Raw genomic sequence first — 52500 nt, 5'->3', positions numbered from 1 at the left:
CACCCCAACCCTCCCCCAGAGGGGGAGGGAGCAAGGCGGGAGCAACAGGGGATGTGCTCATGATTCACGCGCGATTTCCAGGCGCACCTGCGCCGCATGCAGCAGGTCCGCAAAAGGCGCAGGCGGCTCCGCATCCGTGAACAGCCGGTCGATCTGCGACAGCGTGCCCAGCTGGATCATCGCGGGCCGGTTGAACTTGCTCGCATCGGCCGCCAGCCACACCTCGCGTGCCTGGGCAATGATGGTCTGCGCGACCTTCACCTCGCGCAGGTCGAAGTCGCGCAGCGAGCCGTCCGCCTCGATGCTCGACACGCCGATCAGTGCGATGTCGACCTTGAACTGGCGGATGAAATCGATGGTGGCCTCGCCCACGATGGCGCGGTCGCGCGGGCGCACCGAGCCGCCCGCCACGATCACCTCGCACGATGTGTTGCCGCTCAGGATGGTGGCCACGTTCAGGTTGTTGGTGATCACGCGCAGGCCGGTGTGGCGCAGCAGCGCCTTGGCGATGGCCTCGGTGGTGGTACCAATGTTGAGGATCAGCGAGCAGTCATTGGGCACCAGCTCCGCCACGCGGCGGGCGATGCGCGCCTTGCCTTCGGCATGCAGCGTCTCGCGCTGCTGGTAGCCGATGTTTTCCGTGGTCGAGCTGGGCATGCGCACGCCGCCGTGAAAGCGCGTGAGCAACCCCTCGTCGGCCAGCCGCTGCACGTCGCGCCGCACGGTCTGCAGGGTGACGCCGAGCATGTCGGCCAGCTGTTCGACGGTGACGGAACCGCGCGTTCGCACGGTGTCCAGGAGGTTGATCTGGCGCGGGTTGGAATTCACAAGGGCGTCGTGGAAAGCGGGAAGAGTGGGGGCAAGGGTACAGCGCGTGCCACTTTAAAACGAACGAAAACGAAGATGCCTAAGGGAAAACTCGGGGGAAAATCGCGCTAAAAGGAATCCAAATGAAAAAATACGAAAATACAATGGCCGCCGTCAGTGACCAAAGTCACGCTTCAACGGACTCCTTTCTGTGAGCGATTTTTCTTCCAGTTCGCCCGCGCCAGCCACCGATTGCGACGTGCTGATCGTCGGCGGCGGCATCAACGGCTGTGGCATTGCGCGCGACCTCGCTGGCCGCGGCTGGCGCGTGGTGCTGTGCGAAAAGGACGATCTCGCCTCGCACACTTCTTCTTCCTCCACCAAGCTGATCCACGGCGGGCTGCGCTACCTCGAGTACTACGAGTTCTCGCTTGTGCGCAAGGCGCTGCAGGAGCGCGAGGTGCTGCTCAAGAGCGCGCCGCACATCATGTGGCCGCTGCGCTTCGTGATGCCGCATGACCCGTCGATGCGCCCGGCCTGGATGATCCGCATCGGCTTGTTCATGTACGACCATCTCGCCAGGCGCGAGGTGCTGCCGGGTTCGCGCAGCGTCGATCTGCGCAAGCACGCGGCCGGCAAGCCGCTGAAGGACCAGTACAAGCGCGGCTTCATCTACTCCGACGGCTGGGTCGACGACGCGCGCCTCGTGGTGCTCAACGCGCTCGACGCGCAGGCGCGCGGCGCCGAGGTGCTGACCCGCACGCGCTGCGTGAATGCGCAACGCGATGCCGACGGCTGGACCGCGACGCTGCTGGGCGCCGACGGCGGCAAGCGCACGCTGCGCGCCCGCGCGGTGGTCAATGCCGCGGGGCCGTGGGCCGAATCCTTTCTGCGCGGCGTCGCGCAGTCGGCCAGGGGCGAGGCGCTGGCCACCAAGAGCCTGCGGCTCGTGAAGGGCAGCCACATCGTCGTGCCGCGCCTGTTCGAGCACGACCACGCCTACATCTTCCAGAACCCCGACAAGCGGATCATCTTCGCCATTCCCTACCAGGACGAGTTCACGCTGATCGGCACCACCGACATCGAACTCACCGGCGACGACCCGGGCGCCGCACGCATCGCGCAGGAGGAAATCGACTACCTGTGCACCCAGGCCAGCCGCTACTTCGAGAAGCCCATCGTGCCGGCCGACGTGGTGTGGACCTACTCGGGCGTGCGCCCGCTGCTCGACGACGACTCGGGCGACCCTTCGGCCGTCACGCGCGACTACATGCTCGAATCGAACACCACGGCCGCGCCGCTGCTGTCGGTATGGGGCGGCAAGATCACCACCTTCCGCAAGCTGGCCGAAGACGCGGCCGACGAGGTCGGCAAGATGCTCGGGCAGTCGAGCGCGCAACGCCCGGCCTGGACCGACGGCGCCTTCCTCGCGGGCGGCGACCTGTCGGCCTGGATCGGCGCTGCCAGCCGGCCCGATGACGATTTCGAGCGCTTCGTATCGGCCGTGCAGGCCAGGTATCCGTGGCTCTACGGCCAACTGGCACGCCGCTTCGCGCGCGGCTACGGCGCCCGCATTGCGGACCTGCTCGGTGATGCGAAGTCCTTTGCCGACCTGGGCGCCGAAGTGGCGCCGGGCCTGTACGAGCGCGAACTGCGCTTCCTGCAGGACCACGAATGGGCCGTGAGCGCCGAAGACGTGCTCTGGCGGCGGTCCAAGCTGGGGCTGCACTACACGGCCGAAGAGCGCGAGCAGGTCGCGCTCTGGCTGCAGTCCCATCCCAAGAGCAACTAGATCCGTAAAAGAGAGCAGCGCCAATGCAATTGACACTGGAGCGCGTCACCAAGAAGGTGGGAGCGCAGACATGGCTCTACGAGCAGAGCATCGCGCCCCGAAGCGGCGCGGTCACCGTGCTGCTGGGCGCCACGCAGGCCGGCAAGACCAGCCTCATGCGGCTGATGGCCGGACTCGACACGCCGACCGAAGGCAAGGTGCTGGTCGACGGCAAGGACGTGACCGGCATGCCCGTGCGCGAACGCAATGTCGCGATGGTCTACCAGCAGTTCATCAACTATCCGTCGCTCAAGGTGTCGGACAACATCGCCTCGCCGCTGAAGCTGCGCGGCGAGACGAACATCGAGGCACGGGTGAAGGCGCTGGCCGAGAAGCTGCACATCGGCATGTTCCTCGACCGCCTGCCGGCCGAGCTCTCTGGCGGGCAGCAGCAGCGCGTGGCGCTGGCACGCGCGCTTGCCAAGAACGCACCGCTGATGCTGCTCGACGAGCCACTGGTCAACCTCGACTACAAACTGCGCGAAGGCCTGCGCGAAGAGCTCACGCAGCTCTTCGCCACCGGCGACTCGACCGTGATCTACGCCACCACCGAACCGGGCGAGGCCTTGCTGCTCGGCGGCTACACGGCGGTGATGGATGCCGGCGAACTGCTGCAGTACGGCCCGACCGCCGAGGTATTCCATGCGCCGCAATCGCTGCGCGTGGCGCGCGCCTTCAGCGATCCGCCGATGAACCTGCTGCAGGGCACGGCGGCCGCCGGTAAGGTGCAACTCGCGGGTGGCCCCGCACTGGCGCTGGCCTTGCCTGAAGGCGTATCGGGTGCTGTCACGGTCGGCTTGCGCGCGAGCGCATTGAACGTGGGCGCGAGTGAGGGCGACATCGCCTTGCCCGGCAAGGTGGAGCTGGCCGAGATCTCGGGCTCCGACACCTTCGTGCACGTCGAGACCGCGGTGGGCGAACTGGTGGCGCAGCTCACCGGCGTGCATCGTTTCGAGCTGGGCGCGCCGATCACGCTGTACTTCAGCGCGTCGCAGGCCTATGTGTTCGATGCCAGTGAAAAACTGGCGCTGGCGCCGAGGAAATAGGATGACCCCCAGTCTTCGCGCACTTCGTGTCGCTTCGCCAACCCCCTTCCAGGGGGCAACACCAGCGGCCCGGCAAAGCCGGTTCCGCGGTGTTCCGCGACAAGGTCTCGACTGTTTCATGCATTGCGTATCACGCGGAAGCGTGAAGGAGAGCTGACATGGCACGCATCGATCTCGACCTGGCCCACGCATACCGTGCGAACCCCACGCAGGACAGCGACTACGCGCTGCTCCCGCTGAAGATGAGCTTCCGCGACGGCGGCGCCTATGCCTTGCTCGGCCCCTCGGGCTGCGGCAAGACGACCATGCTGAACATCATCTCGGGCCTGCTCGTGCCTTCGCAGGGCACGGTGAGCTTCGACGGCCGCGACATGACGCGGGCCACGCCGCAGGAGCGCAACATCGCGCAGGTGTTCCAGTTCCCGGTGATCTACGACACCATGACCGTGGCCGAGAACCTGGCGTTCCCGCTGCGCAACCGCAAGGTGCCGGCCGACCAGATCAAGAAGCGCGTCGGCGAGATTGCCGAGATGCTCGACATGAGCGGGCAGCTCAACCAGCGCGCGGCCGGTCTGGCGGCTGACGCCAAGCAGAAGATCTCGCTGGGACGCGGGCTGGTGCGCAGCGACGTATCGGCGGTGCTGTTCGACGAGCCGCTCACCGTGATCGACCCGCACCTGAAGTGGCAGCTGCGCCGCAAGCTCAAGCAGATCCACCGCGAGTTGAAGCTCACGCTGATCTACGTGACGCACGACCAGGTCGAGGCGCTCACCTTCGCGGAAGAGGTGGTGGTCATGACGCGCGGCAAGGCCGTGCAGGTGGGCAGCGCCGACGCGCTGTTCGAGCGGCCGGCCCATACCTTCGTCGGGCATTTCATCGGTTCGCCGGGCATGAACTTCCTGTCCGCGCAGAGCGCGAACGGCACCATCGAAGTGGCAGGCACGCCGCTGGCGTCCACGCGGGAATTGCCGCAGGGGCCGCTGAAGATCGGCATCCGCCCCGAGTACCTGCGTCTGTCGAATGCAGGCGCGGCCGGTGCGGTGCCGGCCGTGGTGAAGCAGTTGCAGGACGTGGGCACGCACGTGATGCTGGGCGTGGAAGCCGGCGGTAGCCTGCTGAAGGTGCGGCTGCATTCGGACGACCGGCCGCCCGCAGTGGGAGACACGGTATGGGTGCGGGTGCTAGACACGCACACCTGCTATTACAAGGATGAGGAACTGGTCGCATGAACGCAACCACCAAGCCAATCAATCAGAAAGCCTGGTGGCTCGTGCTGCCAGTGCTGATCTGCGTGGCCTTCTCGGCCATCGTGCCGCTCATGACGGTGGTCAACTACTCGGTGCAGGACATCATCTCGCCCGAGCGCCGCGTGTTCGTGGGCACCGAATGGTTCGCCGCGGTGATGCGCGACGACGAGCTGCACCAGGCGCTGTGGCGCCAGCTGGGCTTCTCGCTGTCGGTGCTGCTGGTCGAGATTCCGCTGGGCATCGGCCTGGCGCTGTCGATGCCGGCCAAGGGCTGGAAGTCGTCGGCCGTGCTGGTGGTGGTGGCGCTGTCGCTGCTCATCCCATGGAACGTGGTCGGCACCATCTGGCAAATCTACGGGCGCGCCGACATCGGCCTGCTGGGCCACGCGCTGCAGACCCTGGGCATCGAATACAACTACACCGGCAGCGCTACCGATGCGTGGCTCACCGTGCTGGTGATGGACGTTTGGCACTGGACGCCGCTGGTGGCGCTGCTGTGCTATGCGGGCCTGCGCTCCATTCCCGACGCCTACTACCAGGCCGCGCGCATCGACGGCGCGAGCAAGTTCGCGGTGTTCCGTTTCATCCAGCTGCCCAAGATGCGCGGTGTGCTGATGATCGCCGTGCTGCTGCGCTTCATGGACAGCTTCATGATCTACACCGAGCCCTTCGTGCTGACGGGCGGCGGGCCGGGCAATGCGACCACCTTCCTGAGCCAGTACCTCACGCAGAAGGCCGTGGGGCAGTTCGACCTGGGGCCGGCGGCAGCGTTCTCGCTGATCTATTTCCTCATCATCCTGCTGTTCTGCTTCGTGCTCTACAACTGGATGCAGCGGGTCGGTACGCAGGAAGCGGAGGTGGAGAAATGAACGAGAAGAGATTTCACAAGCGCAGCATCTTCCTGGTGCTGTACATCCTGTTCGCGCTGTTGCCCATCTACTGGATGGTCAACATGAGCTTCAAGACGAACGAGGAGATTCTGTCGAGCTTCTCGTTCTTCCCGCAGCAGCTCACCTGGGCCAATTACGCGCGCATTTTCACCGACGAATCGTGGTACTCGGGCTACATCAACAGCCTGATCTACGTGGCGATCAACACGGTCATCTCGCTCACCGTGGCGCTGCCGGCGGCCTATGCGTTCTCGCGCTATTCGTTCCTGGGCGACAAGCACGTGTTCTTCTGGCTGCTGACCAACCGCATGACGCCGCCCGCGGTGTTCCTGCTGCCGTTCTTCCAGCTCTACAGCACGGTCGGCCTCATGGACACGCACCTGGGCGTGGCGCTCGCGCACCTGTTGTTCAACGTGCCGCTGGCGGTGTGGATCCTGGAGGGCTTCATGAGCGGCATCCCGCGCGAGATCGACGAGACGGCGTACATCGACGGCTATTCGTTCCCGCGCTTCTTCCTCACCATCTTCCTGCCGCTCATCAAGGCCGGCGTGGGCGTGGCGGCGTTCTTCTGCTTCATGTTCAGCTGGGTCGAGCTGTTGCTGGCGCGCACGCTCACGAGCGTGAACGCCAAGCCCATCGTCGCGACGATGACGCGCACGGTGAGCGCGTCGGGCATGGATTGGGCAACGCTGGCAGCGGCCGGCGTGCTGACCATCGTGCCGGGCGCGATCGTGATCTGGTTCGTGCGCCACTACATCGCGAAGGGTTTCGCGATGGGGCGCGTTTGAATGATGGTTTCTCTCCCTCGCCCGGAAGGGGAAGGAGCAAGAAAAGACAAGGAAATAGAGCATGTTCGACTGGATGGTATGGACCACCCCCGTGGCCGTTTTCTTCAGCTGCATCGCACTCATGCTGGTCGGCATGACGGTGTGGGAATTCAAGTCGCCCACCACGCTGCGGCGCGGCTGGCTGCCGATGGCCACCACGCGTGGCGACCGGCTGTTCATCGGGCTGCTGTCGGCGGCGTATGTGAACCTGGTCTTCATCGGCCTGGCGGGCAAGTTCCAGGAGTGGTTCAGCCTCGAGGCCGAGCCTTCGATCTGGATCAGCTTCGTGCTGTCGATGGGCCTGCTCGCGCTGGTGATGCGCAAGGGCTGAACATTTCCTTTCGTCTTCTCAGACGCGTTCCGGCTCTCCGCCTCCCCGGAGCCGTGATCGAACACAACACCGGGGAAGCAACAACCGAGGAGACAACTTCATGAAGATGCGCTACACGGCATTGGCACTGGCAGCGGCGATGTTCGCCGCGCATGGTGCGGCGACGGCTGGCGAGGCCGAAGCCAAGAAATGGATCGACAGCGAGTTCCAGCCATCGACCTTGTCCAAGGACAAGCAGATGGAGGAAATGAAATGGTTCATCGATGCGGCCAAGAAGCTGCAGGCCAAGGGCGTGAAGGAGGTGTCCGTCGTCTCCGAAACCCTGACCACCCACGAATACGAATCGAAGACACTGGCCAAGGCCTTCGAGGAAATCACCGGCATCAAGGTCAAGCACGACCTGATCCAGGAAGGCGACGTGGTCGAGAAGCTGCAGACCTCGATGCAGTCGGGCAAGTCGATCTATGACGGCTGGATTTCCGACTCCGACCTGATCGGCACGCACTATCGCTACGGCAAGATCATGTCGCTGACCGACTACATGAAGGGCGCCGGCAAGGAGTTCACCAACCCCGGCCTCGACCTGAAGGACTTCATCGGTACCAGCTTCACCACCGCACCCGACGGCCAGCTGTACCAGTTGCCCGACCAGCAGTTCGCCAACCTGTACTGGTTCCGCGCCGACCTGTTCGCGCGCAAGGACCTGCAGGACAAGTTCAAGGCCAAGTACGGCTACGACCTGGGCGTGCCGCTGAACTGGAGCGCCTATGAAGACATCGCCGAGTTCTTCAGCGTCGACGTGAAGACCATCGACGGCAAGCCAATCTACGGCCACATGGACTACGGCAAGAAAGACCCGTCGCTCGGCTGGCGCTTCACCGATGCGTGGCTGTCGATGGCCGGCTCCGCCGACAAGGGAATTCCCAACGGCATGCCGATCGACGAATGGGGCATCCGCGTGGCCGACGACAAGTGCACGCCTACCGGTGCCTCGGTGTCGCGCGGCGGTGCCACCAACTCGCCAGCCGCCGTGTACGCGCTCACCAAGTACATCGACTGGATGAAGAAGTACGCGCCCAAGGAGGCCATGGGCATGACCTTCGGCGAATCCGGTCCAGTGCCGGCCCAGGGCCAGATCGCGCAGCAGATCTTCTGGTACACGGCCTTCACCGCCGACATGACCAAGAAGGGCCTGCCGGTCGTGAACGACGACGGCTCCCCCAAGTGGCGCATGGCCCCCGGCCCGAACGGTCCGTACTGGAAGCAGGGCATGCAGAACGGCTACCAGGACGTGGGCTCGTGGACCTTCTTCAAGGGCCATGACGCCAACAAGACGGCGGCAGCATGGCTCTACGCGCAGTTCATCACCGCCAAGACCACCTCGCTGAAGAAGTCGATCACCGGGCTGACATTCATCCGCGACAGCGACATCCGTGCAGACTACTTCACGCAGAACGCCAACAAGTACGGCGGCCTGATCGAGTTCTACCGCAGCCCGGCACGCGTGGCATGGACGCCGACCGGCACCAACGTACCCGACTATCCGAAGCTCGCGCAGCTCTGGTGGAAGAACGTGGCGGAGGCCGTCACGGGCGAGAAGACCCCGCAGAAGGCAATGGACAACCTGGCCGACGAGATGGACAACGTGATGGCCCGCCTCGAGCGCGCCGGCATGGCCCATTGCGCACCCAAGCTGAACCCCAAGGGTGATCCGGCCAAGTACCTGAGCGACGACCACGCCCCGTGGAAGAAGCTGGCCAACGAAAAGCCGAAGGGCGAGACCATCGACTACAACAAGCTGCTGACCGCCTGGAAGGAAGGCAAGGTGCGCTGAGCCTTGCACACAGCGTCCGCGTTCTGAAAAGATCGCCGTGACAAGGGCCGTGCCGCGAGGTGCGGCCCTTTTTGTTCTTTTCCCGCATTGCGGCCATATGACCGATCCGGCCGTCTGATTGTCGCGACGCATGACCAATGGCAGATGCGTTCGGCACGGGCTTCGCGTACATTCGACGGCCCCCGAAACGCCACCGCCAGTGACCTCCAGCCTTTCCAGCCCCCCACGCACGGACCCAGCAGCCGCCCTTCGAAGCGTCAAGCGCGTCCTGGTCCTGCGCTATTCGCAGTCCGGCCAGCTCGACGAGGTCGCCGAGCAGATCGCCGCCCCGCTGCGCGCCGACCCGTCGATCCAGGTGCACGAAGAAACACTGCGGCCGCAGAAGCCGTATCCCTTTCCCTGGCCCTTCCTGACTTTCTTCGATGCCTTCCCCGAGTCGGCCCACATGAAGCCGCAGCCGCTCGCGCCACTGTCGCTCACGGGCGAGGAAGACTTCGACCTGATCGTGCTGCCCTACCAGGTGTGGTTCCTGGCACCTTCGCAGCCCGTTGCGGCTTTTCTGAAGCACCCGGTGGCGGCGCGGCTGCTCAAGGGCAAACCTGTGGTCACGGTCATCGCGTGCCGCAACATGTGGCTGCTGGCCCATGAGAAGCTCAAGGGCATGCTCGATGACGTGGGCGCGCGCCTGATCGACAACGTGGTGCTCACCGACCCCGGCCCCACGCTCGCCACCTTCTTCACCACGCCGGCCTGGCTGATCTGGGGCCGCAAGCGCGGCTTCTGGGGCATGCCCGATGCCGGGCTCAGCACCAGGCAGATCCGCGGCACCGCCCGCTTCGGGCGTGCCCTGCGCGATGCGTTGCACAGCGGCCAGGAGCGTGGGACGCAGCCTTTGCTGGCCGGCCTGGGCGCCGTGCGGGCCGACGCGAAATTGCTCATCAGCGAGAAGGCCGGCACCCGCAGCTTCTACCTGTGGGGCAAGCTGATCATGGCGGCCGGCAGTCCGGGTGCGTGGCAGCGCAAGCCGCTGCTGCTGTTGTACGTGCTGTTCCTGATCGCGCTGATCGTCACGGTGGTGCCGGTGAGCCTGACGCTGCAGGCGCTCCTGCGGCCCTTGTTCAGAGGGTGGCTGACTAAAATGACGGCTCAATTCGAGTGCCCGTCGGGCTCGGCCACGGATCGCACTGCTCTCTATGACAACTGATGTCTTCCTGACCCGCACCGCCGCCTTTCTGCCGTTTTCCCCCGTCAGCAATGAAGACATCGAAGACGTCCTCGGCCGCATCGGCGGCAAGGCTTCTCGCGCGCGGCGGCTGATTCTTCGCAGCAACGGCATCCAGTCGCGCCACTACGCCATCGACCGCGCCACCGGCGAGCTGGCCATGACCAACGCGCAGCTCACCGCCTCGGCCATCCGCGCGCTCGGCGATATCGGCCCGGTCGACTGCCTCGTCACCGGCACCTCGCTGCCCGACCAGCTCATGCCCAACCACGCGGTGATGGTGCATGGCGAACTCGGCTGGCCCCGGCTCGAAGTGGTGGCCTGCGCGGGCATCTGCCTGGCCGGCGCCACCGCGCTGAAGCATGCGTGGCTCTCGGTGCGCGCGGGCGATGCGCAGCGTGCGGTGGCCACGGGTTCGGAGCTGGCCTCGGCCGTCATGCGCGGCTCGCGCTTCGAGGCCGAGCTGGAGCACAAGCTCGAGGCGCTGGAGGCGCGGCCCGAACTGGCCTTCGAGAAGGACTTCCTGCGCTGGATGCTGTCCGACGGCGCCGGCGCGGTGCTGCTGGAGCGCGAGCCGCGCGGGCCGCTGTCGCTGCGTGTCGATTGGATCGACCTGTCGTCGGCTGCGCATGAGCTGCCGGTGTGCATGTACGCCGGCGCCGAGAAGAATGCCGAAGGCGGCCTCGACGGCTGGGGGCGCAAGACGCCCGCCGAATGGCAGAGCGAGTCGACCTTCGCCGTGAAGCAGGACGTGCGCCTGCTCAACGAGAACATCGTGCGCGCCACGCTGGGCGAGCCGCTGGCGGCCATCATCGAGCGGCGCGGGCTGAAGTCGGCGGACATCGACTGGTTTTTGCCGCACCTGTCGTCGCAGTACTTCGTCGAGCCGGTGAGCCAGTGCCTCGAATCGCTGGGCCTGCCGATTCCGCGCGAGCGCTGGTTCAGCAATCTTGCGAGCAAGGGCAACACGGGTTCGGCGTCGCCTTACATCATGCTCGACGAGCTGTTCCGCTCGGGCCGCATCCAGCGTGGCCAGAAGCTGCTGATGTTCGTGCCGGAGAGCGGCCGCTTCTCCAGCGGCTTCATCTACATGGAGGCTGTGTAGCCATGGATCTCGATGCAGTACCGCAGGAGGGCAATGCGACCCTCGACGGCCATTCCAAGCTGATGTACGCCCGCGACGCGCAGGGCCGCGTCGTCACCACCACTTCGCGCGGCTGGGAGGCGGAGGAGATCGTCACCAGCCATGCGGTCGACGTGCTCGTCGAACAGGCGCAGGCCGCGAAGGAGCGCGTGAAGGCGGGGCAGGCCTCGCCGCTCGAATACTGGATGTACGAGCGCCGCATGGACGTGGCGCTGCTCTCGCAGACCAGCGGCTTCTGGCAATGGCGCGTACGGCGCCACCTGCAGCCGCGCCATTTCGCGGCGCTGTCGCCGGCCCAGCTCGCGCGCTACGGCGAAGCGCTGGGGCTTTCCGTCTCCACCTTGCAGGGCCTGCCGTGAACTTCCAACACCAACAGGCGGCGCATTGCGAAAGCGGCGTCATCTCCAGCCTGATGCGCCACCACGGCGCACCGATGAGCGAGAGCATGGCGCTCGGCCTGTCGTCCGCGATCTCGTTCGCGTACCTGCCGTTCATCAAGCTGTCGGGCCTGCCGCTCATTTCGTACCGCATGCCGCCCAAGGCCATCATCAAGGGCCTGCTGGCGCCGATGGCCGCCCGCTTCCGCTTCGAGACCTTTCGCAGCGCCGAGGCCGGACAGCAGCGGCTCGATGCTTTGCTGGCCGATGGCCAGCTGGTGGGCCTGCAGACCTCGGTCTACTGGCTGCCGTACTTTCCGCCGAACATGCGCTTCCACTTCAATGCGCACAACCTGCTGGTGTACGGGAAGGACGGCGACGACTACCTGATCAGCGACCCGGTGTTCGAGGAGCCCGTGCGCTGCCCGAGCGGCGACCTGGCACGCGCTCGCTTCGCCAAGGGCGTGCTGGCGCCGAAGGGGCTCATGTATTACCCGCAGGCCATCGATCGCAAGACGGTCGATGCGGCCTCCGTGGTCAAGGCCATCCGCAAGACGGTGCGCAACATGCTGGCGCCCATTCCCATCGTCGGCGTGCGCGGCATGCGGACGCTGGCCAAGCGCATGCAGAAGCTGTCGCCGACCGATCCGCGCAGCGTCGACTTCATCGGCCACGTGGTGCGCATGCAGGAAGAAATCGGCACGGGCGGGGCGGGTTTCCGCTTCATCTATGCGGGTTTCCTGCAAGAGGCGGCACAGCTGCTCGACAAGCCGCAACTGCAGCAGATGTCCGAGCGGCTGATCGCCATCGGCGACGGCTGGCGTGCGTTCGCGCTCAAGGCGGCGCGCATGGTGAAGGGGCGAGAGGCGGTCGACCCCGCCGCGCTGGCTGCCAAGCTGCACGAGCAGGCGCTGCAGGAAGAAAACTTCTTTCGCGACCTGAAGGCTGCCGTGGCCTGAGATGGGGCGTTGTTCTTTTCTCCTTGTTGTTCGTTGTTCGGGGCGCGATCACGCCGACACGCCCCCGTCACCCGGCAACTCGAGGCCAGACCCATGCTCGAGTTGAAGACCCTCGGTCACCGGTATCCAAACGCCGACGCCCCCGCGCTGGTGGACGTGTCGCTCACCGTGCCACGGGGCTGCGTGCTGGGCCTGCTGGGCCCCAACGGCGCGGGCAAGACCACGCTGATCTCGCACTTGTCGGGCGCGTTGGCCGTGCAGTCGGGCGAGATCCTCATCGACGGCCAGCCGCTGCAGCAGGTGCGTGCGAAGGCCCCGACGCGCATCGCGGTGGCACCTCAGGAGCAGGCGTTCTATCCGATGCTCACCGTGGCCGAGAACCTGGCGGTGTTCGCCGCTGCGGGAAGGCTGTCGGGCCCGCGCAAGAAGGAGCGCATCGAGGCCTGTACGCAATTCGCGCAGCTGGAGCAGTTCGCGGGCGTGCGCGCCGAGCGGCTCTCGGGCGGCCTCAAGCGCCGGCTCAACCTTGCGATTGCCTTGCTGCCCGAGCCCGAGCTGATGCTGTTCGACGAGCCCACCGTGGGCGTCGATCCGCAATCGCGCGCGTTCATCCTCGACGCGATCCGGAGCCTCGCGCAGCAGGGCGCGGCGGTGATCTACGCCTCGCACTACATGGAGGAGATCGAGGCCATTGCAGATCGCGTCGCCATCCTCGACCGTGGACACGTGCTGCGCGAAGGCTCGCTCGACGGGCTGCTGTCGAAGAGCGCGATGCTGCTCACGCTGGCCGCCGACGGGCTCGACGCCGGCATGCTCTCGCGCTTCGGCACGGTGGAGCAGGGCGGCGCGCACTGGCGCATTCACCTGAACGCAGGGAGCGGCCCGGCGCCGGTGCTGGCTGCTCTGGAAGCCGCGGGCATCGAGGTGCGCCACGCCGAATTCGGCCGCCATGACCTGGAGCAGCTGTTCATGGCGCTCACCCACCGCTCGTTGCGCGACTGAAGAACCCCATGCTCCTCGCGCTCATCAAGAAAGAACTGCTCGCCCTCGTGCGCGACATGCACGGCCTTGCCGCGCTGTTCCTGATGCCGATGGTCTTCATCGTGCTGATGTCGCTCACGCTGAAGGATATCTACCGCCCGCCGCTGGCCGAGCTGAACTACGCCATCGACATGCGCGACATGGCCACGCCCGCGCAGTGGCTCAAGCAGCTCTGGCAGCGCAACCATGGCGCGCCGCAGCCGCTTGGCAATGACTGGCAGGCGCGGCTGCGCAACGGCTCGCTCAAGTACGTGATCGTGATGGAGCCGGGCCTGTCGCAAGAGCTGGAGTCGGCCGCGCTGTCGACCAGGGCGTACATCCATCTGTTGACCGAACCCGGCATCGACGCCAACCTGTTCAACGCGCTGCGCGCCGAACTCATCGGTGCCTCGGGCGAGCTCAAGGCGCGCCTTGCGCTGGCGGTGCCCGGCACGGCCAGCCCCGCGCCCGAGGCGTCCATCGAGGCGATGGTGCGCGCCGAGCGCTTCTCCACCGCCGGCCCGCGGCCGACCTCGGTGCAGCAGAACGTGCCGGCTTGGCTGGTGTTCGGCATGTTCTTCGTGGTGGCCTCGCTGTCCAGCCTGTTCGTGCAGGAGCGCAGCTCGGGCGCGCTCGGACGGCTGCAGGGCCTGGGCGTGTCGCGCAGCATGCTGCTGATGTCGAAGGCGCTGCCGTACCTGGGCGTGAACGCGCTGCAGGCCGTGCTGATGCTCGCGGCCGGCATCTGGTTCATGCCGCTGATCGGCGGCGACGCGCTGTCGCTCGCGGGCATCCATTGGGGCGCGCTGCTGTTGTCGCTCGCGGCCGTGAGCCTCGCGGCGGTGAGCCTGTCGCTCGCGCTGGCCTGCCTGGTGCGCAGCCACGCGCAGGCGGCCACCATCGGGCCGATGGTCAATGTGCTGATGGCGGCGGCGGGCGGCATCATGGTGCCCAAGTTCGTCATGCCGGGCTTCATGCAGCGGCTGGTCGAGATTTCCCCGATGAACTGGGGGCTCGAAGCGCTGCTGACCGTGCTGCTGCGTGGCGGCGGCGTGGCCGATGCGCTGCCGCAGATCGGCCGGCTGGCCGTGTTCGCGGCGCTGATGTTTCTTCTGGCTGTTTTTCTGTTTCGCAGGCGCGCATCGTGAGCACCACCGTCACCCCTGAATTCATTGCCAGCCTCAAGGCCATGGTGCTCGAAGCCGTCGAGAAGGACGCGCCCCCGGGCGGCCTCGGCGACGACGAGCCATTGTTCGGCCCCGAGGCCCGGCTCGACCTCGACTCGCTCGACGCGCTCCAGGTGTCGATGACGATCCAGCAGCGCTTCGGCGTGCGCATGCCCGACAGCAAGGAAACACGCCGGGCGATGACTTCCATCGCTCATCTGGCGGAACACCTCGCGCTGGCGGGCAAGGCATGAGCGATGTCTACCTGGGCGGCACGGGCCTGGCCTGTGTGCTCGGCGACGACGTTCCATCCGTGCTGGCGTCGCTGCAGCGCGGCGGCGTGCTGCCGACACCGGTGGCCGTGGCAGAGGGAATCCACTGGCCGGTGTACGCGCTGGCGCCGAGCGAAGGCGACTGGACGCAGCGCCTGTGCCGCACCGTGTGCAACGTGGCTGCGCAGACCGGCGACTGGGGCGCGCGCACGGTACCGCTGTTCGTGGCCTCGTCGTCGCTCGACATCGGCTTCATGGAGCACGAGAAGCAGGACCTGCGGCTCGGCGGCGACCTGCAGGACTTTGCCGGCGTCGTGGCCCGCGCGCTGGATTGGCAGGGGCCGGTGTTCACCGTTTCGACCGCCTGCACGTCGGCGCTGAACGCGGTGCTGGCGGCCGCCGAGCTGATTCGCAGCGAAGACGCCGACCAGGCACTGGTGATCGGCATCGAACTCGACAACCGCTTCACGGTCGCCGGCTTCGGCGCGATGCAGTTGCTGGCGCCCGACCGCGCGCAGCCCTTCGGCGCACAGCGCAAGGGGCTGGTGCTCGGCGAAGCGGTCGCCGCACTGCGACTGACATCGCGTCCTGCGCGCTGGCAGGTCGCGGGCGGTGCCAACGTGGTCGACGGGCGCAACCCATCGGGCACCGAAGCCACGGCCGTGCATGCGATGTGCCGCGGCGCGCTGGCGCAGAGCGGCCTGCAGCCCGGCGACATCGACCTGATCAAGGTGCAGGCGGCGGGCAGTCCCGTCAACGACGCCATCGAGGTGGAAGCGCTGAAGCAGGTGTTCGATCCGCTGCCGCCGCTGGTGTCGCTCAAGTCGGCGATCGGCCACACGCTGGGCGCGGCGGGGGCGGCGGAACTGGCCTTGCTGGTCGGCTGCATCGAGGGTGGCGTCTGGCCGTCGGTGGACTATCCGCTCGATGCATCGCTCGGCATTGCGCTGAGCAAGGAGGCGCCGCAGAAGCTGCGCAACATCCTGCTCAACGTGGTGGGCTTCGGCGGTGGACATACTTCGCTCGTGTTGAAGGACGCAGGCCCATGAGCACCTGGCACACCACCGCCCATTTCATCGCGCATCCGCCGCCGGTCGACTGGCGCGATGACCTCGCCCGCCGCATCGGCCGCCGGCCGCGCCGTGTCGGCCTGTGGACCGAGCTGGCGATGTACGGCGCACGCTGCTGCCTCGACGCGGCGGGCGAGGCCGCATTGCCGGCCGGCGCGCGCATCCGTGTCGCCAGCCAACGCGGCGCATGGGGCGCCACGCATGCCGGCCTGACCCAGCTCGATGCAGGCCTGCCGATGCCCTTCACCTTCATGCAGAGCCAGCCCGCGCTGATGCTGGCCGAAGTCGGCCGCTGTCTCGAATGGTGGGGCGACGCCAGTTTTGCGCTGTGCCGCGATGCGGCGCGCACGCTGCAGCTGGCGAAGCTGGGCGCGGCGCGCGACGGCCTGTTGTTCGGCATCGTGGAAGAAGAGCGCCATGGCGAGCCGCCGCGCACCGAATGGTGGCGCCTGGTGCCCGCCTGACGAGGCCGGTCAGCCCGCGATGGAACGCTGCAGGTTGAGGCGGGCCTGCGCTTCGAGCTGCGCGTGCATCCGCGGTGTCGCATAGATGGCCTGGCGGTCGAGAAAGCGCTGAAGAATCGCTCGGCGCCGCGGCAGCCGCACCTCGTCCGGAACGAAGGCGTATTCGGCATGCACCTGCCGCTCGTATTCGTCGAAACGCCCACGTTCCGCGCCGAGGATCGACAGGTCGATGTCGATCAGCAGCTCGGCATCGCGGCCTTCGGGTACGGCGTCGTGGCGCGTGGCCATCACGAGCGCATGGACGCGCTCGGCGGCTGCTCTGTCCGCACCGGCTTCGAGCAGGGCCTCGCGCGCCCAATCGGCGCTGCGTGCCTCGTTGTCGTGGGCGTGTACGTCGTAGATGGCGTCGTGGAACCACAGCGCGAGCGCCACTTCACCGGCGCGTTCGGCCAACGTCTTCTCGCGCTCGAACCACGCGAGGCATTCGCCCAGGTGCTGCACCGTGTGGTAGTGGCGCTGCGGTTCGCCGTAGCGGCGCTGCAGCTCTTCGCACAGCACCTCACCCGGCGAGTCGATGCCCAGCGCATGCCAGGCCTCGTTCCAGTTCGCGCGCAGCGCCTCGGGTGTCATGGTGCTATTGCTCCATCGCCGCCTTGACCTCTTGCCCAAGGTCGAGCACGGACATGGCGTAGTAGCTGCTCCAGTTGTAGCGCGTGATCACGTAGAAGTTGCGCGTGCCGGCCACGTAGGTTGGTGGCGCATCGGCGCCGTTCTGCAGCTCGATCAATGCGAGCAGGCCCTTGTGGTTGATGCCGTCGCCTTCGGGCACCGCGCCGGCGGCCACGAAGCTGTCGGTGCTGAAGGTCGGCAGGATGTCGGGCGCCAGCAGCAGCGCCTTCTGCAGCCGCGCTTCCTCGAAATGCATCGGATAGATCGCCGGCATGCCGGCCTTCCAGCCGAAGGCCTTGAAGTAGTTGGCGACCGAGCCGATCACGTCGGCCGGGTTGTTCACGAGATCGATGCGGCTGTCGCCGTCGAAGTCGACCGCGTACTTGGCGATGCTGCTGGGCATGAACTGCGGCATGCCCATCGCGCCGGCATAGCTGCCGACGGGCGTGAGCGGATCGTCGGCGGTGCGGCTCTCGGTGCTCAGGAAGCTTTCGAGCTCTCCGCGGAAGAAGGCCTGGCGCTCGGCCGCGCGTGGATGGCCTTCGGGAAAGTCGAACGAGAGCGTGGCCAGTGCATCGATCACGCGAAAGTTGCCCATGTTGCGGCCGTAGATGGTCTCCACGCCGACGATGCCGACAATGATTTCCGGCGGCACGCCGTACACCTGCTCGGCGCGCGCGAGCGTGTCGGCATTGGCGCGCCAGAAGCGCACGCCGGCCGCGATGCGCACCGGGTCGATGAAGCGGCTGCGGTAGGTCTGCCAGTTCTTCACCGTGCCGACCGGGCCCGGCAGCATGAGCCGCGGCACGTTGGGCAGGAAGCGCGCGCTGCCGATGGTGGCGCGCACCCAGTCGCGATCGAGGCCGCGGCGCTCGGCCACTTCGTCGGCGAACTTCATCGCGTCGTCGCGCGTGGCGTAGGGCGTGCTGCCGCGCACCGGGCTGGCCGCTGCGCTGCGGCCGTTGGAAGACTTCTGGGCTACAGCCCCCGTGGACCATGCGCAGCAGGCGGCAAGGAGGGCGGCTGCCGCGGCGGCGCGCGAAGGCGTGGAGAGGAAAAATCGCATGGGCCGATTGTGCCGTCCGCCCACATGGCCCCTCTTCAGGGACACATGTGGTTTCAGCCGCGTGGGTTGTGGGTCGGCCAGGCGATGCGCCGGAACTCGGCGCGCAGGGTGGAGAGCGAGTCGGGCGTGGCCGGCGCGTAACGCTGTGCCTCGAGCTTGAGCAGCCAGTCGCGCACGGCCTGCGCGGCGGGGCCGAAGCGTGCGTCGGCCGCCTGTGCCATCTGGCGCGGCGGGGCGCTGTCGGGCAGCTGCAGGCCGGCCTTGGCGAGCCGCGCGCGCGCCCGGCCTAGCAGGCGCAGCCATGGGTCGTGCCGGCTGCGCTCCCACAGCGTCCAGCCGGCGCCAGCCAGGCTCGCGCCCACCAGCAGGTAGAGCAGCACGTAGGCCAGGTCTTCGAGGCTCGGCGCCTTGAAGCCGATGTTCTTCAGCAGGTTGAGCTGGCGGCTCTGGGTGTAGTTGAGCACCCACTGGTTCCAGCCGTTGTTGACGGCTTCCCATGCGGCGCGGATGTTCTGCACGAGGGTGGGGCTCATCGAGCCGAAGGCGCCCGCGATCAGGCCCGGCTGCGACTGGAGCCGCTGTGTCTGGCCGATGCGCCCCGGAGACACCGAGCCCGTGGGATCCACGCGGGTCCAGCCGGTGCCTTCCTGCCAGATCTCGGCCCAGGCATGGGCATCGCTCTGGCGCACGATCCAGTAGTTGTCTACGCCGTTGAGTTCCCCGCCCTGGTAGCCCGTCACGATGCGCGCCGGGATGTTCAGGTTGCGCATCAGCACCACGAAGGCCGAGGCGATGTGCTCGCAGAAGCCCTCCTTGCGGTCGAACCAGAACTCGTCGGCCGTGTCGTTGCCATAGACGCCCGGCTCCAGCGTGTAGCTGTAGCCGCCGGTGCGCAGGCGCCGCAGGGCGGCCTGCACGAAGGCCTGCGCGTTGGCGTTGGCCAGCGCGGGGTCGGCGCGCATCTCGGCGGCGAGGGCGGCGGTGCGCGGGTTGGTGCCGGGCGGCAGCGCCAGGTAGGCCTGGAGCTGGCCGCCCGTGCGCTTCAATGGGCCGCTCTGGAACTGCGTGTAGCTTTCGGCGCGGTAGCGCACCAGGTCGGTGACGGGGCGGTTCGCGATCCATTGCAGGTCGGGCGTGCCGGTGACTTCGAAGCCGGGTGCCTCGGGGGGGCGCTGCGCCGCGTCGAGGGCCAGCAGCCAGGGGCGGTTGCTGGCTTCGAGCGTGACCTCGTAGCGCACGGGTTCGCCGCTCACGCGCAGGTTGGGGGCCCATTGCGCGCCGCGCGCCCATGACGGCAGCGCGGTCCATTCACGGCCGTCGAACTGCGCCAGCACCGGTCCGCGGAAATAGAGCTGGCTTTGCGGCGGCGCCCGGCCACCGTCGAACTTGATGCGCGCGGCGATGCGGTCGTCGAGCGCCAGTTCGGCGATGGTGCCGACGCGCATGGTGTTCGACAGGCCGCTGCGCCCCAGCATGGCGTCGCTGGGTGTGCCCCACAGCGGCGCGAGGCGTGGGAACAGCAGGAACAGCGCGAGCATGATCGGCGCGCCCGCCAGCGCCATCCAGCCCGCCATGCGTGCGGCCTGCATCAGCGGCGGCCGACCCACCGGCATGTGCGCGTTGACCAGCGCGGTCAAAAGGCCCAGCAGCGCCAGCAGCATGGTGAACGCGGTCAGCAGCGACTGCGAATAGAAAAAGTTCGTGAGCATCGCGAAGAAGCCCAGGAAGAAGACCACGAACGCATCGCGCCGCGCGCGCAGTTCCAGCGTCTTGAGTGCGAGCAGGCTGACGATCAGCGTCACGCCCGCGTCGCGGCCCAGCAGCGTGCGGTGCGTGGCGTAGGTGGCGCCGAGGATCAGCGCCAGCAGGGCGATGCGCCACCACTTGCTGGGCAGGGAGCGCCCCTGTACGGACAATGTGGCGCGCCAGAGCAGCACCATGGCCGTGATGGCCGTGCACCACCAGGGCAGGTTCTCGATCTGCGGCAGCAGGATCAGGCCGATCACGCAGAGCAGGAAAAGGGTATCCCGCGCGTCCCGGGGGAGTGCGGCGAGTTCCCGTATGACTCGGTTCATGCGGCGGTTCCGTTCAACACAGCGCCAAGGCCTCGAGGCAGGCGCGCCGGTGGGCTTCGCCTTGCGACGGCTTCACGACCCGGCCCTCTACCCGGATGCCGTAGTCCACGCCCAGCCGGTCGGCCATCAGCACCCACGCGCACAGGCGCGAGAGGCGGGCTTCGGCATCGGCAAGGCCGGTGCTCCGCGCGTCGAGCCAGAGTTCTTCGCGCTGGGTCTGCTGCGTGTCGCGGCTCACCAGCTCTTCCGATCCGGCTGCCTGTGCGCGCGCTGCCTTCTTCCAGACCACGAGCTTCAGCGGATCGCCGCGGCGGTAAGCGCGCACGCCGTCGTACTCGCCGGCGTTGTGCGCCCGCAGCGAGGCGGACATCGCCGCCGGCCCCGACAGCGGCTCGCCCGGCGGCAGCGGCGGCGGATGCGCCTCGGGCGTGGGGTAGACCAGCATCTGCGCGGCCGGCCGCCAGACTGTCCACACGCGGAACGTGCCGAGCGGGAATCGCGTCTCGGCCGTGAGCGGCGGCACCGGGTGCAGGCCGCGCCGCTCGGGCTGGAAGGCGATCTCGACGGTGGACGTTCCCTCGGCCGGCACGTCGGTCCAGGCCCATTGCCCGCTGCCGCGCACGGCCATGCCGATGCCGTAGCGCACGCGGCGCCGGGTGTTGTGCAGCACCACCCGGAAGACGGCGGCGGCGCCCGCGTAGTGGGCATCGGGCGGCACCAGGTGCATCGCCAGCCCGCGCAGCGTGCCGTGGCACACGTGCATGCCCACGGCCACGCTGCCGGCCAGCAGGAAGGTCAGCAGGTAGCCGAGGTTGAGCTGGTAGTTGATCGAGGCGACCAGCAGCACCAGCAGCGTCGCGCCCAGCGTCCATCCGGCGCGCGTGGGCACGATGTAGACATTGCGCTGCGTGAGCTCCAGCGTGTCCGACGGCGGACGGCGCGACAGGAACCAGCCATCGATGCGCGAGCGCAAAGAGGCGATCATCGGTGGTGGTCCCTGGGGCCGAAAAGCGCGAAACACCGCGGAACCGGCTTCGCCGGGCCGCCGGTGTTGCCCCCTGCAAGGGGGAAGGAGAAACGACACGAAGTGCGCAAAGCCTGGGGGTGTTTCATGACTACGGCAGTGGCACGGCGGCGATCATGGCGCGCACCTGCTCCACGGCACCGCGCCCTGCGTCGCCCACGGGCGTGAGGCGGTGCGCGATCGTTTGCGGCAGCACGGCCTGCACGTCGTCGGGTGCGACGTAGCTCCGGTTGGCCAGCAGCGCCTGCGCCTTGGCCGCACGCAGCACCGCGATGCCGGCGCGCGGCGACAGGCCCTGCAGGAACCAGCGGCCCGAGCGCGTGGCCGCGATCAGGTCCTGCAGGTAGTTGAGCAGCGGCTCGGCCGCATGCACCTGCTGCACGCGCTGCTGCAGGGCCGTGAGTTCGCCGGCGGTCAGCATGGCGGGCAGGGAGGCCAGCATTTCGCGGCGGTCGCCGCCCGCGAGCAGCAGCCGCTCGGCGGCGCGGTCGGGGTAGCCGAGCGAGATGCGCATCAGGAAGCGGTCGAGCTGCGACTCGGGCAGCGCGAAGGTGCCGAGCTGGTCCTGCGGGTTCTGGGTGGCGATCACGAAGAAGGGCGTGGGCAGCGGGCGGGTTTCGCCTTCGACGGTGACCTGCTTTTCCTCCATCGCCTCGAGCAGCGCGCTCTGGGTCTTGGGGCTGGCACGGTTGATCTCGTCGGCCAGCAGCACCTGCGCAAAGATCGGCCCGGGGTGGAACACGAAGGCCTGCTGGCCCCGGTCGTAGATCGCCACGCCCGACAGGTCGCCAGGCATCAGGTCGGCCGTGAACTGCACCCGCGAGAACTGCATCCCGAAGGTATGCGACAGCGCGTGGGCGAGGGTGGTCTTGCCCACCCCCGGCACATCCTCGATCAGCAGGTGCCCACCTGCCAGCAGGCAGGCCACGCAGTCGCGCACCTGGGCCTCTTTGCCCACGATCACCGTGTTAAGCTGACTCAGCAAAGTGGCTAGCTTCGCAGCAACGTCCATATTTGTATCCATATGCAAACGATACCGTAAGACCTGCCGGCCCCATGCCGAATGAGGTCTAGGCGTGGCGACAGAGACACATGGGCAAGACAGGCTACTTCACACACCGCGACTTCTGGAAGCACGACATGGGCGAGGGGCACCCCGAGTGCCCGGGTCGGCTGGATGCCATCGAAGACCGCCTGCTGCTCACCGGCGTGGGCGATGCGCTGGAGCACTGCGAGGTGCCGCTGGCCACCCTGGAACAGATCACCCGGGCGCACAGCACCGCGCACGTCGAGTACCTCGAGGCGCTGAACCAGCGCCTGGTGGCCGACGAACCCGCCGGCGGCCCCGACCACGCGCAGGTCGACCCCGACACGGTGCTCAACCGCTTCACCCTGCTGGCCGCGCGCCGCGCCGCCGGCGCTGCGATCGCTGCGACCGACGCGGTGATTGCCGGCGACCTGGAAAACGCCTTCTGCTCGGTGCGCCCGCCCGGCCACCATGCATGCCGGGAGCAGGCAATGGGCTTCTGCTTCTTCAACAACGTCGCCATCGCGGCGCGCCACGCCATCGAGGTGCACGGCATCGAGCGCGTAGCCATCGTCGATTTCGACGTGCACCACGGCAACGGCACCGAGAACATCCTCTCGAACGATCCGCGCGTGCTGATGGTCGGGTTCTTCCAGCATCCGTTCTACCCGTACAGCGGCACCGAGCATCCGGCGCCGAACATGCTGAACCTGCCGATCCCGGCCTACACAAGGGGCATGGACGTGCGGGAGATGATCGAAGCGGCCTGGATGCCGCGGCTGGAGGAGTTCAAGCCGCAGATGGTCTTCATCAGCGCCGGCTTCGACGCCCATCGCGAGGACGACCTGGGCCAGCTGGGCCTCAACGAAAACGACTTTGCGTGGATCACGGGCCGCATACACGATGTTGCGAGGCGCCATGCGAAGGGCCGTATCGTCTCGATGCTCGAAGGCGGCTACAACCTCGATGCGCTCGCGCGCAGCGTGGAAGCCCACATCCGCGTTCTCGCGGATCTCTAACGCAGCCGGCGCGGACGGCGCTCCGCTACCTTTCAATAGATGAATTTCAACGATTTCACTCAACGTCTGAGCCAGGTCGATGCGCGCGGCCTCGGCATCGAGCTTGTCGCGCTGGTGGTCTGCGTGGCGCTGGCCTGGGCCGTTTGCAAGTGGTTCGGCCGCGACCAGCCCAAGGATTCGATCTGGTTCGGCGAGAGCACCTTCGACGGGTTGCTGTTCCCGTTGCTGGCGCTGGTGTTCACCGATCTCGCCCGGCGCGTGGTGCTCGATTTCCAGACCGTGCTGGTGCTGCGCATCGCGGTGCCGGTGTTCCTGTCGCTGGTGGTTATCAGGCTGTTCGCGCGGGTGCTGCGGGCGGTGTTTCCCGCGTCCAACCTCGTGCGGCTGATCGAGCGCACGATCTCCTGGCTGGCGTGGATCGCGGCGGTGCTCTGGATCGTCGGGCTGCTGCCGCCGGTGCTGGCCGAGCTCGATGACATCACGCTGGCCTTCGGCAAGACGCGTGTGAGCCTGCAGACCATCTTCCAGGGCGTGCTGTCGGCGGGGCTGGTACTGGTGATCTCGCTGTGGATCGCGAGCACTATCGAGAAGCGCATCCTGCGCGAGGCCGTGACCGACCTGTCGATGCGCAAGGTGGCGTCGAATGCGGTGCGTGCCTTCCTGCTGCTGGTCGGCCTGCTGTTCGCACTGTCGGCGGTGGGGGTGGACCTGACGGCGCTGTCCGTGCTCGGCGGCGCGCTCGGCGTGGGCCTAGGTTTCGGCCTGCAGAAGCTGGCGGCCAACTACGTGAGCGGGTTCGTGATCCTGCTCGAGCGCTCGATCCGCATCGGCGACAACGTGAAGGTCGATACCTTCGAGGGCCGCATCACCGACATCAAGACCCGCTATACCCTGATCCGCGCGGGCAATGGGCGCGAGGCCATCGTGCCGAACGAATCGCTGATCACCAGCCGGGTGGAAAACCTGTCGCTGGCCGACCGCAAGTTCAACATCACGACCACCATCGTGGTCGGCTACGAGAGCGACGTGGCGCAGGTGCAGTCCATCTTGTGCGAGGCCGCCAAGGCCCAGCCGCGCGTGATGTCCGACCCGGAGCCGGTGGCTTTCCTCATGAACTTCGCGCCCGACGGCCTGGAGTTCACGCTGAACTTCTGGGTCGCCGACCCCGATAAGGGCAAGGACAACCTGCGCTCGGCCATCAACATCGCAATCCTCGACGGGCTGCGCGGTGCGCGCATCGACATTCCCTATCCGCAGCGCGTGCTGCGTGTGGAGTCTTTACCGCCAGGAGTCGTCCAGGCGCCCGACGCTGTTTTATAATCGCGGAAAAGCACGATCGTTCTTTTTTCTTGGTCCCCGTGCCGACGAGAAGAATGGAGAGGCGACAAAGGTCGCGTCCTAGAATGACCGGTTGCCCTCGAAGCCCCCTTTTGCAATCCAATGGAGTCAAGTCAATGAAGGTTCTCGTACCTGTCAAACGGGTCGTCGATTACAACGTCAAGGTGCGCGTGAAGAGCGACGGCACCGGGGTGGACATTGCCAACGTCAAGATGAGCATGAACCCCTTCGACGAGATCGCGGTGGAAGAAGCGGTTCGCCTGAAGGAAAAGGGCGTGGTCACCGAGGTCATCGCCGTCTCCTGCGGTGACGCCAAGTGCCAGGAAACCCTGCGCACCGCCATGGCCATCGGCGCCGACCGCGGCATCCTGGTCGAGACCACCGAAGAACTGCAGCCCCTGGCCGTGGCCAAACTGCTCAAGGCGCTGGTCGACAAGGAACAGCCCCAGCTCATCATCCTGGGCAAGCAGGCCATCGACGACGACGCCAATCAAACGGGCCAGATGCTGGCAGCCCTGGCTGATCTTCCCCAAGCCACCTTCGCCTCCAAGGTCGAAGTCGCCGATGGCAAGGCCACCGTGACCCGCGAAGTCGACGGCGGCCTGGAGACTGTTGCTCTCACGCTGCCCGCGGTCATCACCACCGACCTGCGCCTGAACGAGCCGCGCTACGTGACCCTGCCCAACATCATGAAGGCCAAGAAGAAGCAGCTCGACGTCTTCAAGCCCGAGGACCTGGGCGTGGATGTCAAGCCGCGCCTGAAGACCCTCAAGGTCAGCGAGCCGCCCAAGCGCGGTGCCGGCATCAAGGTGCCTGACGTTGCAACGCTGGTGGACAAACTGAAGAACGAAGCGAAGGTGATCTGAACATGACCGCACTTGTTATTGCCGAACACGACCACGCGAGCGTCAAGCCCGCGACCCTCAACACCGTGACCGCAGCGCTGGCCTGCGGTGGCGATGTCCACGTGCTGGTGGCCGGAGCCAATGCTGCCGAAGCCGGCAAGGCCGCCGCGCAGATCGCCGGCGTGGCCAAGGTCATCGTGGCCGACAGCGCTAGCCTGGCCGAGAACCTGGCCGAGAACGTCGCCGCCCAGGTGCTGGCGATCGCATCCAACTACAGCCACATCCTGTTCCCCTCGACCGCCAACGGCAAGAACGTCGCGCCGCGCGTGGCCGCCAAGCTCGACGTGGCGCAGATCAGCGACATCACCAAGGTCGACAGCCCCGACACCTTCGAGCGTCCGATCTACGCGGGCAACGCGATCGCCACCGTGCAGAGCGCAGACCCGATCAAGGTGATCACGGTGCGCACGACCGGCTTCGACGCCGCAGCTGCGACCGGTGGCAGCGCAGCGGTCGAAACGGCCGAAGGCGTGGCCGACAGCGGCAAGAGCAGCTTCGTGGGCCGGGAAGTCACGAAGAGCGAACGCCCCGAGCTGACGGCCGCCAAGATCATCGTCTCGGGCGGCCGGGCGCTGGGCAGCGCCGAGAAGTTCACCGAGGTGATGGCGCCGCTGGCCGACAAGCTCAATGCGGGCCTGGGCGCCAGCCGCGCGGCCGTCGATGCGGGCTACGCGCCGAACGACTGGCAGGTGGGCCAGACGGGCAAGATCGTGGCGCCGCAGCTGTACATCGCCTGCGGCATCTCGGGTGCGATCCAGCATCTGGCCGGCATGAAGGATTCCAAGGTGATCGTGGCGATCAACAAGGACGAGGAAGCGCCGATCTTCTCGGTGGCCGACTACGGGCTCGTGGCCGACCTGTTCACGGCGGTGCCGGAACTGGTGAAGGCGCTCTGACCGCACCGGCGCAATGAGCCAGAGGGCATCGTTCGCGATGCCCTTTTCGTATCCGCTGTATCTGGAGACAAGACATGAGCTACACCGCCCCCCTCAAGGACATGCTGTTCGACATCGAGCACCTGGCCAACATCGGCGAGATCGCGAAGCTGCCGGGCTTCGAAGACGCCGGCGTCGAAACCGCGCAGGCCGTGCTGGAGGAATGCGCGCGCTTCAACCAGGATGTGGTCGCGCCCCTGAACGTGGCGGGCGACCGCAATCCCTCGTCGTTCAAGGACGGCGAGGTCACGACCACGCCGGGCTTCAAGGAGGCCTTCGCGCAGTACGTGTCGGGCGGTTGGCAGGGCCTGCAGCATCCGTCGGACTTCGGCGGCCAGGGCCTGCCCAAGACCATCGGCGCGGCCTGCGGCGAGATGCTCAACTCGGCCAACATGAGCTTCGCGCTGTGCCCGCTGCTGAGCGACGGCGCCATCGAGGCGCTGCTCACGGCCGGCTCCGACGAACTGAAGGCGGTGTACCTCGAAAAGCTCGTGAGCGGCCAGTGGACCGGCACGATGAACCTCACCGAGCCGCAGGCCGGCAGCGACCTGGCCATGGTGCGCAGCCGCGCCGAGCCGCAGCCCGACGGCACCTACAAGGTGTTCGGCACCAAGATATTCATCACCTACGGTGAGCACGACATGGCCGAGAACATCGTGCACCTGGTGCTGGCGCGCGTCAGCGGCGCGCCCGAGGGCGTGAAGGGCATCAGCCTGTTCGTCGTGCCCAAGTTCCTCGTGAACAAGGACGGTCGCTTAAGCGAGCGCAACGACGTGCACTGCGTGAGCATCGAGCACAAGATGGGCATCAAGGCCTCGCCCACCGCCGTGCTCCAGTACGGCGACCATGGCGGTGCCGTCGGCTACCTCGTGGGCCAGGAGAACCGCGGCCTCGAGTACATGTTCATCATGATGAACTCGGCCCGCTACGCCGTGGGCATGCAGGGCATCGCGATTGCCGAGCGCGCTTACCAGCACGCCGTGGCCTACGCCAAGGACCGCGTGCAGAGCCGCCCGGTCGACGGTTCCATCAACGCCAGTGCGCCGATCATTCACCATCCGGATGTGAAGCGCATGCTGATGACGATGCGCGCCTACACCGAAGGCTGCCGCGCGATGGCCAGCGTGGCCGCCGCCGCCTACGATGCAGCGCATCATCATCCCGACGCCGATGCGCGCAAGCAGAACCAGGCCTTCTACGAATTCATGGTGCCGCTCGTGAAGGGCTACAGCACCGAGATGAGCCTCGAAGTGGCTTCGCTGGGCGTGCAGGTGCACGGCGGCATGGGCTTCATCGAGGAGACGGGCGCGGCGCAGTACTACCGGGACGCGAAGATCCTCACGATCTACGAAGGCACCACCGCGATCCAGGCCAACGACCTCGTGGGCCGCAAGACCGCGCGCGACGGCGGCCAGACCGCCAAGGCCATCGCCGCGCAGATCGAGAAGACCGAAGCCGAACTCGCCAAAAGCGACAGCCCCGCCGCGGCAGCCGTGCTCAAGCGCCTGAAGGCCGCGCGCCTGGCGTTCCTCGAGGTGGTCGACTTCGTCGCGGGCCAGACCAAAGCTTCACCCAACGCCGTGTTTGCAGGCAGCGTGCCCTACCTGATGCTCGCGGGCAATCTCGTGGCCGGCTGGCAGCTGGCGCGCTCGCTGATCATTGCGCAGGACCTTGCCTCGCGCAGCTTCGATACCGACTTCATGCTGGCGAAGATCGCCACCGCGCGCTTCTATGCCGAGCACATCCTCAACAAGGTGCCGGGCATGCGCGACAGCATCGTCGACGGCGCCGAGAGCGTCACGGCGCTCGCGCTCGACGCTTTTTGAGCCTCGCCCCGTGTCGCCCACCTGACGGGCGGCAGGGGCTCCTCTCTCTTATAAAACCGACATCCATTTACGGAGACAACATGTCCAAGCTACCCCCCGTCCTCGCGAACCTGCCGCTGCCGATCATCGGCTCGCCGCTGTTCATCATCAGCAACCCCAAGCTCGTGATTGCGCAATGCAAGGCCGGCGTGGTCGGCTCGATGCCCGCGCTCAACGCGCGTCCCGCGGCGCAGCTGGAAGACTGGCTCGCGGAGATCACCGAGGAACTCGCGGCCTACAACAAGGCCAATCCGGACAAGCCGGCCGCGCCGTTCGCCATCAACCAGATCGTGCACAAGAGCAATGACCGCCTCGAGCACGACATGGAAATGGTCGTGAAGTACAAGGTGCCGATCGTCATCACCTCGCTGGGCGCGCGCACCGACGTGAACGACGCGGTGCATAGCTACGGCGGCGTGACGCTGCACGACATCATCAACAACAAGTTCGCGCAGAAGGCGATCGAAAAGGGCGCCGACGGCATCATCGCCGTGGCGGCGGGTGCAGGCGGCCACGCGGGCGTGAAGAGCCCGTTCGCGCTGGTGCAGGAAATCCGCCAGTGGTTCGACGGCCCGATCGCGCTGTCGGGCTCCATCGCCAACGGCGGTGCGGTGCTCGCCGCGCAGGCCATGGGCGCCGACTTCGCCTACATCGGCACCGCCTTCATCGCGACCGAGGAAGCGCGCGCCAGCGAAGACTACAAGCAGGCCATCGTCGATGGCACCTCGGACGACATCGTCTATTCGAGCCTCTTCACCGGCGTGCACGGCAACTACCTCGCGCCCAGCATCGTCAAGGCCGGCATGGACCCGGCCAACCTGCCCGAGGGCGACGTGAAGACCATGAACTTCGGCGGCGGCGAAGGCAGCAAGGCCAAGGCCTGGAAGGACATCTGGGGCTCGGGCCAGGGCATCGGCGCCGTGACCGAAGTGGCGAGCGCCGCGGCCTTCATCGAAAAGCTCAAGCGCGAATACCAGGAAGCAAGGCAACGGCTCGCGCTTTGACTTCAGCCGCGAACGGCGCGGCGCCTGCTGCCGGCGCGCCGTCGTCATCCGTGGGGCGCATGCCGCTGCTCGATGCGGCAAAGGGCATCGCCTGTGCGGTGATCGTCGGACACCATCTTTCGCGCTACGGCCCGATGCCGGCCGGCGCGTATGCGCTCGCGCCCGATTTCTTCGCCTGGCTGGCCGACGAGGGCCGGCTGGCGGTGCAGGTGTTCCTTGTGATCGCCGGCTTCCTGGCGGCCGCCAGCCTTGCGCCTGACGGCCTGCTGCGCGTGGAGCGGCCGGTGACGCGCATCCTGCAGCGCTATGGGCGGCTGGTCATGCCATACCTTGCTGCGCTCACGGTGTGCGTGCTGGTCGCGGCGGTGGTGCGGCCATGGCTCGACGAGGAGGTGGTGCCCGCGGCGCCGACCTTCGGGCAGTTGGTCGCGCATGGATTGCTGCTGCAGGACCTGCTGGGCTTCGAGTCGCTGTCGACGGGTGTCTGGTACGTGGCCATCGACTTCCAGCTGTTTGCATTGGCGCTGGCGCTGGTGGGCCTGCCCACGCTGCTGCAGCGCTCGAGCGGTTCGCCGCCGCCGGGCGCGCAGATGCGCTGGATGCCCGTGGCGCTGGTGGTCGGCCTGGCCGTGGCTTCGCTCGTGCTCTTCAACCGCAACGCGGGGCTGGACGACACCGCCTTCTATTTCTTCGGAACCTACGGCCTGGGCATGCTGGTGTTCTGGATCGGCCGCGCCACGCGCGCCAGCACCTGGCAGAGCGCCGTCGCGCTGATGGCGCTGGTGGGAGCAGGCGCGCTTGCCCTCGACTGGCGCAGCCGCATCGCGACCGCGCTGGTCACGGCGCTGCTGCTGGCCGTCGCGCAGCGCCGGAACTGGCTGTCGCCGCCCCGTTGGCCTGCCGTGGCCATGCCGTTGCTGCGGCTGGGGCGCATGTCTTACTCGCTGTTCCTGATCCACTTCCCGGTGCTGCTCGCCACGAATGCGGCGGTCGCTAATTCCGGGCCGCACGGCGCGTGGTTCGATGCGGTCGGCCTCGTGGCGACCTTCGGCCTGTCGGTGGCCGCGGCGGCGCTGCTGTATCGCTGGGTGGAAGCGCGCCCTGCCTCGTGGCGCGCGGTCTTCGCGCTGTTTGCCGCGCTGCTGGTCAGCGGAATAGTCGTTTCTCATTAAAGGACAGGCGCGCCCGCGCAGGCGCACTGGCCGAATCTTCCTGAACCGGTTGCGCTCGAGCGCTGGAGCGTGCAGTCTGCGGGCTCGTCAGTCGCTCCCGTCTCCGGTATGATTGTGGAAATTTCAGTAAATACTGAAAATACACGAAAAAAAGGAATGACCAAGCACTCGCCGCCCCGATCGCCGCTGCGGGCTTTCGCGTCGCCCGACGTCGGCGGGATGGTGCAGGGCGCCGCGGCGCTGTTCTGGCTGCCGCAGGCGGCGCTGCTGGCGATGGCGGTGCAGGGGCTGGCGGCGGGCGGGGGTTGGGGGGCCGTCCCGGGCCCCGCGGGGGCTACCCGGTTGCCGGGGCGGCGGCGGGCTGGCGGCGCGCCCGGGGGCGCGCGCGGCCCCTCCCCCCGGGCGCGCGCGCAGCTCACGGCGCTGCGCGCGCAAACAGCCGCGGCGCTGGCCGGCGGCTCGCCGCTGGATCGCGGCCGCGCGCCTTCCGGGCTGGCCGCCAGCGTGCTCGCCGAGCAGGCCGAGGCGCTGGTGCCGTACCTGGTGCGCTACCAGCCCGCGCGCTGGCGCGCGACGGTGGTGCCGATCTTCATCCTGTGTGCGGTGGCCGCCTTTTCGTGGGTGGCCTCGCTGGTGCTGCTGGTCGCGGCGCCGCTCATTCCGGTCTTCATGGCCATCGTCGGCTGGCGTGCCAAGGCGGCGAGCCAGGCGCAGATGGTGGAGATGGGCGGCATGAATGCGTTCCTGCTCGACCGCCTGCGCGGGCTGGCGACGCTGCGTGCGCTCGATGCGGTGGAGGCCACGGCGCTGCGGCTGGACGATGCCGCGCAATCCCTGCGCCGGCGGACGATGGCGGTGCTGCGCATTGCGTTTCTCTCGTCGGCCGTGCTGGAGCTTTTCTCGGCGCTGGGTGTGGCGATGGTGGCCGCGTACGTCGGTTTCCACTTGTTGGGCACGCTCGGCTTCGGCACCTGGGGCCGGCAGCTGAGCCTGGGCGAGGGGCTGTTCGTGCTGCTGCTGGCGCCGGCATTCTTCGAGCCATTGCGCGAGTTGTCGGCGGTCTGGCATGACCGGGCTGGGGGCGAAGCGGCGCTGGAGGCGCTCGACCGCTTGCAGCGCAACGAACTGCCGCTGCCCGGTGCGAACGCTTCGCTGACGCGCGCAGCGATGGCTCCGACCGGCGGGGCACCGGCCGTCGCCGTCCGCAACCTGCATTTCTCCTGGCCCGGTGAGCCGCAAGAAGTCTTCGAAGGCTTCGAGCTTCGCGTCGCGGCCGGCGAACACATCGCGTTGATGGGGCCCAGCGGCTCGGGCAAGACCGCCTTGCTGTCCTTGCTCGCAGGCCTCGTGCCCGCGACGCGCGGCGAGGTCTCGGTCGGCGGCGTGGTGCTCACGGATCGCACGGTGGCGGCGCTGCGCCAGCGCATGGCATGGATGGGCCAGGCGCCGCACGTCTTCACCGGCTCGGTCAAGACCAATGTGGCGTTGGGGCGCGCGGAGGTGGGCACCTCGGAGGTCGCCGAGGCGATGCGCTTCGCGTCGCTCGACGCTGTGGCGCAGGCGCATCCCGGCGTGGCGATCGGAGAGGGCGGCCATGGCCTGTCTGGCGGAGAAGCCGTGCGGCTCGCGCTCGCACGCATCGCGGTGCATCCGCATGCCGACCTGCTGCTGGTGGACGAACCGACGGCCCACCTCGACACCGAAACGGCCGAGCGCGTGGCCGATGCGCTGGTGGCGCTGGCGCGCGGCAAGACCCTCGTCGTCGCCACGCACGACCCGGTGCTGGCTGCGCGCATGGACCGTGCAGTGAACCTTGGCGCCGAAGCGATGGAGAAGGCCGCATGAAGGCGTCGCCTCTCTTCGCTGCGAACTGGCGCGATCTGCGCCTGGTGCTGCGCCCCTTCCTTGCCGCGCAGCCGCGTCCCCTGCTGCTGGGCTGCCTGCTCGCGGCAGTCACAGTGCTTGCAGGCATGGCACTGCTCGGGCTTTCGGGCTGGTTCATCACCGCGACCGCATTGGCCGGCCTTCATGCAGCCACCGCCTTCACCTTCGACGTGTTCATGCCGTCGGCCGGCATCCGCTTGCTGGCGCTCGGCCGTACGACATCGCGCTACGGCGAGCGGCTGGTGACACACGACGCGACCTTCGCCGTGCTCGCCGCGCTGCGCGTTCGCCTGTTCCGCGGCTGGGCCAAGGCCGAGGCGGCGCGCGAACTGCTGATGCGCCCGGCCCGCCTGCTGTTTCGCCTGACGGCCGACATCGATGCGCTGGAGTCGCTCTACCTTCGCCTGTTCGTGCCGGCTGCTGCAACATTGGGCGCTGCATTGCTGGCGGGCCTCGTGCTCGGCTTCATGCACGCCGGCATGGGCATTGCGCTGATGCTCTGGCTCGTGGTCGTCGGCTGGGGCATCGCGTTCCTCGTCGCAAGGCGCGCGCGCCGACCGGCCGTGCAGCGGGCGCATGCCATGGAAGCGCTGCGCGCACGCGCGGTCGACCTCGTGGCGGGGCAGGTCGACCTTGTGATGGCAGGCCGCATCGGCGCACAGCGCGAGGCATTGATGAATGCCGACATGCACCTCGCCAAGGCGGACCTCGTGCTGAACAAGCTCGAAGCGGCGGCTGGTCTGGCCTATGGCAGCGCAAGCACCCTGACCCTCGTCGGCGTGCTGCTGGCCGTCGGCGTGCTGGCAGGCGAGGGCGTCATCGGCGCGCCCGCTGCGGCGCTGGCACTGCTGGTGGCGCTCACAGCGGCCGAACCTTTCGCGGCCTTGCGCCGTGGTGCGCTCGATGCGGGCCGCACGTGGCTGGCGGTGCGGCGCCTTGCGCCGCGCATGACTGCGCAAGGCAACGAGGTTGCCGCGGCGCAAGAGCGTGATGCGGCCTTCGCAGTGCAGCTGAAGGGCGTCACGGTGGTTCACCCCGGCAGCAGCACGCAAGTGTTGCGCGACGTGTCGCTGACCCTGGACGCAGGCGAGCGCGTCGCCCTGATCGGCGCAAGCGGCGCCGGAAAGTCCACGCTGCTCGCAGCTGTCGCCAACGAGATCACGCCACAGTCCGGCAGCACGAGCGCGCAGCCCGCTTGCCTGCTCACGCAGCGCACCGAACTGTTCCAGGACAGCCTGCGCGACAACCTCCGCCTTGCAGCCCCCGGCGCCACCGACGAGCAGTTGCACGCCGCACTGCGCGCCGCAGGTCTCGAAAGCGACGTGCGCGCGATGGCCGCCGGCCTTGGCACCCGCCTCGGCGAGGGCGGCCTCGGCCTCTCGGGCGGGCAGTCGCGCAGGCTCGCACTGGCGCGCCTGCTGCTGCGCCCCGCACCGCTCTGGCTGCTCGACGAACCGACCGAGGCGCTCGATGCCGCTACCGCGCACGACGTGCTGCATCGCCTCGCGCAACACGCCGGCCGACGCACCTTGCTGATCGCCACGCACCTGCGCCGCGAAGCCGCGCTGGCCGACCGCATCGTGTGCATGCACCAGGGCTGCATCACCGCCGACCTGCGGCGTGGCAGCGGTGGCTTCGACGCTGCGTTGCGCAGCCTGCGGCCGGATTGATTTCAGAACGGGAAAACAGGGAACACAAAGGAAGACTCATGGACCTCGACATCGTCGCGCTATCGCGCCTGCAGTTCGCCGTCACGGCGCTGTATCACTTCCTGTTCGTGCCGCTGACGCTCGGGCTTTCGATCATTCTCGCGATCATGGAGACGGTCTACGTGATGACCGGTCGCACGATCTGGCGCGACATGACGAAGTTCTGGGGCGTGCTGTTCGGCATCAACTTCGCAATGGGCGTGGCCACCGGCATCGTGATGGAGTTCCAGTTCGGCATGAACTGGAGCTACTACAGCCACTACGTCGGTGACATCTTCGGCGCGCCGCTGGCCATCGAGGGGCTCATGGCCTTCTTCATGGAAGCCACCTTCGTCGGGCTGTTCTTCTTCGGCTGGGACAAGCTATCGAAAGTGGGCCACCTGATCGCGACGTGGGCCGTGGCCATCGGCTCGAACTTCTCGGCGCTGTGGATCCTGATCGCCAACGGCTGGATGCAGAACCCCGTGGGCGCGGCCTTCAACCCGCAGACCATGCGCATGGAAGTGACCGACTTCGCCGCGGTGCTGACCAACCCGGTGGCGCAGGCCAAGTTCGTGCACACCGTGTCGGCGGGATACGTGTGCGCGGCCGTGTTCGTGCTCGGCGTGTCGGCCTGGTACGTGCTCAAGGGGCGCCACCTCGAGCTTGCGAAGCGCTCGATGACCGTCGCGGCCTCCTTCGGCCTGGCCGCGGCGCTGTCGGTCGCTGTGCTCGGCGACGAAAGCGGCTACCTCTCGGGCGAACACCAGAAGATGAAGCTGGCCGCCATCGAGGCCATGTGGGAAACGCAGCCCGCGCCCGCCGCCTTCACCGTCATCGGGTTTCCCGACCAGCAGGCGCGCGAGACGCACTACGCCATCCACGTCCCGGCGGTGATGGGCCTGATCGGCACGCGCTCGCTCGACACCGTGATGCCCGGCATCGACGAACTCGTGAAGCGCGCCGAAGCCCGCATCCGCGAAGGCCTCAAGGCGTACGACGCGCTGCAGAAGATCCGCGAAGCCGGCGGCACCGGCAAGGTCACGCAAGGCGTGCGCGGCGACTTCGAGGACAACGGCATCAACATGGGCTACGCGCTGCTGCTCAAGCGCTACGTGGACGACCCGCGCACCGCCACCGACGAGCAGATCGCAAAGGCCGCGTGGGACACCGTGCCGCAAGTGGCGCCGCTGTTCTGGCTGTTCCGCGTGATGGTGGGCATCGGCATGCTGCTGATCGTGCTGACCGCCACTTTCTTCGTGCTGTCGGCACGCCGCAGGCTGGACCGCTACCGCTGGCTGCTGAAGCTCGCCGTGTTCGCGATTCCGCTGCCGTGGATTGCCATCGAGTCGGGCTGGCTGGTGGCGGAGTTCGGTCGCCAGCCGTGGGTGATCGAGGGCGTGCTGCCAACCGCGGTGGCCGTGTCGAACCTCGGCGTGAAGACGCTGCTGCTCACGCTCGCGGGCTTCGTCGCGATCTACAGCACGCTGCTCGTCATCGAGATGAAGCTGATGCTCAAGGCCATCCGCAAGGGGCCTGAAGCCGAGCACGCGCCCGACGAGGGCGACACCCGCTCGCACGTTCCGCCGGCGCACGCCGGCGCCGCTGTTGCCACCACCGGGAGCGCCGCATGATCCTTCACACACTCCTCGACTACGACACCCTTCGCATCATCTGGTGGCTGCTGATCGGCGTGCTGCTGGTGGGCTTCGCCGTGACCGACGGCTTCGACCTGGGCAGCGGCATGCTGCTGCCTTTCGCGGCGCGCAACGACATCGAACGCCGTGTCGTCATCAACAGCGTGGGCCCGGTGTGGGAAGGCAACCAGGTGTGGCTGATCCTCGGCGGCGGCGCGATCTTCGCGGCGTGGCCGCAGCTGTACGCCGTGTCTTTCTCGGGCTTCTACCTGGCGATGTTCGTGATTCTCACGGCGCTGATCCTGCGGCCCGTGGCCTTCAAGTTCCGCAGCAAGCGCGAGTCGCCGCAATGGCGCGCGCGCTGGGACGGCGTGCTGTTCTTCAGCGGCTTCGTGCCCGCGCTGATCTGCGGCGTGGCCGTGGGCAACGTGCTGCAGGGCGTGCCGTTCCGCTTCGGAAGCGACATGCACATCTTCTACGACGGCGGCTTCTTCGGCCTGCTGAACCCGTTCGCCATCCTGTGCGGGCTGGTGTCGGTGGCGATGCTCGTGATGCACGGCGCGTCGTGGCTGCTGCTGAAGACGGCCGGGCCGGTCGCCGAGCGCGCGCGCAGCTACGGCATGGTCGCCGCGGTGCTCACCATCGCGCTGTATGCACTGGCCGGCGTCCTGCTGGCGACGAGCATCGGCGGCTATCGCATCAGCAGCGTGGTCGATGCGATAGGACCGTCGAATCCGATGCTGAAGACTGTCGAGCTGCACGCCGGTGCGTGGACCGCCAACTACACTGCGCACCCGTGGACATGGGCCGCACCGGCCGCGGGCTTCGTCGGCGCGCTGGGTGCGCTGCTCGGCCTCGCGCTGCGCCGCCCGGTGCTCGCGCTGCTCGCGGCGGCGCTCGGCATCGCCGGCATCATCCTCAGCGTGGGGGCATCGATGTTCCCGTTCATCCTGCCGTCGTCGATCGATCCGCGCGCGAGCCTCACGGTGTGGGACTCGTCGTCGAGCCACCTCACGCTGTTCATCATGCTGGTGGTCACGGCCTTCTTCATTCCCCTGATCGTGGCCTACACCAGCTGGGTCTACCACGTGCTGTGGGGCAAGGTCGACGAACAGGCGATCCGCGACGAGAGCGGTCACGCCTACTGAACGGAGGAAAAAAGATGTGGTACTTCGCCTGGATCCTCGGTCTGCCGCTGGCAGCCGCTTTCGCCGTACTCAATGCCATGTGGTACGAACTCATGGACGACGACGCCATCCGCAGGGAGAAGCTCGAGATGCCAGAGGCGCCGCAGGGGCAGGAGCGGCTTTGAGAGTCCATTCGCTTTTTGCGGTCAGTCTGGGGGCGTGCACAGGCCACCGGGTACTCCTCTCCGCGAAGGTCCCCCGTCGGCGTGAGCGCCCCCGAACGGCGCCCCCTTCAATCCGCCGCGGGCTTCTTCTTCGAGACGCCGCCCCCCGTGATGCGGTCCTTGAGTGTCAACACCTTCGTCACCGTCGCGCCCATGCCCATGAGCTTCATGGCGGTCTCGGGCGCGAGCCGCTGCACGTCGTCGAACCATTTCATCAGCCGGTCGATCAGGTCGTGCATCTCGCGCATGCGTTCCTGCGCGTGGCGTTCGGCGTCGCTGGTGGGTGATTCGAGCAGCGCGTTGCGCAGCATCGAGAGCGTGGGTTCGATCTCGCGGCGGCGGCGCTCCTCGGCCAGCACGCGAAAGATTTCCCACACGTCCGAGGGGGCCTCGAAGTATTCGCGCCGGTCGCCCGCGTGATGCCGCAGGTGCACCAGCCGCCAGGCCTGCAGTTCCTTCAGGCCCATGCTGACGTTCGAGCGCGAGAACTCGAGCAGCTCGGCGATCTCGTCGGCGTTGAGCGCGCGCTCCGACAGGAAGATCAGCGCATAGATCTGCCCGACGGTGCGGTTGATGCCCCACTTGCTGCCCATCTCGCCGAAATGCGCGACGAACTGGCGGTTGAGGGGAGGGAGGTCGGAGGAGGTGGCCATGCCCGAATTGTCGTGCCGGATTGCTGGAATTCCGGGACGTTCTGAAAACTCAGTCCGGCTGCGCCGCCGCGGTCCTTCAGTCCGGCCCCCTCGCTCAAGCCTTCTTCTTGAACAGCTTCGCGATGCCCCACAGCGCCGCACCGCCCGCCACCACGGCCAGCTTTGCGAACTTGGCCAGGAAGGCCAGCGCAATCGCGAACAGGCCCAGCTTCTTCACCGCAACGCCGGCCACCAGCGCGGCCAGGCCGTAGGCGGCGACCTTGTCGGTCGATGAATTGAAGTCCGCGTACTTCTTGCCGTCGTCGTACTGGATTGCGGCCAGCAGCTTGCTGGCGTCGGGCTTGTATTTGTCGAGGTCCTTGGCGTTGGTGATGAGGTTCAGGCTCAGGTAGCCGTCGCGGCCCAGCGCGTAGGTGTTGTAGTTGACGCCTTGGCTGCCGTCGGTGTTGCCCTTGCGCTGGGACAGGGCCGACCACACGAGGCGGTGCGATGCGGCTTCGTACTGCGGCTTCTGCGCCCAGCCCGTCACCTCGATGGCGGGGATGCCGCGCTTGGCGCGCTCCTCGTTCGCGGCTTCGGTGCCTTCCTTCAGGCTCTTGAGCAGGTCGTCGGCGTTCCAATCCTTCGCATCGTCGTCCTTGATATAGCCCTCTTTCACGAACTTCACGACGGCCATCCAGTCGGCGTCGTCGGCGGGGAAGATCGCGCCGACGAAGGTGTCGTCGGTGCGGTTGCCCATGCTGCGCATCAACTGCGCGGCGGCGGGCGTCGGCACCCACACATAGCCCGCGGGCAGCTGAAGGTGGGCCTGGTCGCGCAGCACGATGTCGGCGGGGCCGGCCTTCTGCACGGCCTTGGCAGCCTTGAAGGCGGCGTCCTGCTCGGCTTCCAGCGAACTGGCGGTCGAAGCGGGGGTGGACGGGGTGGTGCCGGTCGGCGATGCGGCGTGGCCGGTGTGGGCCACGAAAGCGGCGCACGCGAGCAGCACGCCGGCTGTCAGGCGGGTGGTTTGAATACGCAAGTTCTCTCTCCTCGGTTGTTGTATGTCTGGTGAGCCGGGAGAGTTTAAAGAACTAGGTGTCGCTCCACTTCCTCAGCAGGTTGTGGTACGTGCCTACGAGCGTGCGGCGCGCCGATTCGTCGGCGCCGCTCTGGTTGAGCCGCTGGATCGCGTTGTCCATGTCGAACAGCAGCGCGCGGTCGCCCGCGTCGCGCACGAGGCTCTGCACCCAGAAGAAACACGCGACGCGCACGCCGCGCGTGATGGGCGTCACCTGATGCAGGCTGGTGGCGGGGTAGAGCACCATGTCGCCGGCCGCGAGCTTCACGGTCTGCATGCCGTGCGTGTCTTCCATCTGCAGCTCGCCGCCGTCGTAGCTGTCGGCGTCCGACAAAAACAGCGTGGCCGACAGGTCGGTGCGCAGCTTGCGGCCGGTGCGCGGGTCGATGCGTACGCCGCCGTCCACGTGCAGGCCGAAGCGCATGCCTTCGCTGTAGCGGTTGAACATCGGCGGGTACAGCAGGTTCGGCAGCGCCGCGCTGATGAAGGTCGGGTGGCGTTCGAGCGCGCTCGCCACGATGGACTGGCATTCGTGCGCCACCGCCGAGCCTTCGTCGATCTGCTGGTTGAACTTGACCGGCGCGCCCTGGTGGCCCGCGGTGACTCGGCCGTCGATCCACGCATCGCCGGCCGCATCGAGGCGCGCGCGGACCGCCGCAAGCGCTTCGCGGTCCAGGATGCCGGGAATGCAGACCAGCATGGCGAATCGTCTTCTTCTTCAGGGCCTCAAAGGCGGTAGGTGAGCGACAGTGTGGCGGCGCGGCCCGAGCCCGGCACTGCACGGCCGCCGTCGGAGGGGATCAGCGCGTCGTAGTAGTAGCGGTTGGCCAGGTTGAACAGGTTCAGCCGGATGTCGTACTTGGGCTGATGGTAAGCCACCATCGCGTCGAGGCGCGCGTAGCCGCCGACCTGCACGAGGTTGGTGTTGTTCGCGAAGCGCTTCGCGCTGTAGGTGGTGCCGCCGCCGATCTCCCATTCGGGCGTGATGGCGTAGGTGGCCCACAGGCTGGCCGCGTCCTTCGGCGTGTTGGCGGGCGTCTTGCCGAGCGTGCCGGGCGCGATGCCGTTGACGATGGTGGCATCCAGGTGCGTGTAGGCGCCGAACAGCTGGAGCTTGTCGGTCACCCGGCCCGCGACACCGGCGCGCGCGCCGTTCACGCGCACCGTGCCGGTCGCGCTGTAGGTGCCGTCGCTGTTCTGCGAGCGCGCGTTGGTCTGGGTGATCTGGAAGGCGGCCGCTGTCAGCGAGAGGTTGCCGTCGTTCAGGTCCCACTTGCCGCCGAGTTCGTAGGCCTTGTTCTTCTGCGGCGGCAGCGGCTGCGTGGCACCCGTGGTGGCGACGAGCTGTTCGAGCGAGGGGTTGAACGAGGTGCTGTACGACACGTAGTACGACTGCGAGGGCGTGGGCTGCCAGATCGCGCCGGCGCGCACGCTGGTGAAGTCGACGGTCTGGCTTTCGCTGCCGAGCGTGGTCGCGGTCGGGATGCTGTTGTAGACGCTTGCGCGGTAGTGGTCCTGCCGCACGCCAGCCACCAGTTTCCATTGGGGGCTCAGCTCGATGGTGTCGTTGACGTAGCCGGCCACCGTGGTGGCGCTCGCGGTGGCGAGGTTGCCGCGCAGGCTGGGCGCGGTGCCCGGCGTGTTGCCCTGGTACGGCGCGAGCAGCGGCGAGCATGTCGCGTAGCCGCTGGTGCCGCCCACCGGGTTCAGCGCCACGCCGTTGCAGGTGCCGTTGCGGTAGTACGTCTGGTTGTCGTAGGTGTCGTGGCCCAGTTCCAGGCCCGCGAGCAGGGTGTGCTTGACCGAGCCGGTGGTGAACTTCGTGTTGAGCTCGGTCAGGTTGAACAGCGACTTGTCGTGGATCGTGCGGTCATGGCTTTGCTGGCGCACCCACAGGCTGCTCAGCGGCAGCGACGAGAACGCGGCCGCGGGCGCGGCCGTGGTGCCGGTGGACAGGGGCGTGAACACGCCCTTGGTCGACAGGGTGCCGATGCCCTGCGGCGCGGTCTCGCGTGCGTCGGTGGTCACGTCGTTGTACTGCGTCTGGTTGCGGATCGACGTGTCGGGGGTGAGCTTGTGCTGCACCACGGCGCTGAAGGCCTGGATGTCGGAGATCGTGCGGTCGTCGCTGAAACCGTAGGCCGTGTCGCGGTCGACCTTGGCCGGGCGGCCGTTGAGTGGCGGCACGCCGTAGTCGGGCTGGTCGCGGTTGTGCTGCACCAGCGCCGAGAGCGTGACCTGCGTCGGCGTGTTGATGCCGAACTTCAGCGAGGCGTCGAGGCCGAAGTCCTTCAGCTTCGTCTGTTCGCGCGTGCTGGCGTCGCCCTGCTGGCCCATGGCCGCGATGCGGAAGGCCGAGGTGTCGGACAGCGGGCGGTTGACGTCGATCGTCGAGCGTACGAGGCCCGTGGTGCTGGCCGACACCGAGACCTCGCCCGCGGGCGTGAGCGAAGGCTTCTTCGTGACCTGGTTGATCACGCCGCCGGTGGAGCCGCGGCCGAACAGCATCGACGAGGGGCCCATCAGCACCTCGACCGATTCGAGCGCGAAGGTGTCGCGGTAGTACTGGGCGCGGTCGCGTGCGCCGTCGAGGTAGATGTCGGTACGCGCCGAGAAGCCGTTGAGGTTGATGTTGGTGCCGATCTGCCCGCCTTCGGCGCCGCCGATGGTCAGGCCCGGCACGTTGCGCAGCGCGCTCGCGAGCGAGGTGGCGCCTTGCGACTGCATCACGGCCTGGTTGATGACGGTGACGGACTGCGGCGCATCGCGCAGGTCGGCCGGCAGGCGGTTGAGCGAGGCAGGGTTGGCACCGAAGCCTGTCTTGTCCTGCGCATCCTGGACCTGGACTTCGCGCAGCGTGGTGGGCACGGAGGTGCCGGCAGCGGGCGAGGGCTTGGGGGCGGGCGAGGACGCGGCGGGCTGCGCGACCTGTTGAGCGAACGCCGTGGGGAGGGAGGAAGCGCACAGGCCGATCAGGGCCAGTGCGACGGGCGTGCGGCGACGCATCGAGCGGGTGGGGGGAGTCATCGTGGAGCCTTCGAGAGGACGCAAACAAAAGCGTCGGCCGGGATTCTGACTGCGAATCACTCTTGTTTGACACTTTCCTCGCCCGATGTTTGGCCGAGGAGACAGCTCCGCCGTCTTTACGTGCGAGGTCAGGTTGGAGACAGGTTATTTGGAGTAAAAGCCGCCCGCCGGTGGCCGTGCGACTCTACTTCCAGGGCGTCGGCGGCGGAATCTCGCACACCGGCTCCACGTCGACGCTCTTGAAGTCCGCCGGCGAGACGATTTCCAGGTACTCCATGTCCGGCGAGTAGTCGAACAGGAAGTGCCGGATGCCTGGCCGCTGGTGCACCACGTCGCCGGCCTCGACCAGCGTTTCCTTGTCCTCGTACATGAAGCGGGCCCAGCCCTTGACCATGATCACGATCTGGAAGTCCGCCTCATGGCGGTGCCAGCCCGTGCCCGTTTCCGGTGCCATGTTGGCCTTGACCAGATGCGCGATCACCTTGCCGTTGGTGGCTTCGGCGATACCCAGGTCGCGGTAGAGAAAAAAGTCACGCAAGCCACCCGATACGAACTCGGTGTCACCGGGCTTCACATGGGAGAACTGGGTGGCGGTACGGTCCGGCATGGGGCGCTCCTTCGCAGGTGATGGGTGTTGCGGTGCAACACGCATAAAGCGTTCCCAGGTCGGGCCGGCCAGGCGCGATTCAGCGGCCTGCGAAACTGTCGGTCGCGCGCAGCAGCTGGTCGAGGATGCCGGGCTCCGAGTAGGCATGCCCCGCGCCCTCGATCAGGTGGAACTCTGCTTCGGGCCAGGCCCTGTGCAGCGCCCAGGCGTAGCGCGCGGGGCAGGGCATGTCGTAGCGGCCGTGCACGATCACGCCGGGGATGCCGTGCAGCTTGTGCGCGTCGCGGAGCAGCTGGCCGTCTTCGAGCCAGGCGTCGTGCACGAAGTAGTGGTTCTCCAGCCGCGCGAAGGCCAGCGCGAAATGATCGCCGGCATGCGTCTCGGCGAGCGCGGGGTTCGGCAGCAGGGTGATGGTCTCGCCCTCCCATACGCTCCAGGCGCGAGCCGCCTCGATGCGCGCCACCGGATCGTCGCTGGTCAGGCGCTTGCGGTAGGCCGCGATCATGTCGCCGCGTTCGGCCTCGGGAATGGGCGCCTGGAACTTCTCCCACTTGTCGGGGAACATCTCCGACACGCCGAACTGGTAGTACCACTGCAGCTCGGCGCGGGTCACGGTGTAGATACCGCGCAGCACCAGTTCGCTCACGCGCTCGGGGTGTTTCTGCGCATAGGCGAGGGCGAGCGCGGAGCCCCACGAGCCGCCGAACACCAGCCAGCGATCGACACCTACGCGCTCGCGCAGGCGCTCGATGTCGGCCACCAGGTGCCAGGTGGTGTTGGCATCCAGGCCGGCGTGCGGCTGCGACTGGCCGCAGCCGCGCTGGTCGAACAGCATCAGGTCGTAGCGCGCCGGATCGAACAGCCGCCGGTGTTCGGGCGAGATGCCGCCGCCGGGCCCGCCATGCAGGAAGACCGCCGGCTTGGCGCCGGGCGTGCCCACGCGTTCGTAGCGGACGAGGTGGCCGTCGCCCACGTCGAGCATGCCGGTTTCGTAGGGTTCGATCGGGGGGTACGGTTGGCGCAGGTCGGGCATCGATGGTTCTCCTTTGGCGGGTGTTGGCGCTCCGAGGTCGAGCATATGGCCCCGGGGAAGATGAGCTGCGGCAACGTGTCGGAGCTTGCCACGCATGTCGTCGAAACACGGCTTGACGAGCCCATGGGCCCTCCAGATACTCAACCGTATGGTTCACTCAATCGCCCTCCCGGACGCCGTCACCCTCGACGCAGTCTTCGCCGCGCTTTCCGATTCCACGCGCCGCGCGGTGCTCGAAACCCTGGGCGAACGCAGCCTCAGCGTGACCGAACTGGCCGAGCCGCACGGCATGTCGCTCACCGGCTTCATGAAGCACCTGCGCGTGCTCGAAGAGGCCGGCCTGATCTCGCGCACGAAAGAGGGCCGCATCGTGCGCTGCGCGCTTTCGCCCCTGCCTATGCAGGAGGCTGCCGTGTGGTTGTCGCGCTACGAGAAATTCTGGACCGGGCGCCTCGATGCACTGGCGCGCTTTCTCTATCACCAGGAGGAGACCGAATGGAGAACCCTTCTGCCCGAGACGCCGCCGAGCGCCCCTCGCTCACGCTCCGCCGGCACTACCGCGTTGCGCCCGACAAAGTCTGGCGCGCGTGGACCGACCCGCAAGCGCTGAAGCGCTGGTTCGGGCCCGCGGAGATCGTCTCGGTCCCCATCGCCGAGGTCGACCTGCGCGTGGGCGGCCGCTTCCGCGTGGCCATGCTGGCGGCCGACGGTGAAACGCACGACGTGAGCGGCACCTACCTCGAGGTGGTGCCCCATCGCAAGCTGGTCTTCAGCTGGGCATGGCGCAGCACGCCGGAGCGCGAGTCGCGCGTCACCGTGCGCATCGAACCCGATGCCGAGGGCTGTGAACTGGTGTTGCTGCACGAACAGTTCTTCGACGAGGCCGCGCGCGACAGCCACACCCACGGTTGGACCGGCGCTCTCGCCAAGCTCGAAGGCTGGCTGCTGCCGCCAGCGTGAAGCGCGTGCACCCGAAGCCCCGGGTGGCGCCGCATTGCCGCAGCGATGACGAAACCCCATACTGGGGCTTCCACGACGCGATGGATTACCGGAGCCTCCCATGAGCAATGAACTGCGCAAGAAGCTGCACGACCTGGCCGAACTCTGCGACAACACCTCCGACCCGCAGACCAAGGCCATCATCGAGGCGATCCGGCTCCAGACAGCCGTGCTGAACGAACGGCTGTTTTCCATCGAGCTGCAGGTGGGCGCGCTGACCAAGCGCATGGAAAACACGACCGACTGAGGGGCGGCCGCTTTGTGGGGATAATCCCGGGCATGAGCGGCAACACCTTCGGAACACTCTTCGCGGTCACCAATTTCGGCGAGTCGCACGGCCCGGCCATCGGCTGCGTCATCGACGGCTGCCCCCCCGGCATGGCACTGAGCGAGGCCGACATCCAGGGCGACCTGGACCGTCGGCGCCCCGGCACCAGCCGCCACGTCACCCAGCGCAACGAGCCCGACGCGGTGCAGATCCTCTCCGGCGTGTACGAAGGCAAGACCACCGGCACCCCGATTGCACTACTGATCCAGAACTCCGACCAGCGCAGCAAGGATTACGGGCAGATTGCCCAGCAATTCCGCCCCGGCCATGCCGACTTCACCTACTGGAAGAAGTACGGCATCCGCGACCCGCGCGGTGGCGGGCGTTCCTCGGCGCGGCTGACCGCCCCCATGGTCGCGGCCGGCGCCGTTGCCAAGAAGTGGCTGGCCGAGAAATACGGCATGGTGTTCCGCGGCTGCATGACGCAGATCGGCGAAATCGCCATTCCGTTCGAGAGCTGGGAGCACGTGCCCAACAATCCCTTCTTCGCCCCCATCGCCGACGTGAGCGCGCTGGAGGACTACATGGACCGCCTGCGCAAGGCCGGCGATTCGTGCGGCGCGCGCATCCGCGTCACCGCCACGAACGTGCCCATCGGGCTCGGTGAGCCGTTGTTCGACAAACTCGACGCAGAGATCGCCTACGCGATGATGGGCATTAACGCGGTAAAGGCCGTCGAGATCGGCGCCGGCTTCGACAGCGTCACCCAGCGCGGCACCACGCATGGCGACTCGATCACGCCCACCGGCTTCGTCACCAATAACGCGGGCGGCATCCTCGGCGGCATCAGTTCCGGGCAAGACCTGGAGGTGACCATCGCGATCAAGCCGACCAGCTCGATCATCAGCCCGCGCCAGTCCATCGACATCCACAACAACCCCGTCGAGGTCGTTACGAAGGGCCGCCACGACCCGTGCGTCGGCATCCGCGCCACGCCCATCGCCGAGGCCATGCTGGCGCTGGTGGTCATGGAGCACGCGCTGCGCAACCGCGCGCAGTGCGGCGACGTGCAGACGCAAGCCAACGCGACCGAAGCTGCGTCGCCGCAGGCGTCCTTCCTGTAGTGTCCGCCCCGCCGCCAGTGGCCGCCGGGCGCGGCCACCTGCTGGCGTTCGCTGGTCTGTCGGCCAGCTATTTCGCGCACATCGGCTTCTTCAATCCCTACCTGCCACTCTGGCTCAAGGACCTGGGGCTTCCGATCTTCACCATCAGCCTGCTGGCGTCGGTGCAGTCGATCACGCGGGTGTTTGCGCCGTACGCCTGGGGCGCGCTCAGCGACCACACGGGGCAGCGGGTCAAGCTGCTGCGCTTCAGCGCGGCGGTGGCGCTGCTCAGTTCCTTCGGGCTGTGGTGGCACGGCGGTGCCTGGTGGCTCGCGCTGGTGCTGCTCGTGATGTTCACCCACACCAGTTCGATGATGTCGCTCACCGAGGCCGCAATGGCGCAGCTGGTGGCCGGCGACTGGGGGCGCTACGGGCGCATCCGGCTGTGCGGCTCGGCCGGCTTCCTGCTCACGGTGTTCGTGGCGGGCGAGTGGTTCGAGCGCTTCGGCATGAAGCACTTTCCGGCCTGGGCGGCCGGCACGCTGGCCATCGTGCTGCTCGCGACGATGAAGCTGCCGGACGTGCGCGAGCCGCCCGCCGCCCACGATGCGGTGAGGGTGCCCATCGGCCCGGTGCTGCGCAACCCGTCGGTGCAATGGTTCTTCGCGGCGCTGTTCTTCCAGGTGATGTCGCACTTCTCGGTGTACGCGTTCTTCTCGCTGTACCTCGATTCGATCGGCTACGGCAAGAGCACCATCGGCCTGCTGTGGGCGCTGTCGGTGGTGGCGGAGATCGTCTGGTTCTTCCTGCAGGGCCGGCTCATCGGCCTGATGCCGATGCCGCGCTGGATGCTGGTGTGCGGCATCGCGGCCGTCGCGCGGCTGGGGTTGACGGCAGGGCTCGGCGGCTGGATCGCGGCGCTCGTCGTGGCGCAGTGGCTGCATGCGCTGAGCTTCGCGGCGCACCACACGACCTGCATCGCGGTGGTGTCGCGCCGCTTTCCCGGCCATCTGCGCGGACGCGGCCAGGCGCTGTTCACGGTGATCGGCTATGGCTTTGGCGGCGTTCTGGGCGTGCTGCTTGGCGGCGCGGTCGCGCAGGCTTTCGGCTACCGCACGATGTTCACCGCGGCGGCGCTGCTGGCGGTGCTCGGCAGCCTGTGCGCATGGCAGGTGGTGAAGCTGGAGCGGATGGAGCGAGCGCGCAACGCCTGAACGCGAACCGGTGCACCGAAGTGACACGGGCCTTGCATGCCCGTGTCATCGCAGCCTCCTACGCTGCGCGCTTCGCAATTTCTCCTCATTTCCCATGTCCGTTTCCGACGATTCGCGCGGCGCCCGCGCGCCGCGCGTTGCCGCGCCTGCCGAACCGAGCAATTCCCCATCGAATGGCGGTGACAACCACCGCACCCCACCGCGCCGCCAGGTGCTCAAGCTGGGTGCATCGCTGCTGACGGTCAGCGGCAGCAGTGCCTTGATTGCCGCCTGCGGCGGTGGTGGCGGCGGCAGTTCACCCGCCTTCGGTCCGCTGCCAGCGCCTGCATCGGCGCCAGCACCCGCGCCGACACCGGCATCCACGTCGGCACCAGCACCCACGCCAGCACCGCCGGCCGCCGCTGCCAAGATCTCCAGCTTCGCGCTCGCCGTGATGCCCGACACGCAGTTCTATGCGCGCTACGCCACCGCCGCCGAGAGCGACCAGTACGACAAGCGCTTCGGCAGCGCACCTTTCGCCGCGCAGACGAAATGGATCGCGGCCAACGCCAAGGCGTTGAACATCCCGTTCACCATCCATCTCGGCGACGTGGTCGACCAGGTCGGCAAGCCCGACCAGTGGAAGGTGGCCGATGCCGCCATGAAGGTGCTCGAAGACGCGAAGCTGCCCTACAGCGTGCTTGCCGGCAACCACGACGTGCTGAAGGATTTCGACTACAGCGTCGACCCCGTCGGCGGCACCGATGCCGACCGCGACCCCACCAAGGAGCCTTACATCCAGTGGTTCGGCCCCGAGCGCGCGAAGAAGCAGACCACCTTCGGCGCGCGCGACCCGAGTGGCTTTCACGAATACCACGTGTTCGAGGCGCAGGGCCAGAAGTTCATGGTGCTGTCGCTGTCGTGGCGCATCTCCGCCGCGGGCATTGCCTGGGCTCGCCAAGTGATTGCGAAGAACCCGACGCTGCCCGTCGTTCTGGTGAACCACCAGTTGCTGAATATCGACGCCGACGGCAAGAGCCCGCTCGAAACCGATTACGGCAGGATGCTCTGGGAGAAGCTGATCCGCGACAACGACCAGATCTTCATGACGCTCAACGGCCACCATCACGGCGCCGCGCACCTCACGAAGACCAACGACTTCGGCCACAAGGTCGAGGAGATGGTGGTCGATTACCAGATGGCCTACCAAGGCGGCAACGGCCTGATGCGCCTCTACGAATTCGACCTGACGAACAAGCAGATCAAGGTGCTGTCGTTCTCGCCCTGGGTGCCGCAGAAGCCGGCCAATACGCTGAATACCTTCGACCAGGCAGTGCTCACCACCCCCAACGAAGCCTTCGTCATCGACGTGGACTTCGCGCAGCGCTTCGCGGGGTTCAACAAGAGCTTCGGCACCGGCAGCGCCACCATCGACAGCTCCCTGGTAGACCAGGCCCGCGCGATGATCCTGGCCAACTACAAGGACCCGGCGACGGTCGAGCAGCGGCCCGCCGCGAATTCGGACGACTACCCGAAGGTCGCGAACACGCTGGCGCACTGGCGCTTCTTTGGCGGCGCGGTCAACCAGCCGGTGCTGCCGGGCACCGTCGTCGCGGACGTCACGGGCAACAACCCCCTGCACCGCGATGCGCTGAACCAGGGCGGCATCGTCGGCGCCGCCGATGGCGACATCGTGTGGACCGACGACCGGCACTACCTGTCGGCGGCGCCGGGCTCGGTGCGCTTCCTCAACACCAACAAGAACACGCCGCGGCTGAGCTACTTCCTCACCGACGCGGCGGCGCCGATCAACGCGCAGACGCTGGAGAACGGCTACACGGTCGAGGCCTTCATCAAGATCGACAAGAGCTGGGCCAGCGGCAACCAGGCGTGGATGAACATCATGACGCGCGACGGCCGCCGCGGCGATCTGGCTGGCTACTCGGGTGGCGATCCGGAGTCTCCGCCGATGCTGTTCGCCATTTCGAGCCTGCGCGAGGTGCAGTGGGAGGTGGTGCCGAGCCCGGCCGGCACGCGCGCGCCCAAGGCCAATTGGTCAGGCGAAGTGATTGCCGACCGCTGGGTGCACGTCGCGATCGTGAACGACCCGGTGTCGCACGACACCACGATGTACGTCGAAGGCGCGCCGGTGCTGCGCAATGCGTCGGCCATCCCGGGCTTGGCCACGCTTTCGGCCACCTCGCCGTGGGTGGTGGGCGGCGGCTCGTGGGACGGCGCTCGCGCCGACGGCTTCTTCGGCAACATCGGCGAGGTGCGCGTGGTGGCGGCGGCTTTGACGCCGGCGCAGTGGCTGACGTCGCGCAAGGCGGCATGAGCCGTTGGATTTCTTTTCGGGGATGAATTGCGGGGCTGATCCCGGGAGCATGGGATTCTTGCTATTCCGCACGGGTCTGCAATAACCCGCTCGAGTTGCCGATCGCCAGCAAGGCCTTTGATTGGGCTGCGCTGTCGGTCGGCCGCATCTCCATTTTTTGCATTGGGTCTTACGCAAATTGACCATTTAGAATAATTGGAAAGGTAATTCACGGGGAGGTGGGCGTGGCGCTCATTTTTAAAACAATATTCTTATTCGTTTTATTGCAATTGAGCAATTTGGCTTATTTGCCGGATGCAGAGGCGCAATGAGCCGCCGCGTCAGCATCCAGACGCCGCTGGGCGAGGCGTTGCAATTTCGCCAATTGGTGGGCCGCGAGGCACTGAGCCAGCTCTACGCGTTCGACATTGAACTGCTGGGCAGCAGTAACGGCATCGACCCCAAGGCGCTGCTGGGCAAGGCGGCCACCGTGGCGGTGGAAACCGAGGGCGGCGTGCGCTACCTCGGCGGCATCGCCACCCGGTTCGGCCTGCAGCAAGAAGACGCGCGCCATTCCTTCTACCGCCTGCAATTGCGTCCCTGGTTGTGGCTGGCCACGCGGCGCAGCGACTTCCGCATCTTCCAGGGCAAGAGCGTGCCCGACATCGTCATGGAAGTGCTCGGCAGCTACGGCTACCCCATCGAGAAGAAGCTCACGCGCGGCGACTACCGGCGCTGGGACTACTGCGTGCAGTATCACGAGAGCGACTTCAACTTCGTCTCGCGCCTGTGCGAACTCGAAGGCCTCTACTTCCACTTCCGGCACGAGGCGAGCCAGCACGTGCTCGTGTTCGCAGACGACATCGCGAACTCGCACAACCCGCTGCCCGGCGGGGAGGAGGTGCGCTACCACCCGCTGGAGAAGTCCGGCATGGGCCAGCGCGAGCGCATCTACGCGTGGGAGATCGCCGAAGAGGTGCGACCCGGCCATCACTACAACGACGACTACGACTTCGAGAAGCCCAAGGCCGAGCTGTCGCACCTGCGGCAGATGCCGCCCGGGCACGACCACGACGCCTACGAACAGTACGAATGGCCGGGCGGTTTCGTGCAGCACGGCGACGGCGAGACCTATGCGCGCATCCGCAACGAAGAACAGCTCAGCCAGCGCAATCGCGTCACCGGCAGATCCAACCTGCGCGAGCTGGCCACCGGCCACACCCTGCGGCTGACCGGCCATCCCAGGGCCGACCAGAACCAGCAGTACCTGCTCGTGGGCGTGAGCTACCACCTGCAGGAGAACCTGCAGGCCAGCGAAGGCGCCGACGGCACCGAAGGCTCCGTGCAGCGCTTCGCCTTCGAGGCTCAGCCCACCAGCTACGCGTGGCGCCCGCCGCGCACCACCCCCAGGCCGCGTACACGCGGCCCGCAGACGGCCAAGGTGGTGGGTCCGGCGGGCGAGGAGATCTGGACCGACCAGTACGGGCGCATCAAGGTGCAGTTCCACTGGGACCGCATTGGCCAGGACAACGAGAACTCCAGTTGCTGGGTGCGCGTGTCCACCGCATGGGCCGGCACCACCTTCGGAATGACCAGCGTGCCGCGCATCGGCATGGAGGTCATCGTCGACTTCCTCAACGGCGACCCCGACTACCCCATCGTCACCGGCTGCGTGCACAACGCCGACACCATGCCTGCGTGGGAGCTGCCCGGGCAGAAGCACCTGTCGGGCATCCGCAGCCGCGAGTTGGGTGGGGGCCGAGGCAACCACATCGTGCTCGACGATACGGCAGGGAAGATCCAGGCGCAGCTGCGCAGCGATCACCAGGCCAGCCAGTTGAGCGTTGGGCATATCGGGCGCATCGAGGACACGGCTGGGCGCAAGGAGCCACGAGGCCAGGGCTTCGAGCTGCGTACCGATGGGCATGGGGCGGTGAGATCGGCCAAAGGATTGCTGGTGACCACCGAGGCGCGGGCCAACGCGCAGGCGCACATGACGGACATGGGCGAGACCGTGGGCCGCCTCACGCAGGCGCGCGACATGCACGAAGGCCTGAGCGAAGTGGCACGGGGTGCGCAGGCGCACGACGCCGGCGACCAGGACGAGGTCACGGAGATCCTCAAGGCGCAGAACGACGCCATCAGGGGCCAGGGCGGCAACCGCGAGCAGGGCGACTTCCCCGAGTTCCAGGAGCCGCACCTGACGCTGGCCAGCGCCCGCGGCCTGCAGACCGTGGCGCAAGGTTCCACCCACATCGTGAGCAGCGAGCACACCGCGCTCACCAGCGGCGGCCACACCAGCGTGAGTGCGGGCAAGAGCCTGCTGGTAAGCGTGCAAAGCGCGATCCGCCTGTTCGCCGCCAAGGCCGGCATGCGGCTGGTGGCGGCCAGCGCCGACATCGACATCAAGGCGCTGAAGGACAGCGTCAACGTGCTGGCCAAGCTCAACATCACGCAGACTGCCAACAAGATCACCATCCAGGCGAAGGAAGAGGTGGTGATCAACGGCGGCTCGAGCTACAGCCGCTGGAGCTCTGGCGGCATCGAGCACGGCACCTCCGGTACCTGGCGCGAGCACGCCGCGGTGCACAGTCTGGTCGGGCCGGCCAGCGAGGGCAAGCCTGCGCTGCCCAATCCGCCGCAGGTGCCCAAGGGCCAGCTCGATCTCTACCACCAGTACATCAAGCCGACCGGCGAGAAGCACCAGGGCGTGGCGCAGGGCGATTTCACCGTGGTCGATTCGGAAGGCGGCACGCACGCCGGAACGCTGGACCGCAACGGCTTCGCGAGCGTCGCAGGCCTGCCTATCGGCACCGCCAAGGTGACCTTCGGCAAGGACCCTCGCGATCCGTGGGAGGAGGGCAGCTACTTCGGCACGCCGCAGGACTGGAAGGGCAAGGCCCCGGCCGGCGGTGGCTTCGATGCGGCCGGCGCTGCATCGGGCGTCTCGGGGCTGCTCGGCGGGGCGGGCGGCGGCGCCGCGGCCGCGCAGGCCGGCGGCGCGGGCCCCCGCCCCCAGGGCGCGCGCCAGCTCGGCCCGGCCGCCGCGGCCCCCGCCCCGGCCCCGCAACCCCGGG

At 67.4% G+C, this 52500-nt stretch carries 47 protein-coding genes; 35 read left to right on the top strand and 12 right to left on the bottom strand.

Annotation, left to right across the window (positions count from 1 at the left end; all coding sequences use genetic code 11):
- Positions 1-57: 57 nt before the first annotated feature.
- A complete protein-coding gene (locus ACCD11_RS22340) occupies positions 58-828 on the bottom strand; it encodes a DeoR/GlpR family DNA-binding transcription regulator (protein ID WP_007831595.1) in 771 nt (256 codons plus the stop codon).
- A gap of 190 nt (positions 829-1018) precedes the next feature.
- On the opposite strand from ACCD11_RS22340, the gene glpD reads away from it, so the two are divergent.
- From glpD to ACCD11_RS22260, 16 genes are all read left to right on the top strand, one after another.
- Positions 1019-2599, top strand: a complete 1581-nt coding sequence (glpD, locus tag ACCD11_RS22335) for a glycerol-3-phosphate dehydrogenase (RefSeq protein ID WP_413315501.1) — start codon at positions 1019-1021, stop codon at positions 2597-2599.
- A 23-nt stretch (positions 2600-2622) separates the two neighbouring features.
- Entirely contained in the window at positions 2623-3684 is a 1062-nt protein-coding gene (locus tag ACCD11_RS22330) for an ABC transporter ATP-binding protein (protein WP_413315500.1), read from the top strand.
- A gap of 158 nt (positions 3685-3842) precedes the next feature.
- Positions 3843-4913 (top strand): ABC transporter ATP-binding protein, encoded by a 1071-nt coding sequence (locus ACCD11_RS22325; RefSeq protein ID WP_413315499.1) that lies wholly within the window; start codon positions 3843-3845, stop codon positions 4911-4913.
- Positions 4910-5800 carry a carbohydrate ABC transporter permease gene (locus ACCD11_RS22320; protein ID WP_007831603.1) on the top strand — a complete coding sequence of 297 codons (891 nt, stop codon included), beginning with the start codon at positions 4910-4912 and terminating at the stop codon, positions 5798-5800. Before ACCD11_RS22325 ends, ACCD11_RS22320 begins: the two co-directional genes overlap by 4 nt.
- The gene (locus ACCD11_RS22315; protein ID WP_007831605.1) at positions 5797-6609 is read left to right on the top strand and encodes a carbohydrate ABC transporter permease; all 813 of its coding nucleotides are present in this window, start codon (positions 5797-5799) and stop codon (positions 6607-6609) included. The genes ACCD11_RS22320 and ACCD11_RS22315 overlap by 4 nt, the downstream gene beginning before the upstream one ends.
- Positions 6610-6670: 61 nt before the next feature.
- Complete coding sequence (locus ACCD11_RS22310; RefSeq protein ID WP_007831606.1) at positions 6671-6979, top strand: DUF2160 domain-containing protein; 309 nt, start codon at positions 6671-6673, stop codon at positions 6977-6979.
- Between the two features lie 100 nt (positions 6980-7079).
- On the top strand, positions 7080-8813 hold the full coding sequence (locus ACCD11_RS22305) for an ABC transporter substrate-binding protein (protein WP_007831607.1): 1734 nt from the start codon (positions 7080-7082) through the stop codon (positions 8811-8813).
- A 199-nt stretch (positions 8814-9012) separates the two neighbouring features.
- The gene (locus ACCD11_RS22300) at positions 9013-10017 is read left to right on the top strand and encodes a dialkylrecorsinol condensing enzyme (RefSeq protein ID WP_413315498.1); all 1005 of its coding nucleotides are present in this window, start codon (positions 9013-9015) and stop codon (positions 10015-10017) included.
- On the top strand, positions 10007-11140 hold the full coding sequence (locus ACCD11_RS22295) for a beta-ketoacyl-ACP synthase III (RefSeq protein ID WP_413315497.1): 1134 nt from the start codon (positions 10007-10009) through the stop codon (positions 11138-11140). Before ACCD11_RS22300 ends, ACCD11_RS22295 begins: the two co-directional genes overlap by 11 nt.
- A 2-nt stretch (positions 11141-11142) precedes the next feature.
- A complete protein-coding gene (locus ACCD11_RS22290; protein ID WP_007831610.1) occupies positions 11143-11538 on the top strand; it encodes a hypothetical protein in 396 nt (131 codons plus the stop codon).
- Positions 11535-12515, top strand: coding sequence for a BtrH N-terminal domain-containing protein (locus ACCD11_RS22285; RefSeq protein WP_413315496.1), 981 nt, complete (start codon positions 11535-11537; stop codon positions 12513-12515). Before ACCD11_RS22290 ends, ACCD11_RS22285 begins: the two co-directional genes overlap by 4 nt.
- A gap of 93 nt (positions 12516-12608) precedes the next feature.
- Positions 12609-13517 carry an ABC transporter ATP-binding protein gene (locus tag ACCD11_RS22280; protein ID WP_413315494.1) on the top strand — a complete coding sequence of 303 codons (909 nt, stop codon included), beginning with the start codon at positions 12609-12611 and terminating at the stop codon, positions 13515-13517.
- An 8-nt stretch (positions 13518-13525) separates the two neighbouring features.
- On the top strand, positions 13526-14683 hold the full coding sequence (locus ACCD11_RS22275) for an ABC transporter permease (protein WP_413315493.1): 1158 nt from the start codon (positions 13526-13528) through the stop codon (positions 14681-14683).
- Positions 14680-14955 (top strand): acyl carrier protein, encoded by a 276-nt coding sequence (locus ACCD11_RS22270; protein WP_007831618.1) that lies wholly within the window; start codon positions 14680-14682, stop codon positions 14953-14955. Before ACCD11_RS22275 ends, ACCD11_RS22270 begins: the two co-directional genes overlap by 4 nt.
- The gene (locus tag ACCD11_RS22265; protein ID WP_413315492.1) at positions 14952-16022 is read left to right on the top strand and encodes a beta-ketoacyl synthase N-terminal-like domain-containing protein; all 1071 of its coding nucleotides are present in this window, start codon (positions 14952-14954) and stop codon (positions 16020-16022) included. The genes ACCD11_RS22270 and ACCD11_RS22265 overlap by 4 nt, the downstream gene beginning before the upstream one ends.
- Positions 16019-16507: a hypothetical protein gene (locus ACCD11_RS22260; RefSeq protein WP_007831623.1), complete on the top strand. Its 489-nt coding sequence runs from the start codon at positions 16019-16021 to the stop codon at positions 16505-16507. The genes ACCD11_RS22265 and ACCD11_RS22260 overlap by 4 nt, the downstream gene beginning before the upstream one ends.
- A 9-nt stretch (positions 16508-16516) precedes the next feature.
- Here ACCD11_RS22260 and ACCD11_RS22255 read toward each other — a convergent pair whose 3' ends face one another.
- The 5 genes from ACCD11_RS22255 to ACCD11_RS22235 all read right to left on the bottom strand — a co-directional run bounded on the left by ACCD11_RS22255 (position 16517) and on the right by ACCD11_RS22235 (position 22353).
- Positions 16517-17137, bottom strand: a complete 621-nt coding sequence (locus ACCD11_RS22255; RefSeq protein WP_413315491.1) for an N-methyl-D-aspartate receptor NMDAR2C subunit — start codon at positions 17135-17137, stop codon at positions 16517-16519.
- Positions 17138-17141: 4 nt separating this feature from the next.
- Positions 17142-18242 carry a lytic murein transglycosylase B gene (gene mltB / locus ACCD11_RS22250; RefSeq protein WP_007831633.1) on the bottom strand — a complete coding sequence of 367 codons (1101 nt, stop codon included), beginning with the start codon at positions 18240-18242 and terminating at the stop codon, positions 17142-17144.
- Positions 18243-18295: 53 nt separating this feature from the next.
- A complete protein-coding gene (locus ACCD11_RS22245; protein ID WP_413315490.1) occupies positions 18296-20317 on the bottom strand; it encodes a transglutaminaseTgpA domain-containing protein in 2022 nt (673 codons plus the stop codon).
- A gap of 13 nt (positions 20318-20330) precedes the next feature.
- On the bottom strand, positions 20331-21302 hold the full coding sequence (locus ACCD11_RS22240; RefSeq protein ID WP_007831637.1) for a DUF58 domain-containing protein: 972 nt from the start codon (positions 21300-21302) through the stop codon (positions 20331-20333).
- A gap of 130 nt (positions 21303-21432) precedes the next feature.
- A complete protein-coding gene (locus tag ACCD11_RS22235; protein ID WP_007831639.1) occupies positions 21433-22353 on the bottom strand; it encodes an AAA family ATPase in 921 nt (306 codons plus the stop codon).
- Between the two features lie 80 nt (positions 22354-22433).
- Here ACCD11_RS22235 and ACCD11_RS22230 point away from each other — a divergent pair, with 80 nt between their 5' ends.
- The 12 genes from ACCD11_RS22230 (at position 22434) to cydX (ending at position 37127) form a co-directional block, all read left to right on the top strand.
- On the top strand, positions 22434-23387 hold the full coding sequence (locus ACCD11_RS22230) for a histone deacetylase family protein (RefSeq protein ID WP_007831641.1): 954 nt from the start codon (positions 22434-22436) through the stop codon (positions 23385-23387).
- 39 nt (positions 23388-23426) lie between these two features.
- The gene (locus ACCD11_RS22225) at positions 23427-24707 is read left to right on the top strand and encodes a mechanosensitive ion channel family protein (protein ID WP_007831644.1); all 1281 of its coding nucleotides are present in this window, start codon (positions 23427-23429) and stop codon (positions 24705-24707) included.
- Positions 24708-24841: 134 nt separating this feature from the next.
- A complete protein-coding gene (locus ACCD11_RS22220) occupies positions 24842-25591 on the top strand; it encodes an electron transfer flavoprotein subunit beta/FixA family protein (protein ID WP_413315489.1) in 750 nt (249 codons plus the stop codon).
- Positions 25592-25593: 2 nt separating this feature from the next.
- Entirely contained in the window at positions 25594-26526 is a 933-nt protein-coding gene (locus tag ACCD11_RS22215) for an electron transfer flavoprotein subunit alpha/FixB family protein (RefSeq protein ID WP_413315488.1), read from the top strand.
- A gap of 74 nt (positions 26527-26600) precedes the next feature.
- Positions 26601-28391, top strand: coding sequence for an acyl-CoA dehydrogenase (locus ACCD11_RS22210; protein ID WP_413315487.1), 1791 nt, complete (start codon positions 26601-26603; stop codon positions 28389-28391).
- Positions 28392-28471: 80 nt separating this feature from the next.
- Entirely contained in the window at positions 28472-29434 is a 963-nt protein-coding gene (locus ACCD11_RS22205) for an NAD(P)H-dependent flavin oxidoreductase (protein WP_413315486.1), read from the top strand.
- 59 nt (positions 29435-29493) lie between these two features.
- Positions 29494-30606, top strand: coding sequence for an acyltransferase family protein (locus ACCD11_RS22200; protein WP_413315502.1), 1113 nt, complete (start codon positions 29494-29496; stop codon positions 30604-30606).
- Between the two features lie 156 nt (positions 30607-30762).
- Complete coding sequence (cydD, locus tag ACCD11_RS22195; RefSeq protein ID WP_413315485.1) at positions 30763-32451, top strand: thiol reductant ABC exporter subunit CydD; 1689 nt, start codon at positions 30763-30765, stop codon at positions 32449-32451.
- Positions 32448-34160, top strand: a complete 1713-nt coding sequence (locus ACCD11_RS22190) for an amino acid ABC transporter ATP-binding/permease protein (protein WP_413315484.1) — start codon at positions 32448-32450, stop codon at positions 34158-34160. The genes cydD and ACCD11_RS22190 overlap by 4 nt, the downstream gene beginning before the upstream one ends.
- 38 nt (positions 34161-34198) lie before the next feature.
- Entirely contained in the window at positions 34199-35812 is a 1614-nt protein-coding gene (locus ACCD11_RS22185) for a cytochrome ubiquinol oxidase subunit I (protein ID WP_007828834.1), read from the top strand.
- Entirely contained in the window at positions 35809-36963 is a 1155-nt protein-coding gene (gene cydB / locus ACCD11_RS22180) for a cytochrome d ubiquinol oxidase subunit II (RefSeq protein ID WP_413315483.1), read from the top strand. Before ACCD11_RS22185 ends, cydB begins: the two co-directional genes overlap by 4 nt.
- A gap of 14 nt (positions 36964-36977) precedes the next feature.
- Positions 36978-37127, top strand: coding sequence for a cytochrome bd-I oxidase subunit CydX (gene cydX, locus ACCD11_RS22175; protein WP_007828837.1), 150 nt, complete (start codon positions 36978-36980; stop codon positions 37125-37127).
- A 107-nt stretch (positions 37128-37234) separates the two neighbouring features.
- Here cydX and ACCD11_RS22170 read toward each other — a convergent pair whose 3' ends face one another.
- The 6 genes from ACCD11_RS22170 to pip all read right to left on the bottom strand — a co-directional run bounded on the left by ACCD11_RS22170 (position 37235) and on the right by pip (position 43546).
- Complete coding sequence (locus ACCD11_RS22170; RefSeq protein ID WP_007828838.1) at positions 37235-37819, bottom strand: GbsR/MarR family transcriptional regulator; 585 nt, start codon at positions 37817-37819, stop codon at positions 37235-37237.
- Between the two features lie 94 nt (positions 37820-37913).
- Positions 37914-38807: a DUF2167 domain-containing protein gene (locus ACCD11_RS22165; protein WP_157632114.1), complete on the bottom strand. Its 894-nt coding sequence runs from the start codon at positions 38805-38807 to the stop codon at positions 37914-37916.
- Positions 38808-38892: 85 nt separating this feature from the next.
- Positions 38893-39579, bottom strand: a complete 687-nt coding sequence (locus ACCD11_RS22160; protein WP_413315482.1) for a Fe2+-dependent dioxygenase — start codon at positions 39577-39579, stop codon at positions 38893-38895.
- Between the two features lie 26 nt (positions 39580-39605).
- Complete coding sequence (locus ACCD11_RS22155; RefSeq protein ID WP_413315481.1) at positions 39606-41906, bottom strand: TonB-dependent receptor; 2301 nt, start codon at positions 41904-41906, stop codon at positions 39606-39608.
- A 184-nt stretch (positions 41907-42090) separates the two neighbouring features.
- Positions 42091-42513 (bottom strand): cupin domain-containing protein, encoded by a 423-nt coding sequence (locus ACCD11_RS22150; RefSeq protein ID WP_007828846.1) that lies wholly within the window; start codon positions 42511-42513, stop codon positions 42091-42093.
- 79 nt (positions 42514-42592) lie between these two features.
- Complete coding sequence (gene pip, locus ACCD11_RS22145; protein ID WP_413315479.1) at positions 42593-43546, bottom strand: prolyl aminopeptidase; 954 nt, start codon at positions 43544-43546, stop codon at positions 42593-42595.
- 148 nt (positions 43547-43694) lie between these two features.
- On the opposite strand from pip, the gene ACCD11_RS22140 reads away from it, so the two are divergent.
- The 7 genes from ACCD11_RS22140 to ACCD11_RS22110 form a co-directional block, all read left to right on the top strand.
- A complete protein-coding gene (locus ACCD11_RS22140; RefSeq protein ID WP_413315478.1) occupies positions 43695-44156 on the top strand; it encodes an ArsR/SmtB family transcription factor in 462 nt (153 codons plus the stop codon).
- Positions 44042-44506 (top strand): SRPBCC family protein, encoded by a 465-nt coding sequence (locus ACCD11_RS22135; RefSeq protein ID WP_413315477.1) that lies wholly within the window; start codon positions 44042-44044, stop codon positions 44504-44506. The genes ACCD11_RS22140 and ACCD11_RS22135 overlap by 115 nt, the downstream gene beginning before the upstream one ends.
- 100 nt (positions 44507-44606) lie before the next feature.
- Positions 44607-44792: a hypothetical protein gene (locus tag ACCD11_RS22130; protein WP_007828850.1), complete on the top strand. Its 186-nt coding sequence runs from the start codon at positions 44607-44609 to the stop codon at positions 44790-44792.
- A 32-nt stretch (positions 44793-44824) separates the two neighbouring features.
- A complete protein-coding gene (gene aroC / locus ACCD11_RS22125; protein WP_413315476.1) occupies positions 44825-45937 on the top strand; it encodes a chorismate synthase in 1113 nt (370 codons plus the stop codon).
- Positions 45937-47130, top strand: a complete 1194-nt coding sequence (locus ACCD11_RS22120) for an MFS transporter (protein WP_007828852.1) — start codon at positions 45937-45939, stop codon at positions 47128-47130. The genes aroC and ACCD11_RS22120 overlap by 1 nt, the downstream gene beginning before the upstream one ends.
- A gap of 94 nt (positions 47131-47224) precedes the next feature.
- Entirely contained in the window at positions 47225-49444 is a 2220-nt protein-coding gene (locus tag ACCD11_RS22115) for a LamG-like jellyroll fold domain-containing protein (protein WP_413315475.1), read from the top strand.
- A 307-nt stretch (positions 49445-49751) separates the two neighbouring features.
- A partial coding sequence (locus ACCD11_RS22110) for a type VI secretion system Vgr family protein (RefSeq protein ID WP_413315474.1) occupies positions 49752-52500 on the top strand: 2749 nt, incomplete at its 3' end.

It is taken from the genome of Variovorax sp. Varisp36 (genome assembly GCF_047304235.1).
Classification (GTDB): Bacteria; Pseudomonadota; Gammaproteobacteria; order Burkholderiales; family Burkholderiaceae_C; genus Variovorax.
Note: the sequence above shows the minus strand (reverse complement) of the source record. Positions and strands in the feature narration are given on the sequence as shown.

Coding starts and splice junctions, on each gene's coding strand:
- ACCD11_RS22330 (WP_413315500.1), top strand. CDS start 2,623: ATGCAATTGACACTGGAGCGCGTCACCAAGAAGGTGGGAGCGCAGACA.
- ACCD11_RS22325 (WP_413315499.1), top strand. CDS start 3,843: ATGGCACGCATCGATCTCGACCTGGCCCACGCATACCGTGCGAACCCC.
- ACCD11_RS22320 (WP_007831603.1), top strand. CDS start 4,910: ATGAACGCAACCACCAAGCCAATCAATCAGAAAGCCTGGTGGCTCGTG.
- ACCD11_RS22315 (WP_007831605.1), top strand. CDS start 5,797: ATGAACGAGAAGAGATTTCACAAGCGCAGCATCTTCCTGGTGCTGTAC.
- ACCD11_RS22310 (WP_007831606.1), top strand. CDS start 6,671: ATGTTCGACTGGATGGTATGGACCACCCCCGTGGCCGTTTTCTTCAGC.
- ACCD11_RS22305 (WP_007831607.1), top strand. CDS start 7,080: ATGAAGATGCGCTACACGGCATTGGCACTGGCAGCGGCGATGTTCGCC.
- ACCD11_RS22295 (WP_413315497.1), top strand. CDS start 10,007: ATGACAACTGATGTCTTCCTGACCCGCACCGCCGCCTTTCTGCCGTTT.
- ACCD11_RS22290 (WP_007831610.1), top strand. CDS start 11,143: ATGGATCTCGATGCAGTACCGCAGGAGGGCAATGCGACCCTCGACGGC.
- ACCD11_RS22280 (WP_413315494.1), top strand. CDS start 12,609: ATGCTCGAGTTGAAGACCCTCGGTCACCGGTATCCAAACGCCGACGCC.
- ACCD11_RS22275 (WP_413315493.1), top strand. CDS start 13,526: ATGCTCCTCGCGCTCATCAAGAAAGAACTGCTCGCCCTCGTGCGCGAC.
- ACCD11_RS22265 (WP_413315492.1), top strand. CDS start 14,952: ATGAGCGATGTCTACCTGGGCGGCACGGGCCTGGCCTGTGTGCTCGGC.
- ACCD11_RS22260 (WP_007831623.1), top strand. CDS start 16,019: ATGAGCACCTGGCACACCACCGCCCATTTCATCGCGCATCCGCCGCCG.
- ACCD11_RS22255 (WP_413315491.1), bottom strand. CDS start 17,137: ATGACACCCGAGGCGCTGCGCGCGAACTGGAACGAGGCCTGGCATGCG.
- mltB (WP_007831633.1), bottom strand. CDS start 18,242: ATGCGATTTTTCCTCTCCACGCCTTCGCGCGCCGCCGCGGCAGCCGCC.
- ACCD11_RS22245 (WP_413315490.1), bottom strand. CDS start 20,317: ATGAACCGAGTCATACGGGAACTCGCCGCACTCCCCCGGGACGCGCGG.
- ACCD11_RS22240 (WP_007831637.1), bottom strand. CDS start 21,302: ATGATCGCCTCTTTGCGCTCGCGCATCGATGGCTGGTTCCTGTCGCGC.
- ACCD11_RS22235 (WP_007831639.1), bottom strand. CDS start 22,353: ATGGACGTTGCTGCGAAGCTAGCCACTTTGCTGAGTCAGCTTAACACG.
- ACCD11_RS22230 (WP_007831641.1), top strand. CDS start 22,434: ATGGGCAAGACAGGCTACTTCACACACCGCGACTTCTGGAAGCACGAC.
- ACCD11_RS22225 (WP_007831644.1), top strand. CDS start 23,427: ATGAATTTCAACGATTTCACTCAACGTCTGAGCCAGGTCGATGCGCGC.
- ACCD11_RS22220 (WP_413315489.1), top strand. CDS start 24,842: ATGAAGGTTCTCGTACCTGTCAAACGGGTCGTCGATTACAACGTCAAG.
- ACCD11_RS22215 (WP_413315488.1), top strand. CDS start 25,594: ATGACCGCACTTGTTATTGCCGAACACGACCACGCGAGCGTCAAGCCC.
- ACCD11_RS22210 (WP_413315487.1), top strand. CDS start 26,601: ATGAGCTACACCGCCCCCCTCAAGGACATGCTGTTCGACATCGAGCAC.
- ACCD11_RS22205 (WP_413315486.1), top strand. CDS start 28,472: ATGTCCAAGCTACCCCCCGTCCTCGCGAACCTGCCGCTGCCGATCATC.
- ACCD11_RS22200 (WP_413315502.1), top strand. CDS start 29,494: ATGCCGCTGCTCGATGCGGCAAAGGGCATCGCCTGTGCGGTGATCGTC.
- cydD (WP_413315485.1), top strand. CDS start 30,763: ATGACCAAGCACTCGCCGCCCCGATCGCCGCTGCGGGCTTTCGCGTCG.
- ACCD11_RS22190 (WP_413315484.1), top strand. CDS start 32,448: ATGAAGGCGTCGCCTCTCTTCGCTGCGAACTGGCGCGATCTGCGCCTG.
- ACCD11_RS22185 (WP_007828834.1), top strand. CDS start 34,199: ATGGACCTCGACATCGTCGCGCTATCGCGCCTGCAGTTCGCCGTCACG.
- cydB (WP_413315483.1), top strand. CDS start 35,809: ATGATCCTTCACACACTCCTCGACTACGACACCCTTCGCATCATCTGG.
- cydX (WP_007828837.1), top strand. CDS start 36,978: ATGTGGTACTTCGCCTGGATCCTCGGTCTGCCGCTGGCAGCCGCTTTC.
- ACCD11_RS22170 (WP_007828838.1), bottom strand. CDS start 37,819: ATGGCCACCTCCTCCGACCTCCCTCCCCTCAACCGCCAGTTCGTCGCG.
- ACCD11_RS22160 (WP_413315482.1), bottom strand. CDS start 39,579: ATGCTGGTCTGCATTCCCGGCATCCTGGACCGCGAAGCGCTTGCGGCG.
- ACCD11_RS22155 (WP_413315481.1), bottom strand. CDS start 41,906: ATGACTCCCCCCACCCGCTCGATGCGTCGCCGCACGCCCGTCGCACTG.
- ACCD11_RS22150 (WP_007828846.1), bottom strand. CDS start 42,513: ATGCCGGACCGTACCGCCACCCAGTTCTCCCATGTGAAGCCCGGTGAC.
- pip (WP_413315479.1), bottom strand. CDS start 43,546: ATGCCCGACCTGCGCCAACCGTACCCCCCGATCGAACCCTACGAAACC.
- ACCD11_RS22140 (WP_413315478.1), top strand. CDS start 43,695: ATGGTTCACTCAATCGCCCTCCCGGACGCCGTCACCCTCGACGCAGTC.
- ACCD11_RS22135 (WP_413315477.1), top strand. CDS start 44,042: ATGGAGAACCCTTCTGCCCGAGACGCCGCCGAGCGCCCCTCGCTCACG.
- ACCD11_RS22130 (WP_007828850.1), top strand. CDS start 44,607: ATGAGCAATGAACTGCGCAAGAAGCTGCACGACCTGGCCGAACTCTGC.
- aroC (WP_413315476.1), top strand. CDS start 44,825: ATGAGCGGCAACACCTTCGGAACACTCTTCGCGGTCACCAATTTCGGC.
- ACCD11_RS22115 (WP_413315475.1), top strand. CDS start 47,225: ATGTCCGTTTCCGACGATTCGCGCGGCGCCCGCGCGCCGCGCGTTGCC.